Origin of the sequence: Rheinheimera sp. EpRS3, assembly GCF_001513785.1 — a bacterium.
Classification (GTDB): Bacteria; Pseudomonadota; Gammaproteobacteria; order Enterobacterales; family Alteromonadaceae; genus Alishewanella.
Window position 1 is genome coordinate 57,672 of the sequence record NZ_LNQS01000012.1, and the last position, 57,671, is coordinate 115,342.

54 protein-coding genes (2 of these 54 cut by a window edge) are annotated in these 57,671 nt (G+C 47.3%); 21 read left to right on the forward strand and 33 right to left on the reverse strand.

Annotation, left to right across the window (positions count from 1 at the left end; all coding sequences use genetic code 11):
- The 5 genes from AR688_RS18990 to ubiG all read right to left on the reverse strand — a co-directional run.
- Positions 1-1,016, reverse strand: the 5' portion of a protein-coding gene (locus AR688_RS18990) for a tetratricopeptide repeat protein (protein ID WP_068237926.1). It extends 49 nt beyond the left edge of the window; 1,016 of the gene's 1,065 nt are visible here — the first part of the coding sequence; its start codon is at positions 1,014-1,016; its stop codon lies off the left edge, out of view.
- Positions 1,017-1,086: 70 nt separating this feature from the next.
- A complete protein-coding gene (yfaE, locus tag AR688_RS18995) occupies positions 1,087-1,341 on the reverse strand; it encodes a class I ribonucleotide reductase maintenance protein YfaE (RefSeq protein ID WP_068237929.1) in 255 nt (84 codons plus the stop codon).
- 8 nt (positions 1,342-1,349) lie between these two features.
- Positions 1,350-2,480: a class Ia ribonucleoside-diphosphate reductase subunit beta gene (gene nrdB / locus AR688_RS19000; RefSeq protein ID WP_068237932.1), complete on the reverse strand. Its 1,131-nt coding sequence runs from the start codon at positions 2,478-2,480 to the stop codon at positions 1,350-1,352.
- A gap of 70 nt (positions 2,481-2,550) precedes the next feature.
- Positions 2,551-4,836 carry a class 1a ribonucleoside-diphosphate reductase subunit alpha gene (nrdA, locus tag AR688_RS19005; protein ID WP_068237935.1) on the reverse strand — a complete coding sequence of 762 codons (2,286 nt, stop codon included), beginning with the start codon at positions 4,834-4,836 and terminating at the stop codon, positions 2,551-2,553.
- A 340-nt stretch (positions 4,837-5,176) separates the two neighbouring features.
- Positions 5,177-5,887, reverse strand: coding sequence for a bifunctional 2-polyprenyl-6-hydroxyphenol methylase/3-demethylubiquinol 3-O-methyltransferase UbiG (gene ubiG / locus AR688_RS19015; protein WP_068237942.1), 711 nt, complete (start codon positions 5,885-5,887; stop codon positions 5,177-5,179).
- 187 nt (positions 5,888-6,074) lie between these two features.
- On the opposite strand from ubiG, the gene gyrA reads away from it, so the two are divergent.
- From gyrA to AR688_RS19065, 10 genes are all read left to right on the forward strand, one after another.
- Positions 6,075-8,687, forward strand: a complete 2,613-nt coding sequence (gene gyrA / locus AR688_RS19020; protein WP_068237945.1) for a DNA topoisomerase (ATP-hydrolyzing) subunit A — start codon at positions 6,075-6,077, stop codon at positions 8,685-8,687.
- Positions 8,688-8,832: 145 nt separating this feature from the next.
- A complete protein-coding gene (gene serC / locus AR688_RS19025) occupies positions 8,833-9,915 on the forward strand; it encodes a 3-phosphoserine/phosphohydroxythreonine transaminase (RefSeq protein ID WP_068237948.1) in 1,083 nt (360 codons plus the stop codon).
- Positions 9,912-11,192 (forward strand): 3-phosphoshikimate 1-carboxyvinyltransferase, encoded by a 1,281-nt coding sequence (gene aroA / locus AR688_RS19030; RefSeq protein ID WP_068237951.1) that lies wholly within the window; start codon positions 9,912-9,914, stop codon positions 11,190-11,192. Before serC ends, aroA begins: the two co-directional genes overlap by 4 nt.
- 145 nt (positions 11,193-11,337) lie before the next feature.
- Positions 11,338-12,027: a (d)CMP kinase gene (cmk, locus tag AR688_RS19035; protein ID WP_068237954.1), complete on the forward strand. Its 690-nt coding sequence runs from the start codon at positions 11,338-11,340 to the stop codon at positions 12,025-12,027.
- 110 nt (positions 12,028-12,137) lie between these two features.
- The gene (rpsA, locus tag AR688_RS19040; RefSeq protein ID WP_156420357.1) at positions 12,138-13,814 is read left to right on the forward strand and encodes a 30S ribosomal protein S1; all 1,677 of its coding nucleotides are present in this window, start codon (positions 12,138-12,140) and stop codon (positions 13,812-13,814) included.
- 63 nt (positions 13,815-13,877) lie between these two features.
- A complete protein-coding gene (gene ihfB, locus AR688_RS19045) occupies positions 13,878-14,162 on the forward strand; it encodes an integration host factor subunit beta (RefSeq protein WP_068237962.1) in 285 nt (94 codons plus the stop codon).
- Positions 14,163-14,203: 41 nt separating this feature from the next.
- Complete coding sequence (locus AR688_RS19050; RefSeq protein WP_068237964.1) at positions 14,204-14,446, forward strand: hypothetical protein; 243 nt, start codon at positions 14,204-14,206, stop codon at positions 14,444-14,446.
- Between the two features lie 3 nt (positions 14,447-14,449).
- The gene (locus AR688_RS19055; protein ID WP_068237971.1) at positions 14,450-15,586 is read left to right on the forward strand and encodes a tetratricopeptide repeat protein; all 1,137 of its coding nucleotides are present in this window, start codon (positions 14,450-14,452) and stop codon (positions 15,584-15,586) included.
- A 14-nt stretch (positions 15,587-15,600) separates the two neighbouring features.
- Positions 15,601-16,305, forward strand: coding sequence for an orotidine-5'-phosphate decarboxylase (pyrF, locus tag AR688_RS19060; RefSeq protein WP_068237982.1), 705 nt, complete (start codon positions 15,601-15,603; stop codon positions 16,303-16,305).
- 17 nt (positions 16,306-16,322) lie between these two features.
- Positions 16,323-18,047 carry a potassium/proton antiporter gene (locus AR688_RS19065; RefSeq protein ID WP_068237983.1) on the forward strand — a complete coding sequence of 575 codons (1,725 nt, stop codon included), beginning with the start codon at positions 16,323-16,325 and terminating at the stop codon, positions 18,045-18,047.
- Between the two features lie 5 nt (positions 18,048-18,052).
- Here AR688_RS19065 and AR688_RS19070 read toward each other — a convergent pair whose 3' ends face one another.
- The 3 genes from AR688_RS19070 to AR688_RS19080 all read right to left on the reverse strand — a co-directional run bounded on the left by AR688_RS19070 (position 18,053) and on the right by AR688_RS19080 (position 19,339).
- Complete coding sequence (locus tag AR688_RS19070) at positions 18,053-18,319, reverse strand: hypothetical protein (RefSeq protein WP_068237985.1); 267 nt, start codon at positions 18,317-18,319, stop codon at positions 18,053-18,055.
- A gap of 236 nt (positions 18,320-18,555) precedes the next feature.
- The gene (locus tag AR688_RS19075) at positions 18,556-19,044 is read right to left on the reverse strand and encodes a hypothetical protein (protein WP_156420358.1); all 489 of its coding nucleotides are present in this window, start codon (positions 19,042-19,044) and stop codon (positions 18,556-18,558) included.
- On the reverse strand, positions 19,025-19,339 hold the full coding sequence (locus AR688_RS19080; RefSeq protein WP_156420359.1) for a hypothetical protein: 315 nt from the start codon (positions 19,337-19,339) through the stop codon (positions 19,025-19,027). Before AR688_RS19080 ends, AR688_RS19075 begins: the two co-directional genes overlap by 20 nt.
- A 541-nt stretch (positions 19,340-19,880) precedes the next feature.
- Here AR688_RS19080 and AR688_RS19085 point away from each other — a divergent pair.
- The gene (locus AR688_RS19085; RefSeq protein WP_068237993.1) at positions 19,881-20,471 is read left to right on the forward strand and encodes a hypothetical protein; all 591 of its coding nucleotides are present in this window, start codon (positions 19,881-19,883) and stop codon (positions 20,469-20,471) included.
- 914 nt (positions 20,472-21,385) lie between these two features.
- Positions 21,386-22,111, forward strand: a complete 726-nt coding sequence (locus AR688_RS19090) for a hypothetical protein (RefSeq protein WP_068237996.1) — start codon at positions 21,386-21,388, stop codon at positions 22,109-22,111.
- A gap of 265 nt (positions 22,112-22,376) precedes the next feature.
- Here AR688_RS19090 and AR688_RS20385 read toward each other — a convergent pair whose 3' ends face one another.
- Positions 22,377-22,550, reverse strand: a complete 174-nt coding sequence (locus AR688_RS20385) for a hypothetical protein (protein ID WP_197412290.1) — start codon at positions 22,548-22,550, stop codon at positions 22,377-22,379.
- 146 nt (positions 22,551-22,696) lie between these two features.
- On the opposite strand from AR688_RS20385, the gene AR688_RS19100 reads away from it, so the two are divergent.
- Both AR688_RS19100 and AR688_RS19105 read left to right on the forward strand, forming a co-directional pair.
- The gene (locus AR688_RS19100; RefSeq protein WP_068237999.1) at positions 22,697-23,338 is read left to right on the forward strand and encodes a DUF481 domain-containing protein; all 642 of its coding nucleotides are present in this window, start codon (positions 22,697-22,699) and stop codon (positions 23,336-23,338) included.
- 16 nt (positions 23,339-23,354) lie between these two features.
- On the forward strand, positions 23,355-23,960 hold the full coding sequence (locus AR688_RS19105; protein WP_068238002.1) for a DUF938 domain-containing protein: 606 nt from the start codon (positions 23,355-23,357) through the stop codon (positions 23,958-23,960).
- 23 nt (positions 23,961-23,983) lie between these two features.
- Here AR688_RS19105 and AR688_RS19110 read toward each other — a convergent pair whose 3' ends face one another.
- Together AR688_RS19110 and kynU are read right to left on the reverse strand one after the other, a co-directional pair.
- Positions 23,984-25,141 (reverse strand): GNAT family N-acetyltransferase, encoded by a 1,158-nt coding sequence (locus tag AR688_RS19110; RefSeq protein ID WP_068238003.1) that lies wholly within the window; start codon positions 25,139-25,141, stop codon positions 23,984-23,986.
- A complete protein-coding gene (gene kynU, locus AR688_RS19115; RefSeq protein WP_197412291.1) occupies positions 25,142-26,395 on the reverse strand; it encodes a kynureninase in 1,254 nt (417 codons plus the stop codon). It abuts the gene before it with no gap.
- A 245-nt stretch (positions 26,396-26,640) separates the two neighbouring features.
- Between kynU and yghU the strand changes: the two genes are divergently transcribed.
- A complete protein-coding gene (gene yghU / locus AR688_RS19120) occupies positions 26,641-27,480 on the forward strand; it encodes a glutathione-dependent disulfide-bond oxidoreductase (RefSeq protein WP_082694846.1) in 840 nt (279 codons plus the stop codon).
- An 89-nt stretch (positions 27,481-27,569) separates the two neighbouring features.
- Here yghU and AR688_RS19125 read toward each other — a convergent pair whose 3' ends face one another.
- Positions 27,570-28,391: a MipA/OmpV family protein gene (locus tag AR688_RS19125; protein ID WP_068238009.1), complete on the reverse strand. Its 822-nt coding sequence runs from the start codon at positions 28,389-28,391 to the stop codon at positions 27,570-27,572.
- Between the two features lie 88 nt (positions 28,392-28,479).
- Here AR688_RS19125 and AR688_RS19130 point away from each other — a divergent pair, with 88 nt between their 5' ends.
- Entirely contained in the window at positions 28,480-30,063 is a 1,584-nt protein-coding gene (locus AR688_RS19130) for a phage tail sheath subtilisin-like domain-containing protein (RefSeq protein WP_068238011.1), read from the forward strand.
- On the opposite strand, the gene AR688_RS19135 is transcribed toward AR688_RS19130, so the two are convergent.
- The 13 genes from AR688_RS19135 to zwf all read right to left on the reverse strand — a co-directional run bounded on the left by AR688_RS19135 (position 30,060) and on the right by zwf (position 45,596).
- Positions 30,060-31,361 (reverse strand): ribonuclease J, encoded by a 1,302-nt coding sequence (locus AR688_RS19135; RefSeq protein ID WP_156420360.1) that lies wholly within the window; start codon positions 31,359-31,361, stop codon positions 30,060-30,062. The genes AR688_RS19130 and AR688_RS19135 overlap by 4 nt on opposite strands.
- Positions 31,362-31,611: 250 nt before the next feature.
- The gene (locus AR688_RS19140) at positions 31,612-32,178 is read right to left on the reverse strand and encodes a type 1 glutamine amidotransferase domain-containing protein (protein ID WP_068238013.1); all 567 of its coding nucleotides are present in this window, start codon (positions 32,176-32,178) and stop codon (positions 31,612-31,614) included.
- Positions 32,179-32,259: 81 nt separating this feature from the next.
- Positions 32,260-32,718, reverse strand: a complete 459-nt coding sequence (locus tag AR688_RS19145; protein WP_068238014.1) for a hypothetical protein — start codon at positions 32,716-32,718, stop codon at positions 32,260-32,262.
- Between the two features lie 97 nt (positions 32,719-32,815).
- Positions 32,816-34,675, reverse strand: a complete 1,860-nt coding sequence (locus tag AR688_RS19150) for a DUF885 domain-containing protein (RefSeq protein ID WP_068238016.1) — start codon at positions 34,673-34,675, stop codon at positions 32,816-32,818.
- 96 nt (positions 34,676-34,771) lie between these two features.
- The gene (locus AR688_RS19155) at positions 34,772-36,466 is read right to left on the reverse strand and encodes an NAD-dependent malic enzyme (protein ID WP_068238019.1); all 1,695 of its coding nucleotides are present in this window, start codon (positions 36,464-36,466) and stop codon (positions 34,772-34,774) included.
- Positions 36,467-36,522: 56 nt separating this feature from the next.
- Positions 36,523-37,368, reverse strand: coding sequence for an HDOD domain-containing protein (locus AR688_RS19160; protein ID WP_068238021.1), 846 nt, complete (start codon positions 37,366-37,368; stop codon positions 36,523-36,525).
- A gap of 191 nt (positions 37,369-37,559) precedes the next feature.
- Positions 37,560-38,027, reverse strand: coding sequence for a Dps family protein (locus AR688_RS19165; protein ID WP_068238022.1), 468 nt, complete (start codon positions 38,025-38,027; stop codon positions 37,560-37,562).
- 190 nt (positions 38,028-38,217) lie between these two features.
- Positions 38,218-39,810, reverse strand: a complete 1,593-nt coding sequence (locus AR688_RS19170; protein ID WP_082694847.1) for an ABC-F family ATPase — start codon at positions 39,808-39,810, stop codon at positions 38,218-38,220.
- 161 nt (positions 39,811-39,971) lie between these two features.
- Positions 39,972-40,619, reverse strand: coding sequence for a bifunctional 4-hydroxy-2-oxoglutarate aldolase/2-dehydro-3-deoxy-phosphogluconate aldolase (locus tag AR688_RS19175; RefSeq protein ID WP_068238027.1), 648 nt, complete (start codon positions 40,617-40,619; stop codon positions 39,972-39,974).
- 1 nt (position 40,620) lies between these two features.
- Positions 40,621-41,595: a glucokinase gene (locus AR688_RS19180; protein ID WP_068238030.1), complete on the reverse strand. Its 975-nt coding sequence runs from the start codon at positions 41,593-41,595 to the stop codon at positions 40,621-40,623.
- The gene (edd, locus tag AR688_RS19185; protein WP_068238033.1) at positions 41,588-43,420 is read right to left on the reverse strand and encodes a phosphogluconate dehydratase; all 1,833 of its coding nucleotides are present in this window, start codon (positions 43,418-43,420) and stop codon (positions 41,588-41,590) included. Before edd ends, AR688_RS19180 begins: the two co-directional genes overlap by 8 nt.
- Before the next feature lie 10 nt (positions 43,421-43,430).
- Positions 43,431-44,123: a 6-phosphogluconolactonase gene (gene pgl, locus AR688_RS19190; RefSeq protein WP_197412292.1), complete on the reverse strand. Its 693-nt coding sequence runs from the start codon at positions 44,121-44,123 to the stop codon at positions 43,431-43,433.
- Between the two features lie 3 nt (positions 44,124-44,126).
- Complete coding sequence (gene zwf / locus AR688_RS19195) at positions 44,127-45,596, reverse strand: glucose-6-phosphate dehydrogenase (RefSeq protein WP_068238039.1); 1,470 nt, start codon at positions 45,594-45,596, stop codon at positions 44,127-44,129.
- Positions 45,597-45,851: 255 nt separating this feature from the next.
- Between zwf and AR688_RS19200 the strand changes: the two genes are divergently transcribed.
- Together AR688_RS19200 and pyk are read left to right on the forward strand one after the other, a co-directional pair.
- The gene (locus AR688_RS19200) at positions 45,852-46,709 is read left to right on the forward strand and encodes a MurR/RpiR family transcriptional regulator (RefSeq protein WP_068238042.1); all 858 of its coding nucleotides are present in this window, start codon (positions 45,852-45,854) and stop codon (positions 46,707-46,709) included.
- A 134-nt stretch (positions 46,710-46,843) separates the two neighbouring features.
- Entirely contained in the window at positions 46,844-48,280 is a 1,437-nt protein-coding gene (pyk, locus tag AR688_RS19205) for a pyruvate kinase (protein ID WP_068238045.1), read from the forward strand.
- Between the two features lie 72 nt (positions 48,281-48,352).
- Here the strand turns inward: pyk and AR688_RS19210 are convergent, their stop codons facing one another.
- A complete protein-coding gene (locus tag AR688_RS19210; protein ID WP_068238048.1) occupies positions 48,353-49,324 on the reverse strand; it encodes a DMT family transporter in 972 nt (323 codons plus the stop codon).
- Between the two features lie 204 nt (positions 49,325-49,528).
- Here AR688_RS19210 and AR688_RS19215 point away from each other — a divergent pair, with 204 nt between their 5' ends.
- A complete protein-coding gene (locus AR688_RS19215; RefSeq protein ID WP_068238051.1) occupies positions 49,529-50,518 on the forward strand; it encodes an ATP-dependent 6-phosphofructokinase in 990 nt (329 codons plus the stop codon).
- A 14-nt stretch (positions 50,519-50,532) separates the two neighbouring features.
- Here the strand turns inward: AR688_RS19215 and AR688_RS19220 are convergent, their stop codons facing one another.
- The 4 genes from AR688_RS19220 to AR688_RS19235 form a co-directional block, all read right to left on the reverse strand.
- Positions 50,533-51,351, reverse strand: a complete 819-nt coding sequence (locus AR688_RS19220) for a LytR/AlgR family response regulator transcription factor (protein WP_068238054.1) — start codon at positions 51,349-51,351, stop codon at positions 50,533-50,535.
- Positions 51,344-52,426, reverse strand: coding sequence for a sensor histidine kinase (locus tag AR688_RS19225; RefSeq protein ID WP_068238057.1), 1,083 nt, complete (start codon positions 52,424-52,426; stop codon positions 51,344-51,346). Before AR688_RS19225 ends, AR688_RS19220 begins: the two co-directional genes overlap by 8 nt.
- 112 nt (positions 52,427-52,538) lie before the next feature.
- Positions 52,539-52,937 carry an acyl-CoA thioesterase gene (locus tag AR688_RS19230; protein ID WP_068238060.1) on the reverse strand — a complete coding sequence of 133 codons (399 nt, stop codon included), beginning with the start codon at positions 52,935-52,937 and terminating at the stop codon, positions 52,539-52,541.
- A gap of 110 nt (positions 52,938-53,047) precedes the next feature.
- Positions 53,048-53,398: an HIT domain-containing protein gene (locus AR688_RS19235; RefSeq protein WP_068238102.1), complete on the reverse strand. Its 351-nt coding sequence runs from the start codon at positions 53,396-53,398 to the stop codon at positions 53,048-53,050.
- Positions 53,399-53,500: 102 nt separating this feature from the next.
- On the opposite strand from AR688_RS19235, the gene AR688_RS19240 reads away from it, so the two are divergent.
- The gene (locus tag AR688_RS19240; RefSeq protein WP_068238062.1) at positions 53,501-55,273 is read left to right on the forward strand and encodes a M61 family metallopeptidase; all 1,773 of its coding nucleotides are present in this window, start codon (positions 53,501-53,503) and stop codon (positions 55,271-55,273) included.
- 4 nt (positions 55,274-55,277) lie between these two features.
- On the opposite strand, the gene AR688_RS19245 is transcribed toward AR688_RS19240, so the two are convergent.
- The 3 genes from AR688_RS19245 to AR688_RS19255 all read right to left on the reverse strand — a co-directional run bounded on the left by AR688_RS19245 (position 55,278) and on the right by AR688_RS19255 (position 57,251).
- The gene (locus tag AR688_RS19245) at positions 55,278-56,090 is read right to left on the reverse strand and encodes a M23 family metallopeptidase (RefSeq protein WP_068238066.1); all 813 of its coding nucleotides are present in this window, start codon (positions 56,088-56,090) and stop codon (positions 55,278-55,280) included.
- Positions 56,053-56,910: a 6-carboxytetrahydropterin synthase gene (locus tag AR688_RS19250; protein WP_068238068.1), complete on the reverse strand. Its 858-nt coding sequence runs from the start codon at positions 56,908-56,910 to the stop codon at positions 56,053-56,055. The genes AR688_RS19245 and AR688_RS19250 overlap by 38 nt, the downstream gene beginning before the upstream one ends.
- A gap of 83 nt (positions 56,911-56,993) precedes the next feature.
- A complete protein-coding gene (locus tag AR688_RS19255; protein ID WP_068238070.1) occupies positions 56,994-57,251 on the reverse strand; it encodes a hypothetical protein in 258 nt (85 codons plus the stop codon).
- Between the two features lie 145 nt (positions 57,252-57,396).
- Between AR688_RS19255 and fabA the strand changes: the two genes are divergently transcribed.
- Positions 57,397-57,671: the 5' portion of a bifunctional 3-hydroxydecanoyl-ACP dehydratase/trans-2-decenoyl-ACP isomerase gene (gene fabA / locus AR688_RS19260; RefSeq protein ID WP_068238076.1), read on the forward strand. It continues 238 nt past the right edge of the window; the window shows 275 of its 513 coding nt (coding positions 1-275); the start codon lies at positions 57,397-57,399; the stop codon falls past the right edge of the window.

Sequence of the window (57,671 nt, forward strand, 5' to 3'; positions counted from 1 at the left end):
TCTTCCACCGGCTCTGTAACCGCTTCTGGCTGCTCAATAACGGCAGGCGCGGCTTTGGCTTTTAACGCACTGAGTAAGCTTAGCAAAATAAGGTTAAATTCTTCATCTGCAACCCGGGCATGTGTCAGGCTGCCAACCAGCAATGTGGCTTCAAAATTATCACCGGTACGGTACATTAACTGCGCCAGACGTAAGGTTGCCCAGGGCAATATTTTGTTTTCACTATCCTGATAAAACTCCAGATATTGCTGCAATGCGGTAATACCCAACATAGCATCCTGATCAGCCACTACAGCCAGACGGCCGATATGGTACAGCGCATTGTATTTATCGGTTAGATCAGTAGCATGCTCAGCTGCCAGTTTATAGTTTACAAAGGCGGCATCGTATTCTTCCAGCTCAGTGAGAATTTGTGCTTTACGCGCCAGCAAACGTGCATTAGGCGGATCAGGCATCATGGTTTCCAGCAATGCCAGAGCTTCTGTTGGCTTGTTCTCATTAAGTAAAATACGGCTCTTTGCCAGTATAGCCTGAGCCGGATTTTCTTTAGCCAGTTGTTCTGTCATGGCCAGGGCTAATTCCTTATCGCCGCCGGCATTGGCAGGTGCAACGCTGTAAAAATCAATTAATGCCTGGCGGGCTGCGTAGTGGTCAGGTTTTATAATCACGGCTTTTTGCAGTAGCTCTACTCCACGTGCCGCCCGCTCTTTAGCCGAAAATACGTTACCATCACTTGCTAAACGGATTTTGCCCAAGCCTGCCAGATAGTTCAGCTCGCTGTTACCCGGAAACTGCTCTACGGCGAAGTTAAGCAGGGTGTTGGCATCTTCCAGCCGCTGCTGTGCAATCAATGCCCTGGCATACACCACTAACACATCGCCATGCTGCTTGTAGTCGCTTTGTTGTAAAATCTGGTGTTCAAGTTCGCTAAACTGAGATTTAGCCAGCAATGCTTCGTACTGGGCTACATTGCTGCTGGGCAGGGCACCAGCGAGCAAAAACAATAAGGCTTTCATTATCGATCTCCTTAAAGATCAACGAGTATTATCAATAGTCTGCGGGAATACGCTGGAAATTACCATCAGTTCAGGGGATTTCAATTTCTATATCTGTAACCGGAACGCTACAGCAAGGCAGAAACTCACCTTTACGCACAAAAGCCAGCGGCTCATTTATATAATTTACTTCGCCGCTGATTAATTTACAGCGGCAGGCACCACAATAACCTTCACGGCAATGAAAGTTTACCTCTAGTTTTTTGCGCTCCAGTGCCTCAAGCAAGGTTTGGGCGCTGCCATCAAAATTGATCACAACGCCATTGCTAAGCTTAACGCCAGGCATAAACAGGCTTAGAGGTCGAAATCGCCGAAGTCGCCACCATCAACTTCGTTATCTATCTGGCCAACCAGATAAGAGCTGATTTCAGCTTCCTGTGGCGCGACCTGCACGTTGTCAGATACCAGCCAGGTGTTAATCCACGGAATAGGGTTTTGCGTGGTCGAGAAAATGGCTTTCATGCCAATAGCCTGCATCCGGCTGTTGGTAATGTATTCGACATACTGGCATAAAATATCTTTATTCAGGCCAATCATTGAACCGTCTTTAAACAAGTATTGAGCCCAGTCTTTTTCCTGCTCGGCGGCTTTGCGGAAAATAGCATAAGCTTCTTCTTCACATTCTTTGGCAATTTTTGCCATATCTGCATCGTCATCACCGGCTGCCATAATATTCAGCATATGCTGGGTGCCGGTTAAGTGCAGCGCTTCGTCGCGGGCTATCAGGCGGATAATCTTGGCATTACCTTCCATTAACTCCCGCTCGGCAAAAGCAAAGCTGCAGGCGAAGCTAACGTAAAAACGAATCGCTTCGAGCACGTTTACCGACATGACACACAAGTACAACCGGCGTTTAAGCTCGTACAGGCTGATGCTGTGTGTTTCACCATTAATAGTGTGCGTGCCTTCACCACATCGCTGATACAGGTTAATGCCGTCTATCAGGTCGTCGTAGTAGCGGGTAACATCGTCGGCGCGTTCAAGAATTTTTTCGTTCAGCATAATATCGTCAAACACTTTGTGCGGCTCGGCACTAATGTTACGTACTATGTGGGTATAGCTGCGGCTGTGAATAGTTTCACTAAAGGCCCAGGTTTCAATCCAGGTTTCCAGCTCAGGCAAAGAAACAATAGGCAGAAAAGCAACATTGGGCGAACGGCCCTGTACGGAATCCAGCAGTGTCTGGTATTTCAGGTTGCTGATAAAAATATGCTTTTCATGATCCGGCAGGTTTTGGTAATCAATCCTGTCTTTACTGACATCAACTTCTTCCGGCCGCCAGAAAAAGCTCAGCTGTTTTTCGATTAATTTTTCGAAAATGCCGTATTTTTGCTGATCATAGCGCGAAACATTCACCGGATTACCGAAGAACATTGGCTCTTTCATTTGATCGTTAATTTGTCGGTTAAAGGTTGTGTACGCCATTGCCGCTTATCGTCCTAATAGGGTGTCATTACAAAGTACGGGCTACCGAAGTAGCCCGTTTAGTCCGGAATTAAATTTTACAGGCACCGCCTGCGCAGCCGTCATCTTCCACTTCAGGTTTAATGTCTTCCTGTATGTCTGAAGCGCCGTCACGGGTATTGTGGTAGTACATGGTTTTTACCCCCAGCTTATACGCCGACAGTAAGTCTTGCAGCAACAGCTTCATGGGTACTTTGCCACCATCAAACTTGTTGGGGTCATAGTTGGTGTTAGCAGAAATGGTCTGGTCGATAAATTTCTGCATAATGGCCACCAGAGAGATATAACCGGTATTGTTCGGAATATCCCACAACAGCTCATACTGGTTTTTCAGCCGCTCATACTCCGGCACCACCTGCTTTAAAATACCGTCTTTACTGGCTTTAACGCTGATATGGCCGCGCGGTGGTTCAATGCCGTTAGTGGCATTGGAAATTTGCGACGACGTTTCAGACGGCATTAATGCTGACAGCGTGGAGTTACGCAAGCCATGATTAACGATGTCTTTACGCAGTTGCTCCCAGTCCAGCAGCAGTGGCTCGTTACACACTTTGTCGAGATCTTTCTTGTAGCTGTCAATTGGCAGTATGCCCTGGGCATAGGTTGTTTCATTAAATTTAGGGCAGGCGCCAAATTCCTGTGCCAGCTTGTTCGACGCTTTGAGTAAATAATACTGAATGGCTTCAAAAGTACGGTGTGTTAAACCATTAGCTGAACCGTCAGAGTATTTCACGCCGTTTTTCGCCAGATAGTAAGCGTAGTTAATGACACCCACACCTAAGGTACGACGGCTGATCGAGGCATGAAAAGCAGCCGGAATAGGGTAGTCCTGATAATCCAGCAGGCTGTCCAGCGAGCGCACCGCCAGTTCAGCTAACTCTTCCAGTTCGTTCAGGTTTTCAATAGCGCCTAAGTTAAACGCTGACAGCGTACACAGAGCAATTTCGCCTTCCGGATCGTTTACATCGTTCATCGGTTTGGTTGGCAGCGCAATTTCCAGACACAGATTGCTCTGGCGCACCGGCGCTAACTTCGGATTAAACGGGCTGTGGGTATTGCAGTGATCAACGTTTTGCAGATAGATACGGCCAGTACTGGCACGTTCCTGCATAAACAGCGTAAACAATTCCAGTGCCTTTAAGCGCTTCTTGCGGATAGAGGTATCGGCTTCGTACTTAACATACAATTCTTCAAACTTTTCCTGATCTTCAAAGAAAGCATCGTACAGGCCGGGCACATCAGACGGGCTGAACAGCGTAATATAGTCGTCTTTAATTAACCGGGTATACATCAGGCGGTTAAACTGCACGCCGTAATCTAAATGCCGTACGCGGTTTTCTTCTACGCCGCGGTTGTTTTTTAACACCAACAGAGATTCAACTTCTAAATGCCATAGCGGATAGAATAACGTCGCTGCACCACCACGGACGCCACCTTGCGAGCAGCTTTTAACCGCAGTTTGAAAATGCTTATAAAACGGAATACAGCCGGTATGAAACGCTTCACCGTTACGGATTGGGCTGCCCAGTGCACGAATACGGCCGGCGTTAATACCGATACCGGCGCGCTGGCTAACATATTTAACAATAGCGCTTGAGGTGGCGTTAATAGAGTCCAGACTGTCACCGCACTCGATCAGCACACAAGAGCTAAACTGACGGGTCGGGGTGCGCACGCCTGACATGATTGGGGTTGGCAGTGACAATTTAAATAATGAGCAAGCATCGTAGAAGCGGCGCACATAGGTTAAACGGGTCGATTTAGGGTAGGTGGCAAACAGGCAGGCGGCAACCAGCATGTAGAGGAACTGTGCACTTTCGTAAATTTCACCGCTAACCCGGTTTTGCACCAGATACTTACCCTCCAACTGCTTTACCGCAGCATAGCTGAAGTTTAAATCGCGGCTGTGGTCGATAAAGCTGTTCATTTGTTCCAGCTCATCGCGGCTGTAATCGGCCAGAATATGCTGATCATAGCGCTTGGCTTCCACCATTTTGACAACCTGGTCGTAAAGGTGTGGTGGTTCAAACTGGCCGTAGGCCTTTTTACGTAAATGAAACACTGCCAGGCGGGCGGCCAGATACTGGTAGTCCGGGCAGTCTTTTGAGATCAGATCTGCCGCAGCCTTAATAATGGTTTCATGAATATCTTCAGATTTAATACCATCGTAAAACTGAATATGAGACTTTAGCTCAACCTGAGATACCGATACATTCGACAAACCTTCGGCGGCCCAGGTAATAACGCGGTGAATTTTATCCAGGTCTAAGGCTTCACGGCGGCCATCACGTTTAGTGACGAAAAGAGATTGAGTCATTGCTGCAGATTTCCATTTCAGTTGTAATTAATGGTTATAGTCAGCCATGTAGCGCACGGCTATTTTACCAGCAGCCATTGTTGCTTAATTACACAACATATAGGTGCTTTTTTGAAAGTGATCACAAGATAGTGTGTATTTTGATTTTTTGCAAGGCTTAACACTGAGGAAAAATACCGCCGCTAAGGTTGGGGTTAGTAGCTGCTAACCGCCCCGCCAGTGTGCAAAGATATACCGGAACAACGCAAGCTTTTTCTCTGGTTAAATTTATTTATTCTATCAATATTTTTTTTATAGCCAGCGGCTATTTAGATGCTGGAAAAATCACCAGCCTGATGTTTCAGGATGGCTTACGGGCAACGACGATATAGTTTACGTCTACACCGGGGCCGGTTTTAAAGCTCTCGTTAATCGGGTTAAAGTGCAGCCCGGTAGCGTCTGTTACTTCAAGCCCGGCTTGTTCGATAAAACGCATTAGCTCGGATGGGCGGATAAACTTACTAAATTCGTGTGTACCTTTGGGCACCAGTTTTAACACTTGCTCTGCGCCAATAATGGCCAGCAGGTAAGCTTTCCAGGTTTTATTCAGTGTAGAGAAAAACAGCATTGCACCGGGTTTGGCTAAATCAGCACAGGCCTGAATAACCGACATCGGCTGTGGTACATGCTCCAGCATTTCCATACAGGTCACCACGTCAAACTGTGCCGCATGGCTTTGAGCATATTGCTCGGCAGTAACCTGCTGATAGTTTACTTCAACACCGGCTTCCAGCGCGTGCAGCCGTGCTACGTTGAGGGAATCATTGGCCATATCCAGCCCGGTTACCACTGCACCGCTGCGCGCCATGCTTTCCGCTAAAATGCCGCCACCACAACCGATATCGATAACGGTTTTACCAAACAGGCCTTGCAGCTCGTCGCTAATGTAGCTTAACCGTACCGGATTGAGTAAATGCAATGGCTTAAATTCGCCGCTTGGATCCCACCAGCGTGAGGCAATATCGTTAAACTTGGCAATTTCGCCCGGATCAACATTAGTATCTGCAGTCATATTGGATGCTCGTTAGTTTTTGCGCATTATAAAGCCTTGATCCATTTGAGCAATGCCGAAGCGTGCTTTGCGTTGCATTTGGGGCATGGCAAGCGTGATTTTCTGTGTTAGAATCCTGCGTTGTCTCGCGCTTTATAACATCGACAAAAGCGAGTTATCTATCTGATTTAAGGGAAATTAGCGTTTTATGACAGATCTGGCCAGAGAAATAGTTCCTATTAATATCGAAGACGAATTAAAGAATTCGTATCTCGATTACGCAATGAGCGTCATTGTTGGCCGCGCCTTACCGGACGTAAGGGATGGTTTAAAGCCAGTACACCGCCGCGTGCTGTTCGCGATGAAGGAACTGGGCAATGACTGGAACAAAGCCTATAAAAAATCTGCCCGTGTGGTAGGTGACGTTATCGGTAAATACCACCCGCACGGCGACAGTGCTGTGTACGACACTATAGTACGGATGGCTCAGCCATTTTCACTGCGTTATATGCTGGTAGACGGCCAGGGTAATTTCGGTTCTATCGACGGCGACTCTGCAGCAGCAATGCGTTATACCGAAGTGCGGATGGCGCGGATTGCGCACGAACTGCTGGCTGATTTAGACAAAGAAACTGTCGATTTTGTGCCCAACTATGACGGCACCGAGCAAATTCCGGCAGTAATGCCTACCAAGTTGCCTAACTTGCTGATCAACGGCTCCAGCGGTATTGCTGTGGGTATGGCCACCAATATTCCGCCGCATAACTTAACCGAAGTTATTGACGGCTGCTTAGCGTTAATTGCTAACCCGGATATCGAGCTGCACGAGTTAATGCAGTATATCCCGGGCCCGGATTTCCCGACTGCCGCTATTATTAATGGCCGCAAAGGTATTGAAGAAGCTTATCGCACCGGCCGTGGTAAGGTGTATATCCGCGCCAAAACCATGGTAGAGACCGACGAGAAAACCGGTCGCGAAGCCATTATCGTTAATGAAATTCCGTACCAGGTTAACAAAGCGCGTTTAATTGAAAAAATTGCCGAGTTGGTAAAAGAAAAGCGCATTGAAGGTATTTCGGCGCTGCGCGATGAGTCTGATAAAGACGGCATGCGCATTGTTATTGAGCTTAAACGCGGTGAGTCTACCGATGTGATGCTAAACCAGCTGTATACCAACACCCAGATGCAAACGGTGTTCGGCATCAATATGGTAGCCCTGGACCAGGGCCAGCCTAAGCTGCTTAGCTTAATTGAAATGCTTAAATGCTTTGTCTTGCACCGCCGTGAAGTGGTTACCCGCCGTACCGTGTACGACCTGCGTAAAGCCCGTGACCGTGCGCATATTCTTGAAGGCTTAGCCATAGCGCTGGCCAATATCGACGATATTATTGATTTAATTAAGCAATCTGCCAGCCCGGCAGAAGCTAAAGCCGGTTTAGTCGAGCGTGGCTGGCAGTTAGGCGACGTCAGCGCCATGCTGGAACGTGCCGGACAAGATGCGGCGCGGCCAGAGTGGCTCGAAGAGCACTTCGGTATTCGTGATGGCATGTACTTCCTGACTGAGCAACAGGCACAGGCGATTCTGGACTTGCGCTTACATAAGCTGACCGGGCTTGAGCACGAAAAAATTCTCGACGAATACAAGCAGCTGTTAGAGCTGATTGCCGAGTTGCTGCATATTCTGGGTAGCCCGGAGCGCTTAATGGAAGTGATTTGTGAAGAGCTCGAAGCAATAAAAGCGCAATACGGTGACACGCGACGTACAGATATTCAAGACAATATGCTGGATATCAATATGGAAGACTTGATCACTGAAGAAGATGTGGTAGTGACCTTGTCGCATCTGGGCTATGCCAAGTATCAGCCATTGTCTGATTACGAAGCACAGCGCCGTGGTGGTAAAGGTAAAGCCGCCACCACAGTAAAAGATGAAGACTTCGTTGATAAGTTGTTGGTGGCCAGCACCCACGACACCATTTTGTGTTTCTCTAACCGCGGCCGCTTGTACTGGATGAAGGTGTATCAGTTACCACTGGCCAGCCGTACTGCGCGTGGCAAGCCGATTGTGAACTTGCTACCGCTGGAAGAAGGCGAGCGTATTAATGCTATTCTACCGGTACGTGAGTACGAAGCCGACAAATATGTGTTTATGGCCACCGCTAACGGTACGGTGAAGAAAACCTCGTTGGTAGAATACTCACGGCCACGTTCAAACGGCATTATTGCTGTTAACCTGAACGACGGCGACCGCCTGATAGGCGTTGGTATTACTGACGGTAATAATGAAATTATGCTGTTCTCTGATGACGGTAAAGTAGTGCGCTTTACTGAAGATCAGGTGCGTGGCATGGGCCGTACCGCTACCGGTGTGCGTGGTATCAAGCTGCGCGAAGGTGGCTCAGTGGTGTCGTTAATTATTCCAGACGGCGAGGGGCCAATTCTTACCGTAACGGAAAACGGCTACGGTAAACGTACCTCATTAACTGAATATCCGGCGAAGAGCCGTGCTACCCAGGGCGTGGTGTCAATTAAGGTGTCGGAGCGTAATGGCCTGGTGGTAGGTGCGGTGCAGGTGAACGAGTTGGATGAAATTATGATGATTTCCAACAAAGGCACCCTGGTACGCACCCGCGTTAATGAAGTATCTGAAGTGGGTCGTAATACCCAGGGCGTGATCCTGATCCGTACCGCCGACAACGAAAAAGTGGTTGGCGTGGCTAAAGTTGACGAAATTCAGGATGCGGAAGAGTTAGCCGAGGCAGAAAAGGCGGCCAGCACTGTACTGACGGATACCCAGTTAGCGCAGGATGAAGAAGAGTAACACCAAATACAAAACGGGCGCTTATGCGCTCGTTTTGCTTTTAGTTGTATCAAAATTAAAACAGCAAGATCGGTATTAAGCCGGCAGCAGAAAATACGACCAGGCCAGTTGAATAGACGCGCTAAATCAGGAGTAAGCAGTAAAAATGACAACCTTTAATTTTTGTGCCGGCCCGGCAATGTTGCCGGTAGAGGTAATGCAGCAGGCACAACAAGAATTTATTAACTGGCAACAACATGGTTGTTCCGTAATGGAAATGAGCCACCGTAGCAAACCCTTTATTCGCCTGGCCGCAGAAGCTGAGCAGGATTTACGCGATTTACTCAGCATTCCGGCAAATTATAAAGTGTTGTTTATGCATGGCGGTGGCCGCGGCCAGTTTTCGGCAGTGCCACTTAATTTGTTAAAGCCTGGCCAAAGTGCCGATTATATTGTCTCTGGTGCCTGGTCAAAATCGGCGGTGGAAGAGGCGGTAAAATACGGTGATATTAACGTACAGGATATCCGCCAGAAAACGACTAATGGTATCCGCACGGTTACCGCACCAAGTGACTGGCAGCTAACCAAAGGCGCCGCCTATGTGCATTGTTGCCCGAATGAAACCGTTGATGGCATCGAGTTTACCGCATTACCGCAAACCAACAGCCCAATCGTTGCTGACTTATCTTCGACTATTTTATCGCGACCAATTGACGTTAGCCGCTACGGCGTGATTTATGCCGGCGCACAGAAAAATATCGGCCCGTCAGGTTTAACGCTGGCTATAGTGCGCGAAGATTTGTTACCCGGCAAAGATGCGGGTATTCCGTCGGTATTGGATTACCGTTTAGCCGCAGAAAACGACAGCATGTTTAATACTCCGCCTACTTTTGCCTGGTATCTGGCAGCATTAGTATTTAAGTGGTTAAAACAGCAGGGTGGCGTTACCTCGATGGCTACGCGTAACCAGGCTAAAGCCAGCTTGTTGTATGATTATATTGATAAAAGCGATTTTTATAGCAATGACGTCGACCCGGCGTACAGATCGTGGATGAACGTGCCGTTTTTCTTAAGCGATGAGCGGTTAAACGATATGTTTGTTGACCAGGCTGAAACACATGGTTTATTGGCACTAAAAGGTCATCGTATGGTGGGCGGTATGCGTGCCAGTATTTATAACGCTATGCCGCTGGAAGGTGTGCAAACTTTAGTGAGCTTTATGCAGGAATTTGAGCGGGTGCACGGATGAAAACATTAACCCTTAACCCTATTGCTAAGGTTGCCGGTGAGGTGCATTTACCCGGCTCTAAAAGTATCTCTAACCGTGTATTGCTGCTGGCCGCATTGGCACAAGGTACGACACAGATCACTAATTTGCTCGACAGTGACGATGTACGCCATATGCTAAATGCTTTAACCGCACTGGGTGTAAGCTATACGTTATCAGCATGCCGTACTAAATGCGAAGTGCAGGGGATTGGCGGTTTGTTTGACCAGCCGCAGGCGCTGACAATATTCCTCGGTAATGCCGGCACGGCAATGCGACCGTTAACCGCGGCCCTGGCTGCGTCCAACGTCGATGTGACCCTGACCGGCGAGCCACGCATGTACGAGCGTCCTATTGGACATCTGGTAGATGCATTGTGCCAGTGGCAGGCGGATATCACTTATCTGCAGCAAGATGGCTTTCCACCGCTACAAATTAAAGGCAAGCCGCTTAACGGTGGGCGGATGCAAATCGACGGCAGTATTTCCAGTCAGTTTTTAACCGCAGCCCTGATGATTGCACCGCTGCTAAACGGTGACAGCGAAATAGACATCATCGGTGAGCTGGTATCCAAACCCTATATTGATATTACGCTGGCCCTGATGCAGCGTTTTGGTGTTAGCGTGCAAAACCATGACTACAAGCGTTTTAGCATCAAGGGTAATCAGCTTTACCGCTCGCCTGGCCAATGGCTGGTAGAAGGTGATGCATCGTCAGCATCTTACTTTTTGGCGGCGGCAGCCATTAAAGGTGGCAGTATCAAGGTAACAGGCATTGGTAAACACGCGGTGCAGGGCGATATTCACTTTGCCGACGCACTGGAGGCCATGGGTGCTGATGTCGAGTGGGGTGATGACTACATTAAAGTAACGCGTAACACGTTAAAGGGTATAGATCGCGATTACAATGCGATACCTGATGCGGCCATGACCATTGCTACTACAGCATTATTCGCCAAAGGTCCTACGGTTATCCGCAATGTGTATAACTGGCGGGTAAAAGAAACCGACCGGCTTGCCGCTATGGCGACTGAGCTTCGAAAAGTCGGTGCAGAGGTAGAAGAAGGCCACGACTATATTAAAGTAACACCACCGGCCACACTTAAGCACGCCAGCATTGCCACTTACAATGACCATCGTATGGCGATGTGTTTCTCGCTGGTTGCTTTGAGTGACACTCCGGTAACTATTGAAGACCCGGATTGTACCGCTAAAACCTTCCCGAATTACTTTAGTTTATTTGCCCAACTGGCTTGTTAAATAACTAAAAGCATCCAGACGCGTAGCCTTCCAACTGCGCGTCTTTCCTTCGCTTTAGCGCAATTAAACACAGATCTTGTCGCAAAAAGCTGTATAATACCGCCGTTTTTAAATCCGATTAACCAGTAGTTTGAAAGGGGGTAGGATGCCACATTCTGCAGCAGTAATTACCATAGATGGCCCCGGCGGTTCCGGCAAAGGCACAATTTGCCGTTTACTGGCCCAGCGTTTAGGCTGGCAATTACTCGACAGTGGCGCTATTTACCGCGTGCTGGCTCTGGCCGCGATGCATCACCAGATTGTTTGTGATGACGAAGAAGCATTGCAGCCGCTGGCTGCGCATCTGGATGTGCAGTTCAGTAGTGATGAGCATGGCAATATCCGTATAACCCTCGAAGGCGAAAATGTGTCGCACACCATTCGCACACAAGAAGTCGCTGATTTAGCATCAAAAATTGCTTCTTTGCCACGGGTAAGAGAAGCATTGCTACGTCGTCAGCGTGCCTTTGCTGAAGAGCCCGGTTTAGTGGCCGATGGCCGTGATATGGGTACTGTGGTATTTCCGCAGGCTGCAGTTAAAATATATTTAACAGCCACCCCGGAAGAGCGCGCCAGACGGCGCTATTTAGAGTTGAAAGAAAAGGGCTTTGATGTTAACATCGGCGACCTTTTGAACGAAATACAGGCAAGAGACGAGCGCGATATGAACCGTGCTACTGCGCCGCTGAAACCAGCTGCCGACGCCTACATACTGGATTCGACCAATAAAACGATTGAACAAGTGTTGGAAGAGGTACTGAACTACGCGGGTATGAAAATACCAGGCTTAGTGTGAACCAGGCCAAAACCGCATTTTGGACAGCCTGTTAAATGGATTTAAACAGGTAAATTTAGCAACCCCACAACGCACGACGCGGCGTGGAGCACTTAACTGAAAAAGTGACTATGACTGAAAATTTTGCACAACTACTTGAAGAAAGCTTTAAATCTGAAACACGCCTTGGCTCTATCATCAAAGGAACAGTTGTTGCTGTTCTGAAAGATGTTGTTATGGTTGACGCAGGTCTGAAATCAGAAGCCGCTATCCCGGTTGAACAGTTCAAATCTCTGAACGGCGAAATCGAAGTAAGCGTTGGCGACATCATCGACGTAGCGTTAGACGCCATTGAAGATGGTTTCGGTGAAACCCAACTGTCTCGTGAAAAAGCTAAACGTCACGAAGCATGGGTACGTCTGGAAAAAGCCTGTGAAGATAAAGAAACTGTTATCGGTGTTATCACTGGTAAAGTTAAAGGTGGTTTCACAGTTGAAGTTGACAGCATTCGTGCATTCCTGCCTGGTTCATTAGTAGACGTACGTCCGGTGCGTGACACTCTGCACCTGGAAAACAAAGAACTTGAGTTCAAAGTTATCAAGCTGGATCAGAAGCGTAACAACGTGGTGGTATCACGTCGTGCCGTTATTGAATCAGAAAGCAGCCATGAACGTGACCAGCTGTTAGAAACGCTGGAAGAAGGCATGGAAGTCAAAGGTATCGTTAAGAACCTGACTGACTACGGTGCATTCGTAGACTTAGGTGGCGTAGACGGCTTACTGCATATCACTGATATGGCGTGGAAGCGCGTTAAGCACCCAAGCGAAATCGTTAATGTTGGCGACGAAATTCCAGTAAAAGTACTGAAATTCGACCGCGAAAAACAACGTGTATCTTTAGGTCTGAAACAAATGGGTGAAGATCCATGGGCCGCTATCGCATCACGTTACCCAGAAGGTGCCCGCATCACTGGTCGCGTAACTAACCTGACTGATTACGGCTGCTTCGTAGAAATCGAAGAAGGCGTGGAAGGTTTAGTACACGTTTCAGAAATGGACTGGACCAACAAAAACATCCACCCATCTAAAGTTGTTAACTTAGGTGATTCAGTGGAAGTTATGGTTCTGGAAATTGACGAAGAACGTCGTCGTATTTCTTTAGGCCTGAAACAGTGTAAAGCTAACCCGTGGGAAGAGTTCGCTAAGGGCTTCAACAAGGGTGATCGCGTAAGCGGTAAGATCAAGTCAATCACTGACTTCGGTATCTTCATCGGTTTAGATGGCGGCATCGATGGTCTGGTTCACTTATCAGACATCAGCTGGAACGCCACTGGCGAAGAAGCAGTTCGTGAATTCAAGAAAGGCGACGAAGTACACGCAGTTGTGTTACAAGTTGACCCAGAGCGCGAGCGTATTTCTTTAGGTATCAAGCAGCTGGACGAAGACCCGTTCAACGGCTACCTTGCTGACAACAAAAAAGGTGCTATCGTTAAAGGTGAAGTAACTGCCGTTGACGCTAAAGGCGCTACTGTGATGTTAGAAGGTGCGGTAGAAGGTTATGTTCGTGTATCTGATATCGCGCGTGAGCGTATTGAAGATGCCACTACGGTACTGAAAGTAGGCGAAGAAATTGAAGCTCGTTTAATGGGTGTTGATCGCAAAAACCGCGTAATCAGCCTGTCAATCAAAGCGAAATTCGAAGCTGAAGAAAAAGAAGCTATGGATACTGTCAACAGCAAGCAACAAGAAGCTGATTTTGGTGGTAACGCTATGGCCGAAGCATTTAAAGCTGCTCAGAAGCAGGATTAATTGCTAACGAAGCAGGGGGCTTAGCCTCCTGCTTTATCCAAAATCAAGTTTGCCGGAGGGGCTATGACCAAGTCTGAATTAATTGAAAAATTAGCTACTGATTTCCCGCATATTCAGGTCAAGGATGTTGAAGCTTCAGTTAAAGAAATCCTCGAGCAGATGGCGCAATCCTTAGCCGCCAACGAACGCATTGAAATTCGTGGTTTTGGTAGTTTTTCTCTGCATTACCGTGCACCACGGGTAGGGCGTAATCCTAAAACCGGTGACAAGGTTGAACTGGACGGTAAGCATGTACCGCATTTTAAACCTGGTAAAGAATTACGTGACCGGGTAAAAGACAACACCTGAGCCTCAATACATTGAGTTTGCAGGCGTAAACGGAGTTTCCCTTGCGCAGACTACTTTATATCGCAGTAATAGTAGCCCTGATTGTAATAGGGGTGCTGTTTGGTTCCATTAATCAGCAACTGGCTGATTTAAATCTTCTTATTGTCAGCGCACGCTTAAGAGTTGTTGATATTGCGCTGATTTTCCTGCTGCTGGGCATTGTGCTTGGCCTGATGATAGCCCTGTTGTATTCACTGCAACGTAAAGCAAAGGGTTGGCTGCGTAAATCAACGGAAAACAGCTAGCCTATGTTAGAGCTGCTGTTTTTGTTATTGCCGGTAGCTGCAGCCTATGGCTGGTTTATGGGACGCAACAGCGTTACACATAAAGAACTTAAAGGGCGTGCCAGCATTACCCGCAATTTATCTTCTGGTTTAAACTTCTTATTAACCGATCAGGAAGATAAAGCTATTGAGCAGTTATTAGAGCTGCTAGATATCGAAGCCGCCACCATTGAAACTTATCTGGCGTTGGCCAACCTGTTTCGCCGCAAAGGCGACTGGGACAAGGCCATTCGTATTCACGAAAAGCTGCATCAACTTAAATTACCCAAACCGCAAGCTCAGCAAATTCAGTTTGAACTGGCAAAAGATTACTTTTCAGCCGGCTTGTATGACAGAGCGGAAAAATTGCTGGTTAATTTGGTTAAGTCACCGGTGCTTGGTGAAGCTGCACTCAAGCAATTGTTCAGCATTTTTATTGCTACACACGAGTGGCACAAAGCTGAGCAGTACAGTGCAGTGGTTGATCATACCGAGTCACGCTCGTTGCGAATTGCTCAGGCTAATATGCAAATTGAAGCTTTAAAACAACAGCCGCAATACAGCACCGAACCATTATTGGAGTTGGCATCACGTTACCCGGCGGCTGTGCGACCTAAGTATGAGCTGGCTCAACGGGCACTTGCCGATCAGCATACTGCGCTTGCCAAGTCAGCTTTGCTTTATATTGTTGAACATAAGCCGCAGTGGAGTGCCGATATCCTGCCGTTATTGCAACAATGCGCGCTGACTGACGAAGAGTGGTATCAGTTGCTAAGCCAGCTGGCCAATAAACAGCATAATATCAGTTCAGTAGTACTGCTGGCCAGTTGGCTGGCACAGCATGGTTCAGCCACAGCAGCTGAGCAATTTTTGCTGGATAAATTAAAACAGCAACCGAGTATCCGGTTGTTTCAGAAATTACTGCAGATCAGGCAGCAGCAATCGGCACCGGCCGCAGAAGCATTGTCTTCAGTTGAAGAGCTGGTTAACGCCTATCTGGATAAAAAATCGTTATACAGTTGCCGTAACTGTGGTTTTAAAACCCGTAAACATTATTGGTTGTGTCCATCTTGTCAGCAGTGGGAAACTGTAGAGCCTATCAGTGGCATTGATGGTCGTTAGTTAAAGGAAAAAGCATGTCGTGTAACACTCCTGTGGTGGTGGCTCTTGATTTTGAACAAAAAGCAGATGCACTGAATTTAGTTAGCCAGTTAGACCCAACCCTGTGCCGGCTGAAAATCGGCAAAGAAATGTTTACTCACTTTGGCCCGCAGTTTGTGCAACAGCTGCAGCAGCGCCACTTTGATGTGTTTCTGGATTTAAAATTTCACGACATACCCAACACCGTGGCTAAGGCGGTAAAAGCTGCTGCCGATCTGGGTGTGTGGATGGTAAACGTACACGCCAGCGGCGGCAGTAAAATGATGCATGCTGCGCGTGAAGCACTGACAACTTACGGTGCTGACAAACCTTATCTTATAGCTGTTACTGTGTTAACCAGCATGGAACAAAGTGATTTAGCTGAGCTGGGCATTAATCAAACGCCAGAGCAGCAGGTACTGAAGCTGGCAACGTTGACACACCTGGTGGGTTTAGATGGCGTGGTGTGTTCAGCACAAGAGGCGGCATTATTAAAACAACAATTTGGCAAACACTTTTGTTTGGTTACACCAGGTATTCGCCCGGCCAGCAGTAGCCAGGACGACCAAAAACGTGTAATGACTCCGGCTCAGGCACTCTTTGCAGGTGTTGATTACATGGTGATCGGTCGCCCGATCACGAAAGCCATGCACCCACTGCAAGCATTGAATGCTATAGTTCAGGAGATATCAAACGCCTAATTAATCAGGAGGTTAGGGTGGATGGCATAAACCTCGCGATATTAGTTGGCGGTTTTCTTTTTGTTATCAGTATCATAGCTACGCTTATTTCAGCGCGCCTTGGCGCGCCCATGCTATTGGTATTTCTTATAATCGGCATGCTGGCAGGCGAACAAGGCCTGGTTGGCATTAAGTTCGATAACCCGCAAGTTGCGTTTTTAATTGGCTCTATCGCGCTGGTTATTATTCTGTTTGACGGCGGTATGCGCACCCATCCGGAACGTTTTCGGGTAGCTTTGGCGCCGGCATCTATGCTGGCAACCCTCGGTGTAATGCTTACCTGCGGTATTGTCGGTATTTCTGCTGCTTATTTACTAGATATGACCTTATTGCAAGGCTTACTGCTGGGCGCTATTTTAAGCTCAACTGATGCTGCAGCGGTATTTTCTATTTTCCAATCGCAGGGCCTGCGTATTAAAGATCGGGTGGCCTCAACGCTGGAAATAGAGTCGGGCAGTAACGATCCCATGGCTGTTATTTTAACCCTTACTCTGGTTGGTATTCTAGCGCAGGGGGAACCTGTAAGCTGGTCGGTCGCTTTTGTATTTTTACAACAAGCGGTAGTAGGTGGGTTAATGGGTTATGGAGCAGGGCGCGTGTTTGTATTTTTGTGCCGTAAATTACCGCTTAGCTTCGCTTTTTTCCCTTTATTGGCCGTCGCCAGCTGTATCTTTATTTATGCGGCAACCAACTCTTTCGGTGGCAGCGGTTTTTTAGCCGTGTATTTAATGGGTTATCTGGTCGGTAATGCACGCTTACCACAGATTATTCATATTTTGCGCATGCATGACGGCCTGGCCTGGATCAGCCAGATTGGTATGTTTCTGATGTTAGGTCTACTGGTTGTGCCCAGCAACTTAATGAATCATCTGGTACCGGCATTATTGCTGGCTGCGGTGCTGATTTTTATCGCCAGACCGATAGCCGTATTTTTCAGTTTAATACCATTTCGTTTCCCGGCACGCGATCAGCTGTTTATCAGCTGGGTTGGGCTGCGCGGTGCGGTTCCTATTATTCTGGCGCTGTTTCCGTGGCTGGCCGGCATGCCGGATGAACATCTGTATTTTGACGTCGCCTTTGTGGTGGTTATTGTATCTTTAGTGGTGCAAGGCTGGAGCATAGTGCCGGTAGCGCGCTGGCTAAAACTGGAAGTACCGGCCGAACTGACACCCGATCAGGTGATGCCGCTGGATGCGGTTCCCAGTAACGATGTAATGGAAGTGCTGGCATTTAAAGTAACCGACACCTCACCGGTGTTAGCTTCCAGCTGGGCAGATTTACAGTTTAAACATCCGGTACATTTTTTAGGTGTTGTGCGCGATGGTGAATGGATATTGCCGGCAAAAACGCCGGTGTTTACCAGCAAAGACACCATAATGGTGCTAACTAAACTTAAACATGCCCGGCAAATAAGTGAAGTGCTGGCCAAAGATGCAGAGAAATCAGTAATAAGCCAAAGCAGTTTCTTCGGTGATTTTGTGCTTAACGGTAGCATCAGCCTTAGCGATTTAGATGCGTTTTACACCATCAATATTGAAGATCAGGACAAGCAGCAAACACTGGCTGGCTATATCACCCAGCGTTTTCACCGCCGGGTGGTTATTGGTGACCAGGTGCAGCTGGACAAACTGTTATTAACAGTGCGCCAGGTAAACGACGCCGGCGAAGCAACTCAGGTGGGTATCAAACCCGTAGCTGATTAGCGCAGTTAATCCTGCGCTTTGGCGTCATTTTGCAGCATGCGTTCCAGTTTGGTTTTAGACATAACATACATCGTTACGGTGTCTTTTAGATCGGCATGTGCATTTAGCAGCGCGTTATGCTTTTTTTCCAGCTCATCAAAGTCTTTTTTCAGCTGCACATATTCAGCAAGGCCTTTAAAGATAGCTTTTGAGTAAGTAAGCTCAGCCGTCATACGCTGTACTTTGGCTAAAATAGCCAGTTGCTCGTCATTGGGGCGAATGGTAATTGCCATATATAAAACCTGAAAAAATACCGAATGACAGCATTCTACAGCGCTGAGTTAAAATGGGAAGTCTATTGGATGCATATGAAGGTAATTAGAACTGACACACGGGTTTTATGGTTTCAATAGCCGCTTTACCAACTATAGCTTTATATCCCATAATCAATATTATGTTAAATTGCATTTATACCTAATACAAACCCTTATGCGCTATTGCCATCATCATGCTCGCGTTGGCTTCTAGTTTATGCGGCTTCTACAGTTATACCTTTTGTACTCCGCTTTAATTTGCTTATTTCATGCGCTAATTGTTTTGATACCTCAATTAGCAGCATGATTAATGCAACCACTAAGGCTGTTATGTCTAATTTGCTGATATACGGCATAAATTTCTCTGTCGAACTGCCGTATATATCCAGAATTAACCACCGCGACAAGGTGTAAAAACCAACAGACAATGATAACGTAGTAAAGCAGCTAAGCAAATTCGGCAATAAAGGTAGCTCACGCTTCCGCCTGATTTCAGTTATGTATGCCGCGATAAATAATGATGACACTAAGCCGGTGATAACTCGCGGAACGACCTGCTCACCGCAGTCTGATGCAAGAAACTTAACTGTTGATGCGACAATTTCTGGATAGTAAAACGACACCATCAAAGACGCCGCCGAAAGCAAAAAAAATCCAACAGTTGGCCACGGTATTTCCCGTGCGTTATTCGGCAGTGCTGGCATTAAACGTGGTGGCCTTTTGTTTGTCTTCTTTTACGAGATTTTCACCGACTAGCGCACCAATAGTGCCACCTATAGCAAGCCCTACACCGCCACCCAATACCCCGACCAGTGCGCCCACCGCTGCCGGTATAACGCTTGTGGAATCGGATTCTGCTTGAACTTGATTAACGGCATATATTGTATCACCGTGTTTGAATTTGGCGCTGCCGATCAGCCTTGCCAATTCTTTACGGTTTTGAGCATCGTAGCCCAGCTGCACCTTTTGGTTGTTGCTGTCTAGAATATACAAACGCATTTGATACATACCCTCTTAGCTATATTTCGATTCTACGCTATTCGGCAAAAAAATCCATCATCTGCGTTAGCTGCGCTCTTTAAATTTGTACTCTACGACACCGCGCTTTGCCAGTTCAGCCGCTGAGGCCCTAACGCGCTAAAAAGCCTATTGCAGGCGCTTATGTTAACTACTAAGGCCCGAAAGTAATTTTAACACTTTGTTTTATACAAAAATCTACTTTAACAGAAGCACTCCATCCTCCTTGACTAAAATTGCCTCGGACATACTGGTGACAACTGGATTCAGGTGAATGAATCCATTCAAAGACTGCTGATTCTGATGGATTTAGGTCTACCGAGCTAAATGATGACCACGAATGATTGTTGGAGGATATCTGTAAATCGATTAGTTTTGCTGATGTCTTATTTTCTACCATAAATTTTATCGTGTCAGCACTTGCGTTTAACGAAAATAGAACCAGAATATTGATAACTGATTTTTGAAAAATTCTATCCATGGTTGCTTTACCTAATCTAGTTTATTTTAAAAGGAAGTATAAATGAGCACTTTTGATTATGCCGTAATCCTAGCTGCTGTTGCAGGCCTTATAATGGTAGTCGGTGGTATTGTTCTTATCTACAAAGGTGCTCTCGTTTTGGCTGCAACAGATTCAAGTACAGCTCTCAGTATTGAATGGAAACAGGACTTTCGCCTTAATACCCAAGTGCCTGGCATAGCTTTTTTCTTAATTGGCCTGATATTTTCATCAATATCAATCTATTCCTCAAAGCCAACCTCTGTGGAGCCAATAACTATTGAAGGGGAAATTGTCGATATTGCTGAACCAGTAACTATACGAGCAAGGTCCTCAACATGGACCCTTGATGGTGGCACAAATGGCATCGTTAGAGGTAGGATTCACCCCCACGTCGAAGATATTACTCTAGAAATTTCCGCTCCAGGGTACAAGCCTGAAAGAATCACATTTAGCCTTAATGAACTTAAAAACAGAACTTTAAAATTTGAATCAATTGAGCTTGAACAGCAGATAACTGCAATTGTAGGAAGCATGCAAAATATTATTCCCGTTGATGCCAGTGATAATATTCAGCCCATCACTGCACCATCATCTTTTGGAGATGCCCAATGAAAACAAGGAAAATTACGTTCTCCATTTATGTATTCTTATTCTCGATATTTCTATTAAGTGAAGCAAAAGCTCAATACGGCCCAACTACTGTAGTTCAAGGTTCGTTTTGTAGTGCACAAAATGGATCGCCTGCGCCTGGTCTTATGGTATCTCTCGTTCACCCTGTCTTAGGGCGCAGTGCTCCTGCATATACAAATGAATATGGGTATTTCCAAATGTTCAACATTCCTCTAAATAACATTCCATATTACATAGAGGTGTACTGGGGTAATAGATTAATCTTCAGAGCCCAAATAAATGTGTACGGTCCATTAAATTTGCCTATGCAATGCATTTAACGTTTAAAACGTTTCACTCTTGTCAAAGCAGCCAAATTGAATAGCAATCTTGCCGTTGTTTGGTTTGAGGTGTTTAGCAAGGCGTTTTAACTGTTTACTGGTTAGAAATTCTTTTTTAAATATAACTGCCTGCAGCATTTCTGCATTTTATTTTGAAGCTTAAACGCCAGATGCCAGTACAAAAGTTTCTTCTTCAATACGTTTATCAAGATATTCCGCGACCTTTGAATCAACAGCAATAAGAACATAAACCGCAGTCAGCTAATAGCGCAAGTATTTAACATATTTTAAGCATTAACGGCGGTTAACCACCCTCACCCATTACCACCAATAAACAGCTGGCTGCTTTGCAGCATAGACAAAGGCGGTTTCTTACACACGCCATACAGCAGCTGCACAGCCGGTGACATTTCTATGATATGGCGCTATAAATGGACGGCAGAACAATCAGCAAAGCAGCTCAAAGCTACAAGGGAAAGCTACATGACATAACCAGTGTACAAAATACAAAATGTTGTTGCATATTGCTGATTATCTGAATAGATTGTTTAAAGACTTTACCGATTTTGAGGCATTATGAATACTCGACAAACTTTACTTTTAGAATCTAAAAGCCTAATTGCAAAATGCGCAAAATTTTATGACGCACATAATTTCACTCTTCGCGCAAGTAAACTTTCGATGGAGGTTATGGCGTTTAAAGATAGTTTAACAGAGTGCAATGAAATCCAAGCCACTGCTATCGGTTTAAGTGAAAATTATTTATCCCTTACGAAGCGGTTAAATAATTGTTCAGTTGAAGCTTTATTTGCATCTGTGCTTTTTGTTGACCTAATTTCCAGTGTTGAAGTCTATTTGGCAAATATTATCCGAATAATTTTGAAAAGATACCCAAAGAAAATTTTAAATGCGCAATTTTCCCTTACAGATGTATTGGATAGGTCAGTTGATGAGCTTGTATCAGAAGCTTCCGAAAAATACATCTATAGCCTTATGTACAAAAAGCCTAAAGAGATAATTAAAGAGCTCTGCAATCTCTTATCTGTTGATTGGAGTGTTCTGCAAGATTCTTGGAATATTTTTATTGAAGCAAAGGCTAGACGGGATATCGGCATGCATAATAATTGGGTTTGCAATGAGACATACATAAGAAAAGTTAAAGAATCTGGAGCTAATGTCACCTGTACGGTTGGAGATAATCTTATTCCGAGTGAGCAGCAGTACTACCGTGAAGTGGTTGCAAATGTTATTGATTTTGTGAGTGTATTGAGTGCTATGCTTTCGGACAAATATGACGATTAAATTTTATACCACTGTTCAAATCGTTTAATCATGAGGTTTTTTATATTAAGCGCATAATAACGGGGCTATAAGCCCCGTTGTTCAAACGTCCATTATGTTTAATTGGCAATTAGACGACAACTAAGCGGCCCTCACTTTCTATTAAATGCCGGTTCGTCGAAATAGTCATAGTCGCCTGCTTTTAATGCTTGTTGGCGACGGGCTTTTCCGTTGGGCTTTCGTTGTTCAATGCTGCAGCCAAACACATCCTGATGCACTTGCTCCATTAACTGTGTACATCTTCACGGCTACACAGTTCCAGCAACTCGCCGGCATAGATAAAGCCTTGAGTGCGTGACCGTAAGCTGGCGGTATCTTTTCCGGCTTTGCTGGTGGTAAAAATATCTGCAAATTGCTGCTTAAGCGTGCTTAAAAACAGTTGTTGTTGGGCATTACTCATACGTTTTCCTTTCTCATGCGACTCACCATGCAGCCTGCTGCAGTATTCCGTTGATACTACAGTACCTTATTGAATAATTTCACTTATTTGCTGCAAAAGTGCTACTCTGTTGGCGTTTATTTCCCTTAGATCACAACAGAGGTTTTATGAAGTCAATTATCGCTGGCCTGGCTCTGACCGCTTTAGGCTGCTCTGCTTTTACTGCACAAGCTAATACGCCAAATATGGGCTGGAAGAAGGCTGCTAAGTCTGATATTAACTGGAATTACGTAAGTGCTGGCTACGCCAAAGCCACTGTTAAAAATATAGGCAATGATGACGTAGATCTTGATGGTTACCAGCTTAATGCCCGTTATTTATTGTCTGACACTATATACCTGCATGCTTCTTACAATGATTTATCAGGTGATGTTGGTATAGATGATATTTTGGGGCTTGAGCTGGAAGCGTCTGAGTTAGTGCTTGGGTTGGGTGTGCGCCAGGCTGTAACCGACAATATAGACTCGTTTTTTGAGGTAGGCTATGTGCGCTCAGAAACTGAAGTTGTGGGTTTTGAAAAAAGCACCTCTAATGGCTTTCAGGCCAGCGGCGGTTTTCGTTACCTTATAGTGCAAAATCTGGAGTTAGCAGCCGCGCTGCGCTATAACGACGGCTCTGACACCGATAGTAGTACTTTTGGCGATATTTCTGCGCGTTATAGCGTAACACCAATGATTGATTTATATATCAGCTATCAGTTCGACAGTGATGCATCTTTACTGGGCACCGGCGTTGCACTGAATTTCTGACAAGGTGACCAAATTAATGCAAAGCGATCTGCCCTTCTCCCAGGCTTGTGAAAACAACAAAGCGCCGATTTTAGTTGTGCTGCAACAGGCGTTTGCCAACTGCAGTAAGGTGTTGGAAGTAGGCAGTGGTACCGGCCAGCATGCGGTGCATTTTGCTGCCGCTTTGCCACATTTGCGCTGGCAGGCGTCGGATCAGGCAATGTACTTACCCGATTTAACCGAGAGGTTACGCCGGGCAACTTTGCCTAACCTACCCTTGCCGTTGCAACTGGATATCAGTGCCGATGCATTGCCAGAGCAGCAGTTTGATGCAGTGTTTAGCGCCAATACGCTGCATATTATGCCCTGGCCGGTGGTTGAGCAGTTTTTCAGCCGCTTAACCGGCTTAACCACACAGCAGGCAACACTTTGTATTTATGGGCCTTTTAACTATAACGGCCGCTTTACCAGCGATAGCAACAGAGCATTTGATCTGTCACTTAAAAGCCGCGATCCGGCGATGGGTATCCGCGATATTGCAGCGGTTACGGCTTTAGCCGGCGCAGCCGGTTTTACCCTACAGCACGATCACAGTATGCCGGCAAATAACCGCTTGCTGCAGTTTTTGCGAACTGGCACCTAGTAAGAGCTGCAATGCTTCGAGGGTTAGTTTTTTTTGTAGGGTAAAGCCTGCATCGCTGCCGCACTATAGGCTTTAAGATGTTCAGTTTCCTGTTGAAAATACGCTGTTATCGCGCCACTTAACGGCGTGTCAGCAAACAGGTAACTGCCATTGCGCATTACCGGTTCAAAGCCGCGCTTAAGCTTATGCTCGCCCTGAGCGCCGGCGTCATAATAGCGCAGACCATGCCTGATGCAATACTCAATACCCTGGTAATAACACAGTTCAAAATGCAGATGCTCGGCATCAATAAGCGCCCCCCAGTAACGGCCGTATAAGGTATCAGCGCTTTTAAAACACAAAGCTGCGGCAATAATGTCTTGTTCTGCTGCGTCGGTAAAGGCCGCAAATACTACTATGCTATCGGCCATAGTTTCAGCCAAAGCAATAAAGCTTTGCGAGCTGATATAGCCCTGATGGCCAGAGCGCTTTAAATAGGTCGCTTGATAACAGCGGATAATCGCCTGCCAGTGTGCAGCGCTAAGCTCGTTGCCATGCAGGGTTTTGATGCTAAAACCGTTGGTTTGGTTACGCTCCTGGCGGATTTGCTTGCGCTTACGGGCGTTAAGCTGCTGTAAAAAATCATCAAATTGCATATAACCGCTGTTTTGCCATAAAAACTGCACATCATGGCGCGCTAAAAAGCCCTGCTCTGTCAGGCTGTGTTGCAATGGTGCTGTGGTATATAACCATTGCGCACTGCAAAAGTCGTCAGCGGCCAACCGCTGCTTTATTGCTGCACAAATAAGTGGTAGCAGGCTATTGGCAAGATCAGCACTTAGCAGGCCAAGCCTGGGGCCTGTTGCTGGTGTAAACGGAATAGCCGCTATCCATTTTGGATAATAAGCCAGTTGGTGCTGCTGGTACGCCTCAGCAATCTGCCAGTCGAACAGGTATTCGCCGTAAGAGTGTTGTTTCAGGTAGCCGGGCACGGCGGCAACCAGGTTATTGTGTTGCCATAGCGTAAGATGCTGGCTGTGCCAGCCACTGCCGGCATCGACACTACCGCCCTGCTCCAGTGCCAGTAAAAACGCATGCCGGCAAAACGGGTAAGCCGCTGCTGTGTTATCCGTCGTAAATAGCGCGTCCCACTGTGCGGCGCTTACCGCACTTAAGCTATGTAGCCACTTTATCGTTAACAATTAAGTAACCTTTTGTTTTATCTGGTACTCGGCCTTTAAGTACTCGCTACTGCGCATTACATCAGCCAGAATTTCTACCGCTGTCCAAACATCAATGTAGCGTAAATACAGTGGTGTGAAGCCCAGGCGCAGAATATCCGGCGCACGAAAATCGGCAATAACGCCCTGCTTAATCAGCGCCTGACACAGTGCATAAGCCTGCGGGTGGCGATAGGCTAACTGGCTGCCACGTTCAGCAGCGGCATAGGGCGTAATACGTTCAAGTTCATTTAAACAATCATTCTGGCTAACTAACTGATGAAAGCAATCACTCAGTGCCAGCGATTTTTGCCGCAGCTGCGCTATATCGACATCAGCAAAAACGTCAAGTGCCGCATCCAGCACGCTCATCGATATTACGGGTGGTGTACCTGTCAGAAACTGTGCAATGCCGGAGGCCTTTTCATACTGTGTACTGAAGCTAAACGGCGTTTTATGCCCCATCCAGCCGGTTAATGGTTGCTGAAGCATGGCATGATGCCGTTTTGCCGCATAGAGAAAAGCCGGCGCGCCCGGGCCACCGTTTAAGTATTTGTAGCCACAGCCTACAGCAAAATCGACATGACATTGGTCTAACGCCAGCGGTAAAGCTCCGGCGCTGTGGGCTAAATCCCAAATGACCAACGCGCCTTTATCCTGTGCCAGCCGGGTCAGTTTTGCCATATCAAATAAACGGCCGCTACGAAAATCGACATGCGTTAGCAGTAATACCGCAACCTGCCCGGTGATTGCCTGCTCCAGTTCAGATTCATCCACCAGCTGTAACTGGTAGTGATTATTACCGGTAAGGGCGCTTAGCCCCTCAACCATATATAAATCGGTCGGAAAATTACCGCTAACGGAAAGCACCTTACTGCGGGCCGGCTGCAATGATAAAGCCGCGCATAGCACTTTAAACAGGTTTACCGAAGTGGAGTCGCAGCATATTACCTGTCCTGGCGCAGCACCGATTAAATGGCCAATCTTATCGCCAACGCTAAAGGGCAAATCTATCCAATGATGGCGGTTCCAGCTGGTAATAAGCCCTTCTCCCCACTGCTGGCTGACCACCTCTGCTGCGCGCTCTGCCGCGATCTTTGGCATAGCTCCGAGCGAGTTACCGTCCAGATACAGGGTATTGTCCGGCAGGTAAAAAGCAGCCCGTTTTCCCGACAGTGGATCGTCGATATCGCGTTGTTGCAACGCTGCACAAGTCAATTTAGCGTGATGTGTCACTTGGCAAACTGCTCCTGTAGCTGTTATTAAACGTTTAATCATAAACTTAGCTTGATAATTATTGCTAACGTTGCAGTGTAAGTTAGTGCTGCCTGGCGCGTTATGCTTATTTGCTATGGCTTAGTCGCAAAAGCTCTGCCCGGATCAGTCTGTCAGCTTGTATTTTTGCTCCACTTTACCCATATCAACGTAATAATTAAGTTTTCTGGCTTGGTTCTGCTATCTGCTAATAATAAGGAGCAATGATGAGTACAAATTACACCCCACCCAAAGTCTGGACCTGGGACGCCGGAAACGGCGGTCAGTTTGCCAGTATTAACCGCCCTGTTTCCGGTGCTACCCACGATAAAGTGTTACCCAAAGGCAAACATCCTTTGCAGCTATACTCACTGGCCACCCCCAACGGCGTTAAAGTAAACATTATGCTCGAAGAGCTGCTGGCGGCTGGCCACAGCGGCGCTGAATACGATGCCTGGCTTATCAGCATTAAAGATGGCGACCAGTTTGGCAGTGGTTTTGTTGAGGTCAACCCCAATTCAAAAATTCCGGCGCTGCTGGATACCAGCAACGGTACCAGAGTCTTTGAATCCGGTTCTATTTTGTTGTATTTGGCAGAAAAATTCGGCGCTTTTTTACCCAAAGACAGCGCCAAACGTACTGAGGTACTGAACTGGCTATTCTGGCAAATGGGCAGTGCACCTTTTGTCGGTGGCGGTTTTGGCCATTTCTATGCTTACGCACCGGAAAAGTACGAGTACCCGATAAACCGCTATGCCATGGAAACCAAGCGGCAGTTGGATGTGCTGGACAAACAGCTGGCACAGCATGAATTTATTGCCGGTGATGAATATAGCATTGCCGATATGGCAATATGGCCCTGGTATGGCGGTATAGCGCTAAACCGGGCTTACAATGCCGCAGAGTTTTTAGATACCCAAAGCTATAAACACCTGATGCGCTGGGCAAAGCAACTTGATGAGCGCCCTGCTGTTAAACGTGGTTATATTGTAAACCGCAACTTTGGTGATGGCCCGCAGTTGCCAGAGCGCCACAGCAGCGAAGATTTTGCGCAGTTTAATCTCTGAGCATACTCTGAGCATACTCTGAGCATACTCTGAGCATAAGCTGATGCAGCCTGCTGAATACCGGCAGGCCGCTATCTTACAGTTTCTGTTTAATTCGTTACTTTACGTGCCGATTCTGCCCAGATGTAGGTGATACCGACACCAAACGACCAGCCCCCCGTTTGCACCAGCAACGGGCTGTTGGCATTTTTAGCGCCCTGTGTCCATTCATAGCGGGCAAAGCCGAAGCCGCGCCATTTATCAGAGAACTTTTTGCCAACACTGGCCGAGCCCCTAAGGGCAATTAAACCGGCTTGGGCATCGTAAAACGGCCGCTGCGCAGTAACATCGGCTTCTGATACCTGATAAAAATAATCGCTTAATTTCTCGCTGGCAAACAGTGCACTAACTCCGAAGGAGTAAAACGTCTGTGCCGCAGTAATAAGATCGGCATTTAAGCCAGGTTCAAAGCTTACGCCGCTATAACGCAGGCTGTCGTCCAGATCAAACACCGCCCGTAGTGGGAAATCAGCCCGTACTCTGGCACCAAAAAAGTCTTCGCTTAATGTCCAGCGCAGCCGCGGCCCAGCCTCCACCAACATACCCAGGTCGTCCATCCCTTCGCGCACGGCAATATCGTCATCAGATGATCCCAGCGAACCGGCAAAACCCAGATCCAGCTCCAGAGAGTCGGTTTTGAATGCACGCAAGCCAACATTATTACGATCTGCCCGCAGTATATCGCCGCGGTAAATCAGATACGGCAGTACAAAGTTGCGTCGCACCAGCTGATCTGAACCCGGATACGCCAACTGATTGACATTAATACCAATTAAACCGGCTTCCCACAGCGGTAGTGCGGGTTGGTCTGCCAGCACCGGGCTGGCTAAAAGCAGGCTATATATCATGAGAGGAGCAAACTTAACTGTCATTTATACCTCAAGGTTATTCCGGTTGCCCTGCTACAGAACAGTACACAAGCTACACTAGAATTGGCAACAATGGCAGAGGAATGCAGCGATGAAACATCTTACACCGGGCGTTTATAGTGAAGAAGTGTCTTTAACCACTAAATCAGTTAATAGCGTAGACACGACTACTGCCGCGATGATAGGGGTTACGCAGCGCGGTCCGGTGAACATACCTATATTGATCACAAGTTTTAATGCATTTTGCCAGATATTTGGCGGCTTACTTAATCATAATATTTACACCAATAGTCTCGATGCTTTGCCCTACGCCGTACAAGGATTTTTTCTGAACGGCGGCCAGCAGCTTTATGTACTACGAGTTATCGGCCCTGATAGCACTTTTGCTTGTACCAGCCTAAACAACAGCTGCGTCCCAGACACTTCAACATCAGATAAGCCCGTTATTTGGGTTTATGCACGATATCCCGGTGTGTGGGGCAATAACGTACACGTGGAAACGCGTAGGTGCGCTGGGCAGGAATATGATCTACTCATTGAGTTACGAGACGACGGCAAGGTAGTGCAGAGCGAAGTGTATAAAAAACTCAGTACAGATCCTCAACATCCACGTTATGCGATTAAGATAGTCGGTTGTTTTCAGCCGCAAAGTACGGCGGCTTCACCTGCAGGCGAGTCAGAGCTGATACGTTTGTTGATAGTTCCGCAACAGGAAACAACGGACATTACAGCGCCGCCAGACAATGGTTCTTACACATTGCATAATGGTTGTGATGATTTAACCGGCCTTAATGAAGCCTGCTACATCGGCAACCCTGATGACGATCCGCATAAACGAAATGGTATTTATCGTTTAGATGATGAACGAGATATAAATTTAATTTCCGTGCCTGGCCAAACGGGGGCTCTGTTACAGCAGGCTCTACTGAACCACTGTGAAAAAATACGCTATCGCTTTGCGATACTGGACTCGCCCCACAACTACAATATCAAAGCTGTGCTTCAGCACCGGCATCAGCTGAACAGTAGTTACGGTGCTATTTATTATCCCTGGTTGGTTGTGCCCGATATTTTTGGTGAGCAAGGCAGCGTGCTGCACGTACCACCTTGTGGCCATGTAATGGGAATTTATGCGCGCACCGATAACACTCGCGGTGTATGGAAAGCACCGGCTAATGAGTTGGTACACGGTATTTTGCAGTTTGAGGTGACATTGACACACAACGACCAGAACGTGCTCAACCCGGTGGGCATTAATACCTTTCGCGATTTTCGTAGCACCAACCGAGGCTTGCGGTTATGGGGCGCCCGCACGTTGAGCAATGATCCGCAATGGCAATATGTTAACATACGCCGGTTTTTGCTATTTGTGCAGCAATCTATTGAACAGAGCTTGCAGTTTACGGTTTTTGAACACAATAACACCAAGCTGTGGGCAACGGTAAAGCAAGCTATAAGTAACTTTCTTTTAGGTGTGTGGCATTCAGGCGCTTTACAGGGCTTAAAACCGGAACACGCATTTTTCGTTCATGTTGGTTATAACATTACAATGTCGCAAACCGATATCGACAAAGGCCGTTTGATCGTACAGATAGGTGTAGCGCGACTAAAACCAGCAGAGTTTATGGTATTTCAGCTTGTGCACCAATGCTTGCTACCAAACCACGTTGACTAGCGTACCAAAGCAATACGCCCTGCTTTAGCAAAACCCGGCCATAAACGCGGTGCGGGGGCCAGCACAAACAAATCGCCGTTTAAACCGGTAAGTTGCTGCGGCACGCCGGCGGCTTTGGCCACGTTGGCATTAGCGGCTAAATGCGCGGCTTCGCCATGTACCGGCACGGCAATTTGCGGCTGCACCCAACGGTAGAGTAAATCCAGCTCGCCTCTGTTTGGATGACCGGACACATGAATAGGCAGCTCGGTATCGTGGCTTTGCAGAGTTTGAATATTACGGGCGTTAAGTTTCTCTATCAGGCGGCTAATCAGCATTTCATTGCCGGGAATAATAATAGAGCTGAAAATCACCAGGTCGCTCTGCTCCAGCAACAACAACGGATGATTATCATCGGCAAGGCGGCTAAGTGCTGCGCGCGGTTCCCCCTGTGAGCCGGTGGCAATAACCAGCACTTCGTCCTTTGGCAGATAACCGATATGACCGGCGTCTACTATTGTTAACTCGTCTGGCCAATAGCCGGTAGCGCGGGCTGCACCCACCATATTGTCCAGAGAGCGGCCAAGCAGTGCCAGATAACGGCCGGTTTTAGCCGCTATGCGGGCCAGCGAGATAAGCCTGCCCACGTTAGAACTAAACCCCGTTACCACTACCCTGCCTGTTGCGGCTTTAACGACCTGCAGCAAGGCGTTATGGCAGTCTGTTTCAGACAGAGAAAACCCCTCTCGCAAGGCGTTGGTAGAATCGCACACCATAGCCGTAATATTGTGCTGCGCCAGGCGCTTAAATACCGAGCTTTTAAAGGCACGGCCGGTGATAGGGCTGGCATCCATTTTCCAGTCAGCGGTATGAAACACTGTACCGGCGGCAGTTTTGATCACTAAAGCATGGGGTTCAGGAATAGAATGAGTAATAGCCAGCCAGTGCAGACAGAACGGGCCGATATTTATAGTGGCGCCGCTTAATACTTCAACTACGGGTACTTTGTCAGCTAAGCCAAGTACACTTAATTTACGGCGTAAAATTTCAGCGGTAAAAGGCGTGGTATACACCGGGCAGTTAAAACGTTGCCACAACTGTGGCAAAGCACCAATATGATCTTCGTGCGCGTGGGTAATAACAATACCGCATAAATTGTCTTTTTGCTGGCTGATAAAGGTTGGATCGGCCGCCAGTACCTCTGCATTTTGGGTGTTGCCGGGCGCAGTATTATATTGCGGTGATAAAGGGCTGTTAAAGGTTACTCCACAGTCTACCATTAACCACTGGCCGGCATGGCCATACAGGTTAAGGTTCATGCCAATTTCACCGGTACCACCCAGTGGTAAAAACCATAAATCGTTAACACCCGGTATCGCTGCAGTATGTAGCGTACTTATAACCCACTCCTTTTGATACCTGAGCTTTTATGCTTCAGCAACTGGCTTTTCAGCGTTTAGTGCAATTGCTTTGCAGTTTGACAGCATCCTTGCTTGTTTGCCAGTATTGCTGTTACTAAGCTTGGTTCTTGGCCTTCCGTTTAAAGGTTGGGGTTGAATCAGCTGGGTGTCAAGCGGCGTGGCGCCCTTCACGTATTTCTTCCAGTAGTTTTTTGTTAAATGCATCTAAATCATCAGGAGTACGGCTGGTTACCAGGCCATTGTCTACTACTACCGGCTCGTCGACCCAAATGGCGCCGGCGTTTTTCAAATCGGTCTTAATACTGTTATATGACGTAACTTTACGGCCTTTAAGTACGCCAGCTTCTGCCAATAACCAGGGGCCGTGGCAAATGGCAGCCACCGGTTTATTGGCGCTATCGCTAAAAAAGGCCTGAATAAAGTGGATAGCTTTTTCGTCCTGGCGCAAGGTGTCTGGGTTTATCAAGCCACCTGGCAACACTAACGCGTCATAGTCTGTTGCTTTAGCGTGTTGCAGGGTTTTATCCACGGCTACAGTGTCAGCCCAGTCTTTACCCGACCAGCCTCTGATGCTGCCATCTTTCTGTGAAACAATGTGCACTGTCGCACCCGCAGCAATCAGAGTATCGCGGGGGGACGTAAGCTCACTAAACTCAAAGCCATCAGTGGCAAGAATAGCAATTTTTTTACCTGCTAAAACCGGTTGAACGTTCATAATATGTCTCCTAATCATTCAATGTTACATGGTGTAATGTAAAGTTTACCTGGTACCCGAGAGCTGTAGCTGGGTAACCAGCTAAAGATCTTCCAGCCTGTTAGCGCCTTGCATCATTTGCTGTGCCTCGCTTTTTTCCAAATCACGCACCTGTGCTAATAGCTCCTGAATTTTTGGCGTTTGAGAGCGGTCATACAAATTCTGATACAGTAAAAGGATTTGCTGATGTTGGTTCTCTATTTCAGTAATAACTTCGGTAGTCGTCATAGAGATGAAGGCGTCATCACAAGCCGCACCGGCTAATAGCGGATGGCGATCTAAATGCTCTATACACCAGGTGTTTAAAGCTTTATCTTCACCCACATCCTTGAAGCCCTGCACTGCAATGGCAAGTTTCATTTCTTTGTCAGCAAGGTAATTCAGCAACATTTGGCAGCGATCATCTAGCTGATGTTTGGCACAATCAGCCAGACAGTTGGATAAATGTCGGTGATACCCTGAGGTCCAATCTAACAAACTACGGAGTGATTCAACTTTCATGTGGGCTCCTGCTAAAAGTATTACAGTCGTAAATAGCAGGCAAAAAACAGGCCGCAATTGCGGCCTGTTAACTTAATATGACTTAACGCTAAGCTGACTACTGCGCTTTTACTGTGCTAATCCAGTTATTAACCCGCTTTTCCAGCACGCTAAGTGGCAAGGCACCACCGCCAAGCACGGTATCGTGAAAGGCGCGGATATCAAACTTATCACCCAGCTCTTTCTGTGCATTGCTACGCAGTTCAAGAATTTTAATCATGCCAATTTTATATGCCGTTGCCTGGCCTGGCCAAACGATATAACGGCGCACTTCAGAGATCACCGCACCTTGGGCAATCGGCGTTTTCTCCAGAAAGTAATCTATCGCCTGTTGCTCATTCCAGCCTTTGCTGTGCAGGCCGGTGTCTACCACCAAGCGCACGGCACGCCACATTTCAGTAATCAAGCGGCCAAAATCTGAATATGGGTTCTGATAGGCGCCCATTTCTTTTGCCAACAGCTCAGAATACAGTGCCCAACCTTCTGAATAGGCAGTAAAGCCAGCCTGAGTGCGGAATGTCGGTACTGTGGTTAGCTCCTGTGCGATAGAAATTTGCATGTGATGGCCCGGGTTGCCTTCGTGGTAAGCAATGGCTTCCATCTCATTTTTTGGCATTGAGCGCATGTCTGATAAATGCGCATAATAAATGCCTGGCCTTGCACCATCCGGTGTGCCCGGGAAATAATGCTGTGCAGCACCCGGCTGCTCACGAAACGGCTCTACCCGTTTCACTGTCAGCTCGGCTTTAGGTAAAATGCCAAAGTACTCAGGCAGCTTCTTATTGATAAAAGCCAGATACTGCCTGGAATCTTCCAGATAGCCTTCACGGCCTTCATCGGTGTCAGGGTAGTAGAACTGATCATCATCTTTAATAAACTTAAAGAAAGCTTGTAAATCGCCTTGAAAACCCACTTTGTCTTTAATAGCGATCATTTCTTTGGTCAGGCGCTCAACTTCGTCCAGACCAATTTGATGGATCTGCTCTGCGGTTAAGTCGGTAGTGGTAGATACTTTTAATCTGTAATTATAAAAGTCTGTGCCGCCTTGTTGCTTGCCTACACCGGTAGCAATTTCATCGGTAAACTGAATATCCTGCTGTAGCCATTGTTTCAGCGCTGTGTAAGCCGGTAAAAAATGGGTTTGCAGGGCACTTTTCGTCTCGTCTGCCAGTTGTTTAGCTTGCTCATCACTAAGTTTATCGGCCGTTACCAGTGCGTCAATTTTGCCTTTGGCATCGGCCCACAGTGGTATGTCTTGCTCTGCGTCGGTAAATGGCGCGCCGCTTATCAAATTATTAATTTGCTCCAGTACGCCATCATAGGCAAAGCGTGGCGGGCGTACATCATGCTCGGCATTTGCCTGTGCCCGCTCCAGCAGTTGTGTCAGAGCCCGGCTGATGCCTTCAATCCGCTTGATATAGGCTTGCATATCTTCTGCGGTATCAACTTTATGGAAGTTGATCATAATCTGCGGCAACATGGCGTGAATACCCTGCATCTGGGTAAACACGTACCCATTTTTACGAAAGGCTACACCCTCTTTGGCTTGTTCATACTGATAAATCCAGATGTCATAAGACGTTTGTGCTTCAATATCCAGCTTGCTGTAGTCGAAGCTGGTTTTAAGCTCTTCTACTGTTGCTGCCAGCCAGGCCAGTTGTTCATCTTCTGCGGCAATTGAGGTATCGTCGATTTGATCATACTTATCTTTGCGGCCAAGAAAGGTCATTTGCAGCGGGCTTTGCTGCAGTTGTTGCTCGTATTTAACTTCAAACCACTGATTCAGCCGTTCAGTCTCTGACTGCTGCTTTTGTTCTGCAACCACATCAGTTGTCGGGCTGGGTGTATTGTTTTGCGGTGCCGGGCCGCAGCCGGCAAGGATGCCGGCCACAGCAAGGGCAATAAGAGACTTATGCATTAGAGGGTTCCTTTATAGTTTTGGTTATACCAAAACACAGCCTACCCTCAAGCTAATGATTAGTCTAAAAACTAATTGTAAGCAGCTTTGTCAGACTCAGGCACTGACCCGCTTATACTGGCGGTATTGTGGCAGCCAGAAGTTGTCTTCAATTTTTTGCAGTAGCATGGCGTCGTCCAACTCCAGTGCCAGGCCCTGCTGCATTGCCACTTTGGCAACGTTAAAGGCAATTTGCTTACTCAGCGCCGACAACTCGGTAAAAGCTGGCAGTAAACCGCCCTCGCCGCTGTTTGCTTTTGGCGATGCAGCCGCCAGTGTTTTGCTTGCTTCGCGTAACATTTCATCGCTGATAAGCCGGGCTTTACTGGCAATAACGCCAAGGCCGATGCCAGGGAAAATGTAGCTGTTATTACATTGTGCGATGGGGTAAAGCGTGCCGTTATACGCCACTGGTGCAAATGGGCTACCGGTGGCGATAATAACCTCGCCGTCGGTCCAGTTAATAACCTGCTCTGGTGTGGCTTCCACCTGGCGCGACGGGTTGCTCAGCGGGAAAATAATCGGCATAGCGCAGCCTTTTTTCATCGCCCGCACTACCGGTTCAGTAAATAAACCGGCCTGGCCGGATACACCAATCAAAATGCCAGGCTGGGCGCAATTCATTACATCCAGTAAGCTTGGAAACTCACTGCTGTAGCTCCAATCTGTTATTGCTGTTGAGGCTTGTGCCAAAGCTTGCTGGAAATCGCGCAAGCCTGGTGTGGTATCGGTAAGTAAGCCGAAGCGGTCAATCATATAGATTTGGCTACGCGCCTGCGCTTCACTTATGCCTTCAGCCACCATCTGGCTGATAACCTGTTCAGCAATACCGCAACCGGCAGAGCCTGCGCCAACAAACACCACTTTTTGTTCAGACAATTTCGCATTTTTACTGCGACATGCCGCCAGTAACGTACCTACCGTTACTGCTGCAGTACCTTGGATATCATCGTTAAAGCAGCATATTTTATCGCGGTAACGCTGTAATAAAGGCATAGCGTTAGGCTGGGCAAAGTCTTCAAACTGAATAATAGCGTCTGGCCAGCGCCGTTTTACCGCCTGGATAAACAAGTCAACAAACTCATCATACTCTGCCTGGTTTACCCGCTTTTGCCGCAGCCCCATGTACATTGGGTCATTCAGTAGCTTTTCATTATTAGTGCCGACATCGAGCATTACCGGCAATGCATAAGCCGGGCTGATGCCCCCGCAGGCGGTATATAACGACAATTTGCCGATAGAAATACCCATACCGCCAATACCCTGATCGCCAAGGCCCAGTACCCGCTCGCCATCGGTGACAACAATCACCTTTACTTTACGCTTGGTGGCGTTGCGCAATACATCGTCCAGCTGATGCCGGTCCTGATAACTGATAAATAAACCACGGGCACTGCGATAAATATCCGAAAATTGCTCACAGGCATCACCCACTGTCGGTGTGTAAATTATGGGGATCATTTCTTCCAGGTGTTGCTGCAGTAAACGGTAAAATAAGGTTTCGTTGTTGTCCTGAATAGCGCGCAGATAGATATGCTTATTAATGGCAGTATCAAAGCTTTTATACTGCATGTAGGCGCGGCTTACCTGCTCTTCTATCGTTTCATAACGTGGTGGTAATAAACCGGCAAGGTTAAACATCAGCCGCTCATCGGCGGTAAAGGCACTGCCTTTATTCAGTAAAGGTGTTTCCAGTAATGCTGAGCCTGAATAGGCGGTATACAACGGAGATTTTTTGCTTGAACTGCTCATGAATAGCTTCCAGATAACGGCTCCGGCAAACCTGAGGTTATACCGGAGAGAAAATATTAATAAATAGTACTGATCCTGGGGTTTAATACGGACAAAATAAACAGGCCTTCAGTGTTGCAGAAATCGATGGCGCGAATAATGTCTGGCTGAGTCAGGTTTAATAACTCCAGTACAAAAGGGTCAACAAGTTGCTTAGTGGAGTACATTTCGGGATGCTGATTTGCCAGCGCTAAGCGCACGGCCAGATAAATAATAAGCTGGGCTTTGTTTTTCTGATCAAAACGGGTGCTGTGTTGCAGCGCAACCGGCTCGACAATGCTGTCGGGTAAATGCCACAAATGCAATAACTCTGCGCCGCATTGCGCATAAGTAAAATCCAGTTTAGTTTGTTGTAATTGCCAGGGCCGCTGTTCTGAATTGTAATCCTGACACTGGTGAGCTTGCTCTGCGCTATTTTGTAACACCACCAGCTCGCCAATATTGTGCAGTAAACCGGCGACATAAAAACGGTCTGTTGGTTTAATCCCGCAGCACTGCGCCAAATGCTTGGCAATAAGCGCGGCGTTGATACTTTGCTCCCAAAAACGCTCAAGATCAATGGCCGAGGTATCTACTTTACTGCAGGCTGATGCAATACCGATACTTAGCACAAGATTATATACCTGGGTTTTTCCCAACACTAATAAAGCTTTGCAGACGTTCTCTACCTGATAAGGTAAACTGTAAATTGCACTGTTAGCCAGTTTAAGCAATTTTGATGTTAGTACCGGGTCCAGTAAAATAACTTCTGCGACTTCATCCAGACTGGCGGTGTCAGAGTCCATCAGTTCTTTGACCCTCAGATAGCCTTCAGGCAGGGCGAACAGATCGGATACATTCTGGGCATACTGCAACGCTTTCATTAGGTGACTCTCCTCCAGCTGACACCAACGTACTACAGCCAGCTATAAGTGTTACTGCTGCATGCGATTTTACAAGCTTTGGCCAGAAAATCTTAGTTTTTTTTACCGGGAGGATTAGTTTCTGTACCAGATAGTTCAGAAATCAGCCAAATAAGGCACTGGCCCGATCACTTCAGGCCAGTGCCTTTGCATTACGCTACCAGACTACGCAGCATCCAGGCAGTTTTTTCATGCACAGTCATGCGCTGAGTCAGCAGATCAAGTGACACTTCATCAGAGGCTTCATCGGCTACCGGCACGATAGAGCGCGCCGTTTTAGCTATAGCTTCCTGGCCTTTAACCAAATCTTTAATCATTTCTTCAGCAGTGGGTATGCCATCGGCTTCTTTAATGCTGGTCAGCTTGGCGTATTCTTTATATGAACCCGGCGCAAATTCGCCCAGGGCCCGAATACGTTCTGCAATTTCATCAACCGCCAGAGCCAATTCATTGTACTGAGTTTCAAACAGGGTATGCAGAGTCTGAAACATCGGCCCTGTTACGTTCCAGTGGTAGTTGTGCGTTTTTAAATAAAGCGTATAGGTATCGGCCAGCAGTACAGACAAACCGTCGGCAATGGCTTTACGTTGTTCTTCATTAATACCAATATTAATTTTCATAGCGCTTCCTCTTAAATGAGCACGGAGACTGCATCAACATAGCATAAAAATGGCTGTTTAATTCAGCCTTGCCAATTAAAACAGTATCTTACCGGGCGTGAATGAATATAACTTCAAAAGACATGGGGATAAATAGCAAAAAAATCAAGTGATAAAATAAAGCCGGTTAACTTAACCGGCTTTATTGGCATTACAGCGCGGTTTGCGCTGCCAGATATTCTTCATAGGTGCCGACGAAGTTACGGATATCTTTGTCGGTAATTTCGATAATACGGCTGGCAAGGCTGGATACAAACTCGCGGTCATGGCTGACAAACAACAAGGTGCCTTTGTAGTGCTCCAGTGCCAGGTTCAGTGACTCAATAGATTCCATATCCAGGTGGTTGGTCGGTTCATCCATTACCAGTATATTTGGCCGTTGCAGCATTAATTTGCCAAATAACATACGGCCCTTTTCACCACCGGAGAGCACTTTAACCGATTTTTTTATCTCGTCTTGTGAAAACAGCAAACGGCCCAGAATACCGCGTATTGCCTGCTCGTCATCTGAAGGCTGCTTCCATTGGCTCATCCAGTCAAACAGTGTCATCGCTTCACTGAATTCGTGGGCGTGATCTTGCGCATAATAACCAATTTTGGCGTTTTCAGACCATTTCACCATGCCTGATTCTGGTTTTAAATCGCCAACCAGACATTTAAGCAAAGTAGTTTTACCAATACCGTTAGCACCTAAAATGGCTACTTTCTCGCCTACTTCAATGGTCAGGCCTAAGTTTTTCAGCAAGGACAGCTCGCCAAAACTCTTATTCAAGCCCTCTACTTCTAATGCCAGACGGTATAACTGCTTTTGTTGCTCGAAACGGATAAAAGGGTTAACCCGGCTGGACGCTTTAACTTCTTCCAGCTGAATTTTATCTATTTGCTTGGCGCGTGATGTCGCCTGCTTGGCTTTTGACGCATTGGCAGAAAAACGGCTAACGAAGGTTTGCAGCTCGGCTATCTGGGCTTTCTTTTTCGCGTTGTCTGATAATAAACGTTCGCGGGCCTGAGTGGCGGCAAACATATATTCATCGTAGTTACCAGGATACAGGCGCAGCTCGCCGTAATCTAAATCAGCCATGTGGGTACAAACGCTGTTTAAAAAGTGACGGTCGTGCGAAATAATAACCATGGTGCTGTTACGCTCAGCCAGAACATTTTCCAGCCAGCGAATGGTATTAATATCCAGGTTGTTGGTGGGCTCGTCCAGCAACATAATTTCCGGATCGGCAAACAGTACCTGTGCCAGTAATACCCGCAGCTTAAAGCCCGGTGCTATGGCCGACATCGGGCCAAAATGCTGCTCAACCGGAATGCCCACACCAATTAACAGCTCACCGGCGCGGGATTCTGCCGTGTAACCATCCATTTCACCAAAAGCCACTTCCAGATCGGCCACTTTCATGCCGTCTTCTTCGCTCATCTCGGCACTGCCATAGATGCGGTCACGTTCTTCTTTTACCGCCCACAGCTCAGAGTGGCCCATAATAACGGTGTCGATAACCGAGTATTGCTCAAAAGCAAACTGGTCCTGGTGTAACTTGGCAACGCGATGGTTTGGCTCAACAAACACATTACCGGCGCTTGGTTCCAGCTCACGGCTTAAAATCTTCATAAATGTTGATTTACCGCAACCGTTTGCCCCGATTAAACCGTAGCGATTACCCTCGCCAAATTTAATCGAGATATTTTCAAACAGCGGCTTGGCGCCAAATTGCATCGTAATGTTAGCAGTTGATATCACAGTGTGTTCCAGAACAAGTTAAGACAAATAGCCAAGACAGCTAAGGGTAAAAAGGTAACTAAGAATAAAAGTGCGCTACTATACGCGTTTTTACCATTAAACTCAAAAACAAACGCCCGGTATTTACCGGGCGTATAGCGCTTTTACCAACAACTGTTTTATCAGCGTGCAGCTTGCGCAACTGCTGCTTTACACAACTCGGTAATGCGCTGCCAGTCTTTGGCTGCAACCGCATCATCAGGCACTATCCAGGAACCGCCCACACATTTTACATTTGGCAGTGCCAGATATTCGAGGAAGTTTTTCTCGTTAATGCCACCAGTGGGACAAAAACGAATATCGGCAAAAGGACCGTGAATCGACTTTAACGTTTTTACGCCCCCTGCTGCTTCAGCCGGGAAAAACTTAAAGTGGCTGTAGCCTAAGCCCGTACCTTCCATCAGCTCAGAAATACTGGCAATGCCTGGGATCAGCGGAATAGCAGCGTCTTTACCGGCCTGCAGCAATTCGCGCGTTAAACCCGGACTGATAGCAAACTTAGCTCCGGCATCTACAACCTGTTGCAACTGCGCTGCAGTGGTAACGGTACCCGCGCCAACAATGGCTTCCGGCACTTCGGCTGCCAACAAACGAATAGCATCAAGTGCTACCGGCGTGCGCAGGGTCACTTCCAGCACTTTTATACCACCGGCCAGCAAAGCTTTTGCCATAGGCACAGCATCTGCTAAATCTTTAATAACTATTACCGGTACCACAGGGCCCTGATCAAACAAAACACCAGGTTGTAACTGCCAGTTTTCAAATGCCATATTAATTACTCGCCAAAAATTGTTTCAGGTAGACTGCGGCGCCAACCAAACCGGGTTGCTCTGCAGTCACGACATAGGTGGCGATCTGGCGATTAAAAGCGCTAAACCGGCCTTTTGCTTCAAAACGGGCTCTGAACTCGCTATCAGCAAGCAGAGGTAATAATTTCGGCGCTATGCCACCGGCAATATAAACACCACCAAAGGTACTGAGCGTTAGTGCCAGATCACCTGCAACGCTGCCCAGGCTGGCAAAAAACTGTTTTACCGTATCTTGTGCCAGTGCACATTCGCCGTTTAATGCCTGCCGGGCTATCTCGGCAGCACTTAATGGCGCAACCTGCTTTTGACGGTATAACGCCAGCGCTTTATAGATAGCCTCAAGGCCAGGGCCGGATAACAGCCGCTCAGGTGAGACATGGCCATATTCTTTGGCCAGCATCTGCTGAATAAACCATTCTTGCTCGGTTTGAGCGGCCCAATCTACATGGCCACCCTCGCCCGGCAGCGGAATAAACTGATCATTTACAGGCAGTAAATGTGCAACACCCAGGCCGGTACCGGCACCAAGCACTGCCATGGGTTTACCATGCTGAATTTCACCGGAGCCTACTTTCACTTTTTGTGACGCCGTTAATGCCGGCAAACACATGGCCACAGCGGTAAAGTCATTCATTACCTGCAGCGCTTCAAGACCCAGTTGCTGCTGCATCGCTTTAACTGAAAAGCGCCAGTGAAAGTTGGTCATACTGATCTGGTCGCCGTTAACCGGACAAGCGATAGCAATAGCCACGTGCTTAATATCAGTTAAACCTTGTTGCTGCTGGTAATGGGTTAACGCATCAGCCACAGTAGCAAATTCCGCACAGGGATAGACTGCAACCTTGTCCAGCGCCAGGCTGGCCAGTTCTACCCGGCTAAAACGGGCGTTGGTGCCACCTATATCAGCAACAATAGCGTGGGCAGGCAACTTAGCCATGCAGGTGCTCCTCCGTAGTAAACAAGCTGCAGGCGCCCTGCTCTGCGCCGGTTAACTGACTGCGCAGCGCACCGAACATTTCACGGCCCATGCCGTAGTAGCTTTCAGCCATATCCATAGTAGCCACGTCACGGGCAGCCAGCTCAGAATCGGATACCAGCACTTCAAGGCGGCCGGTGTTGCCGTCTACCAGCATCATATCGCCGGTTTTAATCCGGGCGATATTGCCACCGTCAACCGCCTCTGGTGTGACATGGATAGCGGCTGGTACTTTACCCGATGCACCTGACATACGGCCATCGGTTACCAATGCCACTTTAAAACCACGATCCTGCAGCACACCCAATGGTGGCGTCAGCTTGTGCAGCTCCGGCATACCGCAGGCTTTAGGCCCCTGAAACCGTACAACAACTATACAATCTTTGTTTAAGTCACCTGCTTTAAAGGCCGCATCCAGCTCGTGCTGGCTGGAGAACACCACCGCCGGGGCTTTAACAATCTCAGTACCTTCACGCAGTGCTGAAGTTTTAATTACGCCACGGCCAACATTGCCAGATAACACTTCAAGGCCACCATGAGCTTTAAAGGGTTTTTTCACGGTAGCCAATACATCCGGATCAAATGATGTTTGCGGTGCATCAACCCATTGTAGTTTGCCGTCTTGCATCACAGGTTGCTGGGTATAACGGCGTAAGCCGGGGCCTGCAACAGTTTGCACATCTTCGTGCAATAAACCGGCGTCCAGTAATTCGCGGATCAACAGTGCCATACCACCAGCATGCTGGAAGTGGTTAATATCGGCCTGGCCATTCGGGTAAATACGGGTTAGCAAAGGTGTTGCCGCAGATAGCTCGGCAAAATCATCCCAATTGACGATAAAGCCGGCAGCGCGCGCCATAGCAATTAAATGCATAGTGTGATTAGTTGAACCACCGGTAGCCAACAGGCCGACAATACCGTTTACTATGGCTTTGGCGTCGACCAATTTACCTACTGGCAGGTAATCTGTGCCTAAGTCTGTTAAGCGGGTAACCTGCCTTGCCGCAGCCTTGGTTAACTCATCACGCAGTTCTGTGCCCGGATTGACAAAAGATGCACCCGGTAGGTGCAGGCCCATAATTTCCACGACTAACTGATTTGAGTTAGCGGTGCCATAAAAAGTACAGGTACCAGCAGAGTGATAAGAGGCCGATTCAGCCGCCAGCAATTCTTCTTTACCGACTTTACCTTCAGCATATAACTGGCGTATGCGGGCTTTTTCTTTGTTCGGAATACCAGAAGGCATAGGGCCTGCTGGTACAAATACAAACGGCAGATGGCCAAAGCTCAGGGCAGCCATAAATAAGCCTGGTACAATTTTATCGCAAATGCCCAGCATTAAACCGCCGTCAAACATATTGTGCGATAAGCCTACCGCTGCCGACATTGCAATAATGTCGCGGCTTAACAGGCTAAGCTCCATACCCGGCTGGCCCTGGGTTACGCCATCACACATTGCCGGCACACCACCGGCAAATTGCGCCACGCTGCCAACATCTTTTACCGCTTGTTTAATAATTGCCGGATAATGTTCATACGGCTGGTGCGCCGAAAGCATGTCGTTGTAAGACGATACGATACCAATATTCGCTTTGGTCAGGCTGCGTAAATCGCCTTTGTCCTGCTGATCGCAGGCAGCAAAACCATGTGCGAGGTTACCACAGCTTAATACCCCACGATGCGGGCCTTTTAAGCGGGCTTTTTCCAGCCGTTGCAGATAAATATCGCGGCTGCGTGTGCTGCGGGCAATAATTCTGTCCGTTACTTTCTGAATCACAGGATCCATGACTATCCCCCTAGTTTTCGGTGTACATCACCGTAACTTGCGCTACAGGATGGTGTAAAAAGGCACGGATTGGCATGGCAAGCACATTCTGATCTGCCATTGCGCTGTTCAGTACCGCGAGTTTATTGCTGCCAACCAGATGCAAAAAAATATTCCGGCTATTTAACAGCCGTGGCAGGCTTAACGACATACGCTGATAAGGTGCGGTTTGCGGTTGCACAGCGAGTACAGCAGGCGCGTTATCTGCCAGGCCGTCTTTAATTTGTGCACTGCAGGGAAATAACGATGCGGTGTGACCGTCTTCCCCCATGCCAAGTATAACGGCATCAAAAGTCGGTAACGGTGTAATACGCGGCAGCACCTGTGCAACGCCGTCAAACGCTGATGCTGCATTGGCATATAAACTGATAAAACGGGCTGCTTTAGCGTTGTGTTGCAGTAATGTGGCTTTAACCAAGCGCTCGTTAGAATCTGTTTGCTGATCATCCAGCCAGCGATCATCGGCCAGCAGCACCGTAACTTTGTCCCAGGCTAAATCAACCTGGCTTAAGGTATTAAACAGTGCCTGAGGCGTTTTGCCACCTGATACCACTAAATACGCTTCGCCGCGCTCAGCGATAGCCTGCTGTAAAATGCTGACCAACCGGTTAGCGAAATCGTCATTCAGTGAGCTGGTATTGCTAAATTGCTTCAGTTGCATCATGGCTTATTCTTCCCAGTTGCGCTCGTCACGGGCCAGCATAGAAATTGCTGCAACCGGCCCCCAACTGCCAGCCTGATAAGTTTTTGGCGGCTCGTTGCTGGTTTTCCATGCGTTCAGAATACCGTCGACCCATTTCCAGGCATGCTCAACTTCATCACGGCGCACAAACAGATACTGGTTACCCAACATGGCTTCCAGTAACAACCGCTCATAAGCATCGGCAATGCGCTGCGATTTAAAGGTTTCGTCAAAGCTCAAATCAAGCTTACTTTCCTGCAGACGCATATTTTCGCCCAGGCCAGGAATTTTGTTCAATACCTGAATTTCTACGCCTTCGTCTGGCTGTAAACGAATAATCAGTTTATTAGCCGGCAATTGGTTATAAGTGGCGTGAAAAATATTATGCGGTTGTGGTTTAAAACAAATCACCACTTCGCTTAGCTTAGATGCCATGCGTTTACCGGTGCGCAGGTAAAACGGCACGCCCGCCCAGCGCCAGTTATCAATATCTACCTTTATTGCAACAAAGGTTTCAGTTTTACTGTTTGGCCTTGCGCCCTCTTCTTCCAGATAACCAGGTGCAGCCTTACCGGCAACAAAACCGTTGCCATACTGGCCGCGTACGGTTTTTTCCTGAATATTGCTAATATCAATGCGGCGCAGTGCTTTAAGTACTTTGAGTTTTTCATCACGAATGCTGTCGGCGTCCAGTCGGGCTGGCGGCTCCATGGCGATTAATGTCAGCACCTGCAACAGGTGGTTTTGCACCATATCACGCATTTGTCCGGCATCGTCGTAGTAGCTCCAGCGCCCTTCTACACCCACCTCTTCTGCAACCGTTATTTGCACATGATCAATTGAGTTATGATCCCAGTTACCGGCAAAAATGGCGTTGGCAAAGCGCAGTGCTAACAGGTTAAGTACCGTTTCTTTACCCAGATAATGGTCGATGCGATAAATTTGGCTTTCTTTGTAAAACTCAGCTACCTGATCATTAATAACTTTAGACGAGGCTAAGTCATGGCCGATAGGCTTTTCCAGCACAACACGGGCAGGCTCTTCTGCCAGCCCGGCTACCGCTAAGCCTTTACAGATAGCGCCGAATAACGACGGCGGCGTGGCAAAATAACTAACCGGCACGCGCTCATTAATATCAGTAACTGCCGTGAGCTTTTTGTAATCCTGCTCATTGGCCAGATCCAGCTGCACGTAAACCAGCTTTTGCTGCAAGCGCTGCCATACGTCGTTGTCCAGCGGCTCTTTAAGGAATTTGTTCAGGTTGGTTAACACCAGCTCAGCATAAGCTTCTGTAGACATTTCATCGCGGGCAACGCCGATGATGCGGGATTCAGGGCAAAGCAAATCCGCTTTTTCCAGCTGATACATAGCAGGTAACAGCTTGCGCCGTGCTAAATCACCTTTAGTGCCAAACAGAATTAAGTCACATGCTGAATTTTGTGCTGTTGTCGTCATAGCTGACCCTTGATTTAGATGTAATTTTACAACACTTCGGCCATACTAGCGCAGCATAACAGGGTTGTAAACCAGATATCTTGTAATTAAATTACAGATTGCGTAATGTTTTGACTATTCTTATATAATAAGGCAGCCTTAGCAACGGATCTGTGGTTTTGTAGTAAATTTAGCACTATTTTGACCACCGCCCTGACGGGCTACACCCTGTATTACAAACCTGTATCAGCCTAATTATAAGCCAGGAATTGCCGGATGAACGTGCTGGAAAAAATCGTCAATAGCGTAAACAGTTTTAGTAAATCGGAGCGTAAAGTAGCCGATGTAATTCTGGCTAACCCGCAAACAACTATACATAGCAGTATAGCGGCATTGGCTAAAATGGCCGATGTCAGCGAACCTACAGTCAACCGTTTTTGTCGCAGGCTGGATACCAAAGGCTTCCCTGACTTTAAACTGCATTTAGCCCAAAGCCTGGCCAACGGCACCCCCTATGTTAACCGCCATGTAGAAGAAGAAGATGGCCCTGAAGCCTATACGGCTAAAATCTTTGAATCTACTATGGCTGCGCTGGATACAGCAAGGCAACGGGTTGATATTAACACAATAAACCGTGCGGTTGATGTGCTGACACAGGCAAAGAAAATTTCTTTTTTTGGCTTAGGTGCTTCTGCTTCTGTAGCGCATGACGCGCAGAATAAATTCTTCCGTTTTAATGTGCCTGTGGTGTGTTTTGACGACATTGTCATGCAGCGTATGAGTGCTATAAACAGTGCTGAAGGCGATGTTGTGGTATGTATCAGCCATACCGGCCGCACAAAAAACCTGTGCGACATAGCGGCAATAGCACGGGAAAATGATGCTACTGTTATTGGTGTTACCGCTTACGACAGCCCGCTGGCAAAAGAATGTACGCTGGTATTGTCGCTGGATGTGCCGGAAGATACCGACATGTATATGCCGATGGCCTCACGTGTAGCACAACTGGTGCTAATAGACATTCTGGCCACCGGTTTTACACTGCGCCGTGGCAGTAAGTTTCGGGAAAACCTGAAGAAAGTCAAAGACAGCCTGCGCGGCTCCCGCTTTGACAAAAAAGATTTCAACAACTGATAATCCGGTGCAGTTGTGTCGGCAACTGCACCAACCTGTAATTTTTCTTCATCGCTTTGCTGTATTCTGTAATTAAATTACATTAAACTAACAGCCAGCTACTACACCCTCTTTGCAACAAGCAGGAAATAACCATGCACAGAAGAACTAAAATCGTCGCGACGCTAGGCCCCGCCACTAATACACAACTGTCAATTGAAAAACTGATAAAGGCTGGTGCAACCGTATTCCGTCTGAACTTCTCGCATGGCAGTGCTGATGATCACCGTGAGCGTGCCACTATGGTGCGTGCCGCAGCTGAAGCACTGGGCGCACACGTGGCTATTTTAGGCGATTTACAAGGGCCGAAAATTCGCGTTTCTACTTTTAAAAATGGTGCGGTGATACTCGAAGAAGGCATGCCGTATGTGCTGGATGCCGAGCTGGCAAAAGGTGAAGGTGATGAGCATCAGGTAGGTATCGACTATAAAGAGTTACCGCAGGATGTAAAAGCCGGTGATTTATTACTGCTGGACGATGGCCGCATTCAGTTATCGGTAGACCGCGTTGAAGGCGCCAGGGTTTATACCACTGTTACTGTTGGTGGTAAGTTAAGTAATAATAAAGGTATTAACCGCCAGGGTGGTGGTTTAACGGCCCCTGCCCTGACCGACAAAGACAAACGCGATATTATTACCGCAGCCGAAATTGACGTTGATTATCTGGCGGTATCTTTCCCACGCTGTGGGGATGATTTGCGTTTAGCCCGTGATTTAGCACTGGCGGCAGGTTCTGAAGCCCGTATTATGGCTAAAATCGAACGCGCTGAAGCGGTCGCTGATGACGAAACGCTGGATGACATTATCCGTGCTTCTGATGCGGTAATGGTTGCCCGTGGTGATTTAGGCGTTGAAATTGGTGATGCTGAGCTGGTTGGTCAGCAAAAACGCATTATTGCCCGTTCGCGTCAGTTAAACCGCGTGGTGATCACTGCTACCCAGATGATGGAAAGCATGATTGAAAGCCCAATGCCTACGCGCGCTGAAGTGATGGACGTAGCCAATGCTGTGCTGGATGGTACTGATGCCGTTATGTTGTCCGCTGAAACCGCTGCCGGTAAATACCCGACAGAAACAGTCCGCGCTATGGCTCGGGTATGTGACGGTGCGGAAAAACACCCAAGCGTACAAATTTCCAAGCATCGTATGGATGTTACCTTCACTGAAATAAGCGAAACTATCGCATTGTCTGCCATGTACGCGGCTAATCATCTGGAAGGCATCAAAGCTATTATTACGCTGACAGAGTCTGGCTATACCGCCAAGCTGATGTCACGTATTACCTCGCCACAGCCTATTTTTGCGTTATCACGCCATACCAAAACGCTGAACAAAATGGCGCTGTATCGTGGTGTTTATCCGGCGTTTTTTGACAGCACTGCATTACAAGGACAATCTCTGGCCGATGCAGCTATTGAAGCTGTAAAAGTCAAAGCCGGTTTAAAAAGCGGTGACTTGGTGATCATGACTCACGGCGATGTTATGGAAACTATCGGCGCTTCGAATACCTGCAGAATTGTGCAGGTAAAATAATACGCCAACTGTCAAAGCTAGTTGTTAAAATTAAGGGCTCATCTGAGCCCTTTTTACTGCCTGCAAGACTGCTTAAAACACGTCGCGTTGTAACTTACGTATTTTACGTGCGCTATGGTATTGCACAAATTGCGGTGCCAGCGCGGTTAATGCTGAGCCCACTACCACCAGTGCAGCACCAAGCCAGGACCAAAGATTAAGCTGCTGTGCTGATAAATAGGCCGGAAACAGCCAGCCCACGATATTGGCAAACAAAATAGTAAAAAGTGGCGTTACAGCAAGTACCGCACTGACTTTAGATGCCTCCCAGTGATGCAGCGCTTCAGCAAAAGCACCATAAGCCACCACGGTATTTAAGCAGCAAAAGATAAGCAGTAACCAGTGCAGATTGCTCATCGTCAATAGCGGGGTAAAATCTGACACCGGCATAAAAGCAATGGTGCCAGCTACATAGAGTATATACATAATTTGCTTTGAGCTGTAATGCACCAGCAACTGCTTTTGCGCCAGAGCATAGGCAGCCCAGGTTACGGCTGCGGTAATTACCAGTAACACACCCAGTGTTTCTGTACCGGCTTGTAATATCAGTTGTACCAAACGCTCATTGAAAAACAGTAGCAAACCCGCAACCAGAATAACTGCACCGGCTTTTTGCCACCTTAACAGGTGCTCTTTAAATATAAAGACACCACCTATCATCATTAAAAATGGTGCCAGTTGAATAACCACCTGCGCGGTTTCTGCACTGAGGTAATTTAGCCCACTTAAATACATGATGTAGTTGGACAACAGCCCGGCCACAGCGATCAGCATTAACTTTGCTATTTTGGGCGTAATTAATAACGCCGCTTTGGGCAACTTGCCCCGCGCGCCCAACCAAATACCAACGATAACAGCAGCGGCCAAAAACCGGATTGCCGTGATGGTGTTAGCCGTTAGCACATCGAGCAAAATTTTTAGTGCTATAGGCAAAATGCCCCATAAAACAGCAGTGGTTAAGGCTAACAATAGCCCAATCAGGCTTTTACCAGTAATTTGGTGCATGGTGTAAGTAATCCAGTGTAATAAAGTGGCGGGTGTTGCGAGTGTAAGCCAGAGCAGCGCTATTTTCGCTTATTTCACCCACTGTTGTCTGTAGCTTAGGCTGTTATATCGACTAATTGACTAACTGTTGCGCCATATCAAACACTGCTTACTTTGTAAGCCCCTATACTGGGTATTAGGTTAAGCAGTAAACAGGGATAAACAATGATTAAACGTGTTGGTGTACTGACCTCCGGTGGCGACGCACCGGGAATGAATGCGGCAATCAGGGCAGTTGTACTGACAGCTGCAGCCTACAATATTGACGTTACTGGTTTTCACCACGGTTTTAATGGTTTACTCGACGATGACTACCAAACACTGTTACCGCAGCACGTGCAAAACATTATTCAGCATGGCGGCACTATTTTAAAAAGCGCCCGCTGCGAGGCACTACATACCACTGAAGGCGCAAAAAAAGCTGCTCAGGCACTGGAGCGCCTGCAACTGGATGCACTGATTATTATTGGCGGCGATGGCAGTTTTCGTGGCGCATTAGCCATAGCTGAACATTATCAGGGCCAGATCATCGGCGTTCCGGGCACCATTGATAACGATGTAGACGGCACCGACTACACTATTGGTTTTGCCACCGCTATAGATACGGCATTGGATGCAATAGATAAAATCCGTGATACTGCCGATGCATTTGAGCGAATATTTCTGGTTGAGCTAATGGGCCGCCATTCTGGTTATATTACGTTGTCTGCCGGTATCGCTGGCGGTGCTGAGCAGATTATTTGCCCCGAGTTTGGCGCCCTGCGGCCAGATAACTTAAAAGCGCTGATAGAGCCGGTTAAGCGCGCACAATTATTACGTGGCAAAAGCAGTTACATTATTGTGGTGGCGGAAAACAGTTACCCCGGCGGCACAACAGCACTGGCTGAGGCGCTTAGCAAGGCTTTGGGCATTGAATGCCGGGCCTGTATTCTTGGTCATATTCAACGCGGCGGTTCGCCTGTTGGAGCTGACAGAATTCTGGCAACTAAATTAGGCGCGTATGCTGTGGAGCAACTGATGCAGGGGGCTCATTTAATGATGGCAGGTGAAATAAACCAGCAAGCAGTGTTATACCCCCTTTCAGAAACCGGCGCTAAGCAAAAGCAGATCGACCCTTATCTGGTGCGCTGGCAACAAACGATTGCCAGCGATTAACCGTAAACAGCGTACTACTGATTAAACACCTGTTTTACGCGGTCTTTATAGCTGCGGCTTACTTTGACGGCCTGGCCATTGGTCAGCATTAACTGGTGCTCACCATTGGCCAGCATTTGTAATTTGGCAATAGTGTGTACGTTGACGATAGCAGAACGATGTACCCGGACAAACAGCTTGGGATCCAGCTCCTGCTCTAACTCTTTCATCGTCCGGCGCAAAATATGTGTTTGGCCATCACGGGTGTGGATACACATATAATCGCCGGCAGCATCAACCCATTCAATAGCGGCTACTGGTACTCTGGTAATTTCGCCGCTGTCTTTAATGCTGATAGCATCCGGGAAACGGTCATTTACCACTGGCTGGGCGTTATCCAGCCGCTGCAGGATATTACCGGTGTCATCTCCGGTGAGCTTTGCTACGGCTTCTGCCAGTTGGCCTTTATGTTTTTGCGTGTCTTGTGCCTGATATATTTTCAGTACTTTTTCCACAGCCTGTTTTAAACGCTCTGGTTCAACCGGCTTTAACACATAGTCCAGCGCACTGACTTCAAACGCACTATAAGCATAATGGTCATAAGCTGTAACAAATACGATGTAAGGTAAAGCCGCCTTTTGCGCCTGCAATTGCTTAAGCACCGCAAAACCATCCATGCCAGGCATTTCAACGTCAAGAAAGACCAGATCGGGGGTTAACTGGCTAATACTGTCGATGGCTTGCTGGCCATTGGTGCATTCAGCGATAACTTCCAACTCAGGGAACTCGCGTAAGCGCACCATCATTCCCTTGCGGGCTAAAGGTTCATCATCAACTACTATTACCTTAAGCATGTTCCTGTTCCGTTTTTTCTAGTTGTAATGGAATTCTGATATTTACTTTTAAGCCCTGGGGCTGATTATGCGTTAAAACCAGGGCAAAGTTATTGTCGTACAGTGCCGATAAACGCTCTTTGGTATTAACCAGCCCAACGCCACTGTCACTGCTTTTGGGCAAACCATTGGTAATGGTCATGCCGGGCCCGTTATCAGCCACTTCGAGCAACAGATCATGGCCAAATTTTTTCGCCGTAATCGCTATTTCACCGCCATTAATCTGGCTGGCTACCGCATACTTAATAGCATTTTCAATCAGCGGCTGCAAAATTAAACTCGGTACCAGTGCTTTTTCTGTTCCTGGCTCAAGTTCGAATATAACAGACAAACGCTCGGAGAAGCGCACCTTTTCAATCTCAAGGTATAAACGGGCAGCATATACCTCTTGCTCCAGTGGTACCTTGTTAATAGGATCTTTGTACAATGAATAGCGTAAAAAGTCACTAAGCCTGGTCACCATTTTATTGGCGGTATCGGCTTCATTAATTAATACCAGTGTTGAAATAGCATTAAGGGTGTTAAACAGAAAATGCGGGTTAAGCTGATACCGCAGCATTTTCAGCTGTGCCTCATGCGCCTTATTGGTTGCCGTAAGCGATTTTTGTTTCTCTTGCTGCAATGTTTGATAGTACTTAATACCAAAATACAAACCGCTCCAGCTTAACATGACATAAAACGCCACTGGGGTATCACGGATATACTTTAGCCAGTCGTCTGGCCGCGCACCATGGCGGTATATTTCCCAGTAATTAAAGTTACGCACGGCTGTCCATATTGCTGCAACAAAAAATGCCAGCAGCAGTACGGTTATAATCATTTTCCAGGGCGTCCAGTGCCAGGCACGCTGATAAGCGTAACGCAGTGGTATGGTAATTAGCCAGCCGATATAAGAGTCCAGCGCCACAATAATCAGGAATGCGTCGCGCGTTTCCTGGATCAGAGAGCCAAGATAATTGACTATGGCAAAACCCAGCCAGCCTAAGGTATGCAGGATCCAAAACTGGCGGGTACGATCTTCAAATAACTTATACAAAACAATAACCCGCAGGCCAATAAGGTAATTGCCCGATTATAACTAAATAGCAGCCAAAAGCCCTGTTAACTGGCCGTGTTTGCATATGTATTAATCGCATTAGCCTGATATTTTAACCCAGTACCGGTGTCGGTTTTCTGTCTGGCCCCAGCGCCACAAAGGTAAAATTGCCTGAAATCGCTTTATGTTGATCATCGTTGTACATATGCTCAACAAAAATATCGACATGCACACGAATACTGGTACGGCCGACATGTTCAACTCTGGCGACCAGTTCAATAATAGTGCCGGCAGGAATAGATTCTTTAAAATCAACCCGATCAGAGCTAACGGTAACCAGAGGCTTGCGGCAAAACCGCGTGGCGGCGATAAAAGCTGCTTCGTCCATCCAGGCCAGCGCTTCGCCGCCAAATAAGGTGTTATGGTGATTAGTGCGGCCGGGAAATACCGTTTTGGTAACCCGTGTTACCGCATGTTCCATCCGTTTGGCAATTAACGCTTCGTTACTCATAGCAATACTCAGTTATAGCAGTGAAAGACGCGGCGATTCTATAAGAGCCGCATCTAATTGCAACAGTATCGCACACAAATACGTATCCGAGGGGCTGATTACCGGTTTAGTTAACGGCTTAGCATCGGGCCAAGCGCCCTGCCGCCAACCAGGTGTAAATGAATATGATAAACCTCCTGCCCACCATGCGCATTGCAGTTCATAATCAGCCGGTAACCTTTATCTGCTATGCCGTATTCGGCTGCCAGTTTACGCGCCACGGTAAACAGCCGGCCAAGCGCGGCTTCATGTTTGGGCTCAACATCATTAACGGTTGGAATAAGCTGATTGGGCACCAATAAAATATGCACCGGCGCCCGAGGGCGGATGTCACGAAAGGCAGTAACTAAGTCATCCTGATACAAAATATCGGCCTGAGCCTCACGACGAATAATTTTACTGAATACTGTTTCTGTTGCCATATCATTTTCCTTATTCGGTTTTAGCGGCATAATAGCCAGCTTAATACGGGACAATGCTGTAGGCAAAGGGTAAACCCTTTACCTGTAAGAAAGAGTAACGCTATGAAATCTGTTATGTACCAGCTTGATATAACTGATGTCAGTGCACACCTGATATCGGTAACGCTCAGTTTTACCCCGCAGTCATCAGTACATGAGCTGACATTGCCTGCCTGGATCCCCGGCAGCTACATGATCCGTGATTTTGCCAGGAACATTGTTGCGATAAGTGCCTGTGATAAATCCGGCGCACTGGAGCTGCAACAGCTGGATAAGCAGCGCTGGCAATTACAGTGTAACCATACCCCGGTAACCGTTAGCTATCAGTTATATGCTTACGATTTATCCGTCCGGGCCGCTTATATTGACGATGAAGTAGCCGTGTTAAACCCGGCCAGCCTGTGTTTAAGTGTCAGCGAGCTGGAAACTCTGCCACATCAGGTCAATGTTAGCAAACCTCAGTCACGCGCTACTGAGCGCTGGCGGGTTGCAACCGGTTTAATCCGCAGCCAAAGCACTGACTTTCTTGGCTTTGGTCAATACACTGCAGCAAATTATCAGGTGTTAATTGATAGCCCTATCTTGTTGGGTAAATTTACCCTTACCGAGTTTACTATTGATGGCATCAGTCATTATCTGGTGGTTACCGGCGACAACCTGACTGATCTTAGCCGATTTACCAGCGATTTAACGCGAATTTGCCAGCAGCAGGTACAAGTGTTTGGCAGCTTACCGGCTGATTTAACCAGCTACTGGTTTTTGCTCTGGGTAACAGAAGATGGCTATGGTGGGTTGGAACATCTGAACTCTACTCTACTATTGTGCAGCCGTTTTGACTTACCAGTGCCTGAACAACCTCAGGTAGATGAAAACTATCAGAATCTATTGGCACTATGTAGCCATGAATACTTTCATACCTGGTGGGTTAAGCGCTTAAAGCCCGTTGTATTTCAGCAGTATCAGCTAACCGCCGAGCAGTACACCAACCAGCTTTGGCTATATGAGGGTTTTACTTCTTACTATGATGATTTAGCGCTGGTACGTGCCGGCCTGATTGACAGTAAAACTTATATTAAAACGCTGGAAAAAACCATTTCCAGAGTTACACGTAACCCGAGCGATGACCGCCAAAGCCTTGTAGACAGCAGCTTTACCGCCTGGACTAAGTTTTATAAACAGGATGAAAACGCGGTAAATTCAGTGGTAAGTTATTACGCCAAAGGCGCTTTACTGGCGTTATGTCTGGATGCCAGCCTGCGCCGGCAAAATAGCAACCTTGATGCAATAGTCCGTCAGTTATGGCAACGTTATTTGTTATCAGGCACACCGGATAATGCGTTGCAAGAAGTGCTGACAGAACTTGGGTTTAATGAACTTGCCGCACAAAGCGACAGATGGCTGACACAAACTGCGGCATTGCCACTGGCAGAATTGCTGCCAGCTCTTGGCCTAATATTAACGCTTCGGCCAATGCAACATGCAGATGATTTCGGCGGTGAAACCGGTACTGAGAATTTACCCTTTATTGGCGCTCAAACTAAACAGCTAAATGGCCTGCTGCAATTAACACAGGTTTACCATGGTGGCATTGCGCATCAGGCAGGTTTAATGGCCGGTGATCAATTACTGGCGCTGGATGGCCGCAAAATCACTGCCACCAGCCTGCCACAGCTGTTAAAGCGGGCAATTAAAGATAAACCTTTATTACTACACTATTATCGCAAAGACCGCTTACTGCAAAGCCAGCTAACGTTAACTACAGCAAGCCAACAGGTTGCCATATTGACAATTACTGAGCAGCCAAAGTGTGATTACTGGCTGCAACCAGTTCAGTAACGGCTTAGTTGAGCACCAAACCTGGCAGCAGCGCCGGATCCAGCCGTTCCTGTTGCCAGTTAATACGCCAATCGAGGTGAGGGCCTGTTACCCTTCCGGTCGCACCTACTTCAGCAATTTTCTGCCCCTGCGCAATCTCATCACCAACAGCAACATCAAACCGGCTTAAATGCATAAAGGTAGAGCTGATGCCAAAACCATGATCAATAATTAGTGTTAAGCCAGAATAGTATAAATCTTCAGCTAACAGTACTTTGCCACTTAACGGCGCGACAACCGGTGCTCCAACCGGTGCTGCCACATCGAGGCCATAGTGTGGGTTACGTGGCTCGCCATTAAATACACGCTGGCTGCCATAAACACCGGAAATACGCCCTTGGGCAGGCATGATGGGGGTATCGAAGATAAATGGCAGGCCAGATACTGTTTTGCGAACTGTCCGTACCTGCTGGTTGTCATGACGGATACGTTCGGTTACCTCGGCTGGTGGTGTAACATATTTTTGTGCTACACCATTAACATGCTGAATATCATACTGGCCTGCAGTAAAGGTTAACGGCTTTATATGCTCTTCACCATTTAGTTGCACTTTAAGCTGATGCTTTAGCGGTGCATCCCGGCCGATACCAAAGACAAAACGACCATCGCTGCTTAATGGCAGTTCAATGTCATTAAAAAATACTTTACTGCCAGGTAGCACCTTACCCCGTAGCAAACTGCCCTGGGTCAGCTGCCCTTCTAACTCTAACGCTGGTTCAGCAACTAACGTGCAGCTAACGCTAGCTAACAGCAATAGCGCCTTTACCCACCCCTTCATAAGCCACTACCTTATATAGTTTCGTACCATCAAGTTGCTTTAATTCTGCGGCGATATACTCCGCCAGACACTCCACTGTGGTATCACAGGGTATAATTTCACAATGAGTTTTCGGCATTGTCAGTTCAAACCAGCCCTGTGCAGCCTGATAGCGGAAGCTATAATCATCTGCAGCGGCAGTAAGATGTTGTAAAACATCAGCGCTGCACAAATCTTCAGCAGAGCCCAGATAAATATCCTGCCAGCGCTCACACCAGTATTTGTTTAAACGTGGCGTTAACATACCGTCAGTGTATATTTGAATAGTTGAGCGATGACCATGGGCAATACGCTGGCAATTACCGTCATGCTTCTTTAAGCCATGGCTGTAGTGGTAATAAAAACTGTTGCTGACTTCCGGCCTTAAAGTAAAAATCAGCTGCTGCACATTACCGGGCAGTAAAGGTGTAATTTGCTGCTGCAAAAATGCAGTGATGCTGTGCTCATTAATTTCATCGCTGGCAACAGCCACAATGGCTTGTGCTGGTGCCGCCATACTGATGCGACCGCGTGCTGATTGAAAGGTTAACCGCTGTAAATCAGCACGGCTATCAATCGTCAGTGCTGCAGATAAGGCCGGTACGGCCAGTTTATGATCCACCAGCTGATCTATAGCTTGCTTAATCACTTTTTTGACTTTGGCAAAATCCAACACCATCGAGGTTTGATCCAGACCGCCGTGCAGCTCTACGTCAACAATATAGCTTTCACCCAACATACCCCGCTTGGCGCACAGGTAAGAAAAATCAATAACGGTTAGATCCCGTACAAACAAAATCATTAAAAGCTCTCTGGTTACTCAGGCATATTCTGGCAACATTATAACGCTGAACGCACGTCAGCAACACCTGCAGCGCGGGTAAATCAACGCTTATGCTCGGTTAACCAGCTGTTTAAAATACCCACCTGGCCACATTTATGTGCGGCATACATCAGCCGGATAGCATTACTAAGCAAAACACTGTCGCTCCATTCCGTTTTTTTCTGGATCTCTTCATAGCAACTTAGCGCCTCAGGTGTCAAATAGCCGCGCAACTCCTTTTTACCCGATTGCTTTTGCCGTTCACGATAACGCAGTTGCTTTTCTGCGTTGGTCAGCGCTTTTCCACTCGAATTTGTCATGATGTCACTCTTTGGCAATAACACTGTCATACCCTCAACCAGTTAACTAATTGATGCGTAAAATTAAGACTTAATACAAATCGGACTTGTTTGGCGTACAAGTGTTCGCTAAAGTGGCCCGGTATTTTCACTGGATTAAACATACATGACTAAGAATAGCTTTACAAAAGAAGATTTGATTGCCTGCGGCAATGGTGAACTGTTTGGCGAAGGCAACAGCCAGTTGCCCTCGGACAATATGCTGATGATGGACCGCATTATTCACATTTCCGAAGAAGGTGGTCTGTATGGTAAAGGCCAGATCATTGCTGAATTGGATATTACGCCAGACTTATGGTTCTTTGCCTGTCACTTTAAAGGTGATCCGGTAATGCCAGGTTGTCTGGGTCTTGATGCCATGTGGCAACTAGTCGGCTTCTT

Bases quoted from the DNA above. Each gene is read 5' to 3' on its own strand.
- rpsA (WP_156420357.1), top strand. From the start codon at position 12,138: ATGACTGAAAATTTTGCACAACTACTTGAAGAAAGCTTTAAATCTGAA.
- yfaE (WP_068237929.1), bottom strand. From the start codon at position 1,341: ATGCCTGGCGTTAAGCTTAGCAATGGCGTTGTGATCAATTTTGATGGC.
- AR688_RS19240 (WP_068238062.1), top strand. From the start codon at position 53,501: ATGAAATCTGTTATGTACCAGCTTGATATAACTGATGTCAGTGCACAC.
- AR688_RS19200 (WP_068238042.1), top strand. From the start codon at position 45,852: ATGAACGTGCTGGAAAAAATCGTCAATAGCGTAAACAGTTTTAGTAAA.
- ihfB (WP_068237962.1), top strand. From the start codon at position 13,878: ATGACCAAGTCTGAATTAATTGAAAAATTAGCTACTGATTTCCCGCAT.
- serC (WP_068237948.1), top strand. From the start codon at position 8,833: ATGACAACCTTTAATTTTTGTGCCGGCCCGGCAATGTTGCCGGTAGAG.
- AR688_RS19160 (WP_068238021.1), bottom strand. From the start codon at position 37,368: ATGAAAGCGTTGCAGTATGCCCAGAATGTATCCGATCTGTTCGCCCTG.
- pyk (WP_068238045.1), top strand. From the start codon at position 46,844: ATGCACAGAAGAACTAAAATCGTCGCGACGCTAGGCCCCGCCACTAAT.
- AR688_RS19140 (WP_068238013.1), bottom strand. From the start codon at position 32,178: ATGAACGTTCAACCGGTTTTAGCAGGTAAAAAAATTGCTATTCTTGCC.
- AR688_RS19080 (WP_156420359.1), bottom strand. From the start codon at position 19,339: ATGCGTTTGTATATTCTAGACAGCAACAACCAAAAGGTGCAGCTGGGC.
- AR688_RS19145 (WP_068238014.1), bottom strand. From the start codon at position 32,718: ATGAAAGTTGAATCACTCCGTAGTTTGTTAGATTGGACCTCAGGGTAT.
- edd (WP_068238033.1), bottom strand. From the start codon at position 43,420: ATGGATCCTGTGATTCAGAAAGTAACGGACAGAATTATTGCCCGCAGC.
- AR688_RS19230 (WP_068238060.1), bottom strand. From the start codon at position 52,937: ATGAGTAACGAAGCGTTAATTGCCAAACGGATGGAACATGCGGTAACA.
- AR688_RS19150 (WP_068238016.1), bottom strand. From the start codon at position 34,675: ATGCATAAGTCTCTTATTGCCCTTGCTGTGGCCGGCATCCTTGCCGGC.
- ubiG (WP_068237942.1), bottom strand. From the start codon at position 5,887: ATGACTGCAGATACTAATGTTGATCCGGGCGAAATTGCCAAGTTTAAC.
- AR688_RS19100 (WP_068237999.1), top strand. From the start codon at position 22,697: ATGAAGTCAATTATCGCTGGCCTGGCTCTGACCGCTTTAGGCTGCTCT.
- pyrF (WP_068237982.1), top strand. From the start codon at position 15,601: ATGTCGTGTAACACTCCTGTGGTGGTGGCTCTTGATTTTGAACAAAAA.
- AR688_RS19250 (WP_068238068.1), bottom strand. From the start codon at position 56,910: ATGATTTTGTTTGTACGGGATCTAACCGTTATTGATTTTTCTTACCTG.
- AR688_RS19255 (WP_068238070.1), bottom strand. From the start codon at position 57,251: ATGACAAATTCGAGTGGAAAAGCGCTGACCAACGCAGAAAAGCAACTG.
- nrdB (WP_068237932.1), bottom strand. From the start codon at position 2,480: ATGGCGTACACAACCTTTAACCGACAAATTAACGATCAAATGAAAGAG.
- cmk (WP_068237954.1), top strand. From the start codon at position 11,338: ATGCCACATTCTGCAGCAGTAATTACCATAGATGGCCCCGGCGGTTCC.
- AR688_RS19210 (WP_068238048.1), bottom strand. From the start codon at position 49,324: ATGCACCAAATTACTGGTAAAAGCCTGATTGGGCTATTGTTAGCCTTA.
- AR688_RS19125 (WP_068238009.1), bottom strand. From the start codon at position 28,391: ATGACAGTTAAGTTTGCTCCTCTCATGATATATAGCCTGCTTTTAGCC.
- AR688_RS19245 (WP_068238066.1), bottom strand. From the start codon at position 56,090: ATGAAGGGGTGGGTAAAGGCGCTATTGCTGTTAGCTAGCGTTAGCTGC.
- AR688_RS19215 (WP_068238051.1), top strand. From the start codon at position 49,529: ATGATTAAACGTGTTGGTGTACTGACCTCCGGTGGCGACGCACCGGGA.
- AR688_RS19105 (WP_068238002.1), top strand. From the start codon at position 23,355: ATGCAAAGCGATCTGCCCTTCTCCCAGGCTTGTGAAAACAACAAAGCG.
- AR688_RS19090 (WP_068237996.1), top strand. From the start codon at position 21,386: ATGAATACTCGACAAACTTTACTTTTAGAATCTAAAAGCCTAATTGCA.
- aroA (WP_068237951.1), top strand. From the start codon at position 9,912: ATGAAAACATTAACCCTTAACCCTATTGCTAAGGTTGCCGGTGAGGTG.
- AR688_RS19135 (WP_156420360.1), bottom strand. From the start codon at position 31,361: ATGAACCTTAACCTGTATGGCCATGCCGGCCAGTGGTTAATGGTAGAC.
- zwf (WP_068238039.1), bottom strand. From the start codon at position 45,596: ATGACGACAACAGCACAAAATTCAGCATGTGACTTAATTCTGTTTGGC.
- AR688_RS19130 (WP_068238011.1), top strand. From the start codon at position 28,480: ATGAAACATCTTACACCGGGCGTTTATAGTGAAGAAGTGTCTTTAACC.
- yghU (WP_082694846.1), top strand. From the start codon at position 26,641: ATGAGTACAAATTACACCCCACCCAAAGTCTGGACCTGGGACGCCGGA.
- AR688_RS19055 (WP_068237971.1), top strand. From the start codon at position 14,450: ATGTTAGAGCTGCTGTTTTTGTTATTGCCGGTAGCTGCAGCCTATGGC.
- nrdA (WP_068237935.1), bottom strand. From the start codon at position 4,836: ATGACTCAATCTCTTTTCGTCACTAAACGTGATGGCCGCCGTGAAGCC.
- AR688_RS19085 (WP_068237993.1), top strand. From the start codon at position 19,881: ATGAGCACTTTTGATTATGCCGTAATCCTAGCTGCTGTTGCAGGCCTT.
- pgl (WP_197412292.1), bottom strand. From the start codon at position 44,123: ATGATGCAACTGAAGCAATTTAGCAATACCAGCTCACTGAATGACGAT.
- AR688_RS20385 (WP_197412290.1), bottom strand. From the start codon at position 22,550: ATGAGTAATGCCCAACAACAACTGTTTTTAAGCACGCTTAAGCAGCAA.
- AR688_RS19220 (WP_068238054.1), bottom strand. From the start codon at position 51,351: ATGCTTAAGGTAATAGTAGTTGATGATGAACCTTTAGCCCGCAAGGGA.
- AR688_RS19165 (WP_068238022.1), bottom strand. From the start codon at position 38,027: ATGAAAATTAATATTGGTATTAATGAAGAACAACGTAAAGCCATTGCC.
- AR688_RS19180 (WP_068238030.1), bottom strand. From the start codon at position 41,595: ATGGCTAAGTTGCCTGCCCACGCTATTGTTGCTGATATAGGTGGCACC.
- gyrA (WP_068237945.1), top strand. From the start codon at position 6,075: ATGACAGATCTGGCCAGAGAAATAGTTCCTATTAATATCGAAGACGAA.
- AR688_RS19175 (WP_068238027.1), bottom strand. From the start codon at position 40,619: ATGGCATTTGAAAACTGGCAGTTACAACCTGGTGTTTTGTTTGATCAG.
- AR688_RS19235 (WP_068238102.1), bottom strand. From the start codon at position 53,398: ATGGCAACAGAAACAGTATTCAGTAAAATTATTCGTCGTGAGGCTCAG.
- AR688_RS19070 (WP_068237985.1), bottom strand. From the start codon at position 18,319: ATGGCAATTACCATTCGCCCCAATGACGAGCAACTGGCTATTTTAGCC.
- AR688_RS19155 (WP_068238019.1), bottom strand. From the start codon at position 36,466: ATGAGCAGTTCAAGCAAAAAATCTCCGTTGTATACCGCCTATTCAGGC.
- AR688_RS19075 (WP_156420358.1), bottom strand. From the start codon at position 19,044: ATGCCAGCACTGCCGAATAACGCACGGGAAATACCGTGGCCAACTGTT.